General features: G+C 43.2%; 49 protein-coding genes and 1 CRISPR repeat array. Of the genes, 20 read left to right on the top strand and 29 right to left on the bottom strand.

All coding sequences use genetic code 11. From position 1 onward, the window contains the following. The first annotated feature begins 18 nt into the window (after positions 1–18). A complete protein-coding gene (locus H6G32_RS14075) occupies positions 19–1,647 on the top strand; it encodes a serine/threonine-protein kinase (protein ID WP_190459237.1) in 1,629 nt (542 codons plus the stop codon). A 239-nt stretch (positions 1,648–1,886) separates the two neighbouring features. Further along, complete coding sequence (locus tag H6G32_RS14070) at positions 1,887–3,305, top strand: ATP-binding protein (RefSeq protein WP_309232600.1); 1,419 nt, start codon at positions 1,887–1,889, stop codon at positions 3,303–3,305. A gap of 74 nt (positions 3,306–3,379) precedes the next feature. Here H6G32_RS14070 and H6G32_RS14065 read toward each other — a convergent pair whose 3' ends face one another. Together H6G32_RS14065 and leuS are read right to left on the bottom strand one after the other, a co-directional pair. Further along, positions 3,380–4,666, bottom strand: coding sequence for a glycosyl hydrolase family 18 protein (locus H6G32_RS14065; protein WP_190459232.1), 1,287 nt, complete (start codon positions 4,664–4,666; stop codon positions 3,380–3,382). 785 nt (positions 4,667–5,451) lie between these two features. Further along, on the bottom strand, positions 5,452–8,058 hold the full coding sequence (gene leuS / locus H6G32_RS14060) for a leucine--tRNA ligase (protein ID WP_190459298.1): 2,607 nt from the start codon (positions 8,056–8,058) through the stop codon (positions 5,452–5,454). Between the two features lie 85 nt (positions 8,059–8,143). Between leuS and H6G32_RS14055 the strand changes: the two genes are divergently transcribed. Continuing rightward, complete coding sequence (locus tag H6G32_RS14055; protein WP_190459230.1) at positions 8,144–8,599, top strand: gamma-glutamylcyclotransferase family protein; 456 nt, start codon at positions 8,144–8,146, stop codon at positions 8,597–8,599. A gap of 1 nt (position 8,600) precedes the next feature. Here H6G32_RS14055 and H6G32_RS14050 read toward each other — a convergent pair whose 3' ends face one another. From H6G32_RS14050 to H6G32_RS14040, 3 genes are all read right to left on the bottom strand, one after another. Then, positions 8,601–9,218, bottom strand: a complete 618-nt coding sequence (locus H6G32_RS14050) for an anti-sigma factor family protein (protein WP_190459228.1) — start codon at positions 9,216–9,218, stop codon at positions 8,601–8,603. A gap of 274 nt (positions 9,219–9,492) precedes the next feature. Continuing rightward, positions 9,493–10,149 carry a sigma-70 family RNA polymerase sigma factor gene (locus H6G32_RS14045; protein ID WP_190459226.1) on the bottom strand — a complete coding sequence of 219 codons (657 nt, stop codon included), beginning with the start codon at positions 10,147–10,149 and terminating at the stop codon, positions 9,493–9,495. Positions 10,150–10,590: 441 nt separating this feature from the next. Next, complete coding sequence (locus tag H6G32_RS14040) at positions 10,591–10,929, bottom strand: hypothetical protein (protein ID WP_190459306.1); 339 nt, start codon at positions 10,927–10,929, stop codon at positions 10,591–10,593. A 99-nt stretch (positions 10,930–11,028) separates the two neighbouring features. Here H6G32_RS14040 and H6G32_RS14035 point away from each other — a divergent pair, with 99 nt between their 5' ends. Further along, a complete protein-coding gene (locus H6G32_RS14035) occupies positions 11,029–11,802 on the top strand; it encodes a L,D-transpeptidase (protein WP_190459224.1) in 774 nt (257 codons plus the stop codon). A gap of 52 nt (positions 11,803–11,854) precedes the next feature. Here the strand turns inward: H6G32_RS14035 and H6G32_RS14030 are convergent, their stop codons facing one another. The 8 genes from H6G32_RS14030 to H6G32_RS13995 form a co-directional block, all read right to left on the bottom strand. Then, a complete protein-coding gene (locus H6G32_RS14030; RefSeq protein ID WP_190459222.1) occupies positions 11,855–12,394 on the bottom strand; it encodes a late competence development ComFB family protein in 540 nt (179 codons plus the stop codon). Between the two features lie 118 nt (positions 12,395–12,512). After that, a complete protein-coding gene (locus H6G32_RS14025) occupies positions 12,513–13,448 on the bottom strand; it encodes a M23 family metallopeptidase (protein WP_190459219.1) in 936 nt (311 codons plus the stop codon). An 86-nt stretch (positions 13,449–13,534) separates the two neighbouring features. After that, on the bottom strand, positions 13,535–14,500 hold the full coding sequence (locus tag H6G32_RS14020; RefSeq protein ID WP_190459218.1) for an AEC family transporter: 966 nt from the start codon (positions 14,498–14,500) through the stop codon (positions 13,535–13,537). 144 nt (positions 14,501–14,644) lie between these two features. Continuing rightward, positions 14,645–15,343, bottom strand: coding sequence for a DevA family ABC transporter ATP-binding protein (locus H6G32_RS14015; RefSeq protein WP_190459216.1), 699 nt, complete (start codon positions 15,341–15,343; stop codon positions 14,645–14,647). A 110-nt stretch (positions 15,344–15,453) separates the two neighbouring features. Then, positions 15,454–16,626 carry an ABC transporter permease DevC gene (gene devC / locus H6G32_RS14010; protein ID WP_190459296.1) on the bottom strand — a complete coding sequence of 391 codons (1,173 nt, stop codon included), beginning with the start codon at positions 16,624–16,626 and terminating at the stop codon, positions 15,454–15,456. Positions 16,627–16,749: 123 nt separating this feature from the next. Continuing rightward, complete coding sequence (locus H6G32_RS14005) at positions 16,750–17,946, bottom strand: ABC exporter membrane fusion protein (protein WP_190459214.1); 1,197 nt, start codon at positions 17,944–17,946, stop codon at positions 16,750–16,752. 597 nt (positions 17,947–18,543) lie between these two features. Beyond that, entirely contained in the window at positions 18,544–19,263 is a 720-nt protein-coding gene (locus H6G32_RS14000; protein ID WP_190459213.1) for a response regulator transcription factor, read from the bottom strand. A gap of 488 nt (positions 19,264–19,751) precedes the next feature. Next, the gene (locus H6G32_RS13995) at positions 19,752–19,979 is read right to left on the bottom strand and encodes a hypothetical protein (protein ID WP_190459211.1); all 228 of its coding nucleotides are present in this window, start codon (positions 19,977–19,979) and stop codon (positions 19,752–19,754) included. A gap of 509 nt (positions 19,980–20,488) precedes the next feature. Between H6G32_RS13995 and H6G32_RS13990 the strand changes: the two genes are divergently transcribed. After that, positions 20,489–21,112 (top strand): CPP1-like family protein, encoded by a 624-nt coding sequence (locus tag H6G32_RS13990; protein WP_190459209.1) that lies wholly within the window; start codon positions 20,489–20,491, stop codon positions 21,110–21,112. A 97-nt stretch (positions 21,113–21,209) separates the two neighbouring features. Here the strand turns inward: H6G32_RS13990 and H6G32_RS13985 are convergent, their stop codons facing one another. The 4 genes from H6G32_RS13985 to H6G32_RS13970 all read right to left on the bottom strand — a co-directional run bounded on the left by H6G32_RS13985 (position 21,210) and on the right by H6G32_RS13970 (position 25,582). After that, the gene (locus H6G32_RS13985) at positions 21,210–21,890 is read right to left on the bottom strand and encodes an HAD family hydrolase (protein ID WP_190459207.1); all 681 of its coding nucleotides are present in this window, start codon (positions 21,888–21,890) and stop codon (positions 21,210–21,212) included. Between the two features lie 164 nt (positions 21,891–22,054). Continuing rightward, positions 22,055–23,167 carry a 4-hydroxyphenylpyruvate dioxygenase gene (gene hppD / locus H6G32_RS13980; RefSeq protein ID WP_242046595.1) on the bottom strand — a complete coding sequence of 371 codons (1,113 nt, stop codon included), beginning with the start codon at positions 23,165–23,167 and terminating at the stop codon, positions 22,055–22,057. A gap of 229 nt (positions 23,168–23,396) precedes the next feature. Beyond that, positions 23,397–24,101 carry an SDR family oxidoreductase gene (locus H6G32_RS13975; RefSeq protein WP_190459205.1) on the bottom strand — a complete coding sequence of 235 codons (705 nt, stop codon included), beginning with the start codon at positions 24,099–24,101 and terminating at the stop codon, positions 23,397–23,399. 80 nt (positions 24,102–24,181) lie between these two features. Then, positions 24,182–25,582, bottom strand: a complete 1,401-nt coding sequence (locus tag H6G32_RS13970) for an NYN domain-containing protein (RefSeq protein WP_190459203.1) — start codon at positions 25,580–25,582, stop codon at positions 24,182–24,184. 511 nt (positions 25,583–26,093) lie between these two features. Between H6G32_RS13970 and H6G32_RS13965 the strand changes: the two genes are divergently transcribed. Next, positions 26,094–27,125, top strand: coding sequence for a VOC family protein (locus H6G32_RS13965; RefSeq protein WP_190459201.1), 1,032 nt, complete (start codon positions 26,094–26,096; stop codon positions 27,123–27,125). Between the two features lie 188 nt (positions 27,126–27,313). On the opposite strand, the gene H6G32_RS13960 is transcribed toward H6G32_RS13965, so the two are convergent. Continuing rightward, a complete protein-coding gene (locus tag H6G32_RS13960; protein WP_190459199.1) occupies positions 27,314–28,039 on the bottom strand; it encodes a Ycf66 family protein in 726 nt (241 codons plus the stop codon). Positions 28,040–28,354: 315 nt separating this feature from the next. On the opposite strand from H6G32_RS13960, the gene gndA reads away from it, so the two are divergent. Further along, on the top strand, positions 28,355–29,785 hold the full coding sequence (gene gndA, locus H6G32_RS13955; protein WP_190459198.1) for an NADP-dependent phosphogluconate dehydrogenase: 1,431 nt from the start codon (positions 28,355–28,357) through the stop codon (positions 29,783–29,785). Between the two features lie 156 nt (positions 29,786–29,941). Here gndA and H6G32_RS13950 read toward each other — a convergent pair whose 3' ends face one another. Together H6G32_RS13950 and H6G32_RS13945 are read right to left on the bottom strand one after the other, a co-directional pair. Continuing rightward, positions 29,942–31,087, bottom strand: a complete 1,146-nt coding sequence (locus H6G32_RS13950) for a serine/threonine-protein kinase (protein ID WP_190459292.1) — start codon at positions 31,085–31,087, stop codon at positions 29,942–29,944. Between the two features lie 200 nt (positions 31,088–31,287). After that, positions 31,288–31,611, bottom strand: a complete 324-nt coding sequence (locus H6G32_RS13945; protein WP_242046594.1) for a PIN domain-containing protein — start codon at positions 31,609–31,611, stop codon at positions 31,288–31,290. Between the two features lie 335 nt (positions 31,612–31,946). Here H6G32_RS13945 and H6G32_RS13940 point away from each other — a divergent pair, with 335 nt between their 5' ends. After that, positions 31,947–32,426: a YbjN domain-containing protein gene (locus tag H6G32_RS13940; RefSeq protein ID WP_190459195.1), complete on the top strand. Its 480-nt coding sequence runs from the start codon at positions 31,947–31,949 to the stop codon at positions 32,424–32,426. A 36-nt stretch (positions 32,427–32,462) separates the two neighbouring features. Further along, positions 32,463–33,179: a lipoate--protein ligase family protein gene (locus H6G32_RS13935; protein WP_190459193.1), complete on the top strand. Its 717-nt coding sequence runs from the start codon at positions 32,463–32,465 to the stop codon at positions 33,177–33,179. Between the two features lie 34 nt (positions 33,180–33,213). Here H6G32_RS13935 and H6G32_RS13930 read toward each other — a convergent pair whose 3' ends face one another. The 3 genes from H6G32_RS13930 to H6G32_RS13920 form a co-directional block, all read right to left on the bottom strand. Beyond that, positions 33,214–33,822 carry an HD domain-containing protein gene (locus H6G32_RS13930; RefSeq protein WP_190459192.1) on the bottom strand — a complete coding sequence of 203 codons (609 nt, stop codon included), beginning with the start codon at positions 33,820–33,822 and terminating at the stop codon, positions 33,214–33,216. 346 nt (positions 33,823–34,168) lie between these two features. Then, positions 34,169–35,710, bottom strand: a complete 1,542-nt coding sequence (purH, locus tag H6G32_RS13925; protein WP_190459189.1) for a bifunctional phosphoribosylaminoimidazolecarboxamide formyltransferase/IMP cyclohydrolase — start codon at positions 35,708–35,710, stop codon at positions 34,169–34,171. A 67-nt stretch (positions 35,711–35,777) separates the two neighbouring features. After that, positions 35,778–36,365: a Uma2 family endonuclease gene (locus H6G32_RS13920; RefSeq protein WP_190459187.1), complete on the bottom strand. Its 588-nt coding sequence runs from the start codon at positions 36,363–36,365 to the stop codon at positions 35,778–35,780. Between the two features lie 385 nt (positions 36,366–36,750). Then, positions 36,751–38,557: a CRISPR direct-repeat array (repeat unit 37 nt; unit sequence GTTTCAATCCCTAATAGGGATTTGGGCGAATTGTAAC). A 380-nt stretch (positions 38,558–38,937) separates the two neighbouring features. Here H6G32_RS13920 and H6G32_RS13915 point away from each other — a divergent pair. From H6G32_RS13915 to glgA, 9 genes are all read left to right on the top strand, one after another. Beyond that, positions 38,938–39,564, top strand: a complete 627-nt coding sequence (locus H6G32_RS13915) for an alpha/beta hydrolase (protein WP_190459185.1) — start codon at positions 38,938–38,940, stop codon at positions 39,562–39,564. Between the two features lie 155 nt (positions 39,565–39,719). After that, complete coding sequence (gene isiD / locus H6G32_RS13910) at positions 39,720–39,932, top strand: protein IsiD (RefSeq protein WP_190459183.1); 213 nt, start codon at positions 39,720–39,722, stop codon at positions 39,930–39,932. 64 nt (positions 39,933–39,996) lie between these two features. Continuing rightward, on the top strand, positions 39,997–41,241 hold the full coding sequence (gene coaBC / locus H6G32_RS13905) for a bifunctional phosphopantothenoylcysteine decarboxylase/phosphopantothenate--cysteine ligase CoaBC (protein ID WP_190459181.1): 1,245 nt from the start codon (positions 39,997–39,999) through the stop codon (positions 41,239–41,241). A gap of 558 nt (positions 41,242–41,799) precedes the next feature. Then, on the top strand, positions 41,800–42,402 hold the full coding sequence (locus tag H6G32_RS13900) for an IS607 family transposase (RefSeq protein ID WP_190459179.1): 603 nt from the start codon (positions 41,800–41,802) through the stop codon (positions 42,400–42,402). Next, positions 42,386–42,523, top strand: coding sequence for a zinc ribbon domain-containing protein (locus H6G32_RS27415; protein WP_190459177.1), 138 nt, complete (start codon positions 42,386–42,388; stop codon positions 42,521–42,523). The genes H6G32_RS13900 and H6G32_RS27415 overlap by 17 nt, the downstream gene beginning before the upstream one ends. Positions 42,524–42,761: 238 nt before the next feature. Further along, a complete protein-coding gene (locus tag H6G32_RS13890; protein ID WP_190459175.1) occupies positions 42,762–44,243 on the top strand; it encodes a site-2 protease family protein in 1,482 nt (493 codons plus the stop codon). A 587-nt stretch (positions 44,244–44,830) separates the two neighbouring features. Continuing rightward, positions 44,831–45,256, top strand: coding sequence for a lysozyme inhibitor LprI family protein (locus H6G32_RS13885; RefSeq protein WP_190459173.1), 426 nt, complete (start codon positions 44,831–44,833; stop codon positions 45,254–45,256). 135 nt (positions 45,257–45,391) lie between these two features. After that, on the top strand, positions 45,392–46,360 hold the full coding sequence (hemC, locus tag H6G32_RS13880; RefSeq protein WP_190459171.1) for a hydroxymethylbilane synthase: 969 nt from the start codon (positions 45,392–45,394) through the stop codon (positions 46,358–46,360). Between the two features lie 139 nt (positions 46,361–46,499). Then, entirely contained in the window at positions 46,500–47,918 is a 1,419-nt protein-coding gene (gene glgA, locus H6G32_RS13875; protein ID WP_190459168.1) for a glycogen synthase GlgA, read from the top strand. Between the two features lie 68 nt (positions 47,919–47,986). Here the strand turns inward: glgA and H6G32_RS13870 are convergent, their stop codons facing one another. The 3 genes from H6G32_RS13870 to H6G32_RS13860 all read right to left on the bottom strand — a co-directional run bounded on the left by H6G32_RS13870 (position 47,987) and on the right by H6G32_RS13860 (position 51,096). Then, positions 47,987–48,727, bottom strand: a complete 741-nt coding sequence (locus H6G32_RS13870; RefSeq protein WP_190459166.1) for a hypothetical protein — start codon at positions 48,725–48,727, stop codon at positions 47,987–47,989. 686 nt (positions 48,728–49,413) lie between these two features. Next, on the bottom strand, positions 49,414–50,529 hold the full coding sequence (wecB, locus tag H6G32_RS13865; RefSeq protein ID WP_190459164.1) for a non-hydrolyzing UDP-N-acetylglucosamine 2-epimerase: 1,116 nt from the start codon (positions 50,527–50,529) through the stop codon (positions 49,414–49,416). Between the two features lie 192 nt (positions 50,530–50,721). Further along, a complete protein-coding gene (locus tag H6G32_RS13860; RefSeq protein WP_190459162.1) occupies positions 50,722–51,096 on the bottom strand; it encodes a hypothetical protein in 375 nt (124 codons plus the stop codon). Between the two features lie 941 nt (positions 51,097–52,037). Between H6G32_RS13860 and H6G32_RS13855 the strand changes: the two genes are divergently transcribed. Both H6G32_RS13855 and H6G32_RS13850 read left to right on the top strand, forming a co-directional pair. Continuing rightward, entirely contained in the window at positions 52,038–53,303 is a 1,266-nt protein-coding gene (locus tag H6G32_RS13855) for a type IV pilus twitching motility protein PilT (RefSeq protein WP_190459160.1), read from the top strand. Positions 53,304–53,384: 81 nt separating this feature from the next. Beyond that, complete coding sequence (locus H6G32_RS13850) at positions 53,385–54,149, top strand: circadian clock KaiB family protein (protein ID WP_190459157.1); 765 nt, start codon at positions 53,385–53,387, stop codon at positions 54,147–54,149. A 14-nt stretch (positions 54,150–54,163) separates the two neighbouring features. Here H6G32_RS13850 and H6G32_RS13845 read toward each other — a convergent pair whose 3' ends face one another. From H6G32_RS13845 to H6G32_RS13835, 3 genes are all read right to left on the bottom strand, one after another. Continuing rightward, positions 54,164–55,522, bottom strand: a complete 1,359-nt coding sequence (locus tag H6G32_RS13845; protein ID WP_190459155.1) for a cytochrome P450 — start codon at positions 55,520–55,522, stop codon at positions 54,164–54,166. Between the two features lie 112 nt (positions 55,523–55,634). Further along, positions 55,635–56,558: a 1-aminocyclopropane-1-carboxylate deaminase/D-cysteine desulfhydrase gene (locus H6G32_RS13840; RefSeq protein ID WP_190459152.1), complete on the bottom strand. Its 924-nt coding sequence runs from the start codon at positions 56,556–56,558 to the stop codon at positions 55,635–55,637. A 45-nt stretch (positions 56,559–56,603) separates the two neighbouring features. After that, a partial coding sequence (locus tag H6G32_RS13835) for a tyrosine-type recombinase/integrase (protein WP_190459151.1) occupies positions 56,604–57,671 on the bottom strand: 1,068 nt, incomplete at its 5' end.

Here is a 57,671-nt window from a genome sequence, read left to right as displayed (position 1 = left end):
GCAGCGAGTTGACAGTGCATGAGCTACTGCTTAAATCCTACCTGTCCTAACCCAGAAAATTTGGCACATAGCCAAAAGTGTCAGTCTTGTGGCTCGCAATTACTATTGCGCGATCGCTATCGGGTAATCAAAGAATTAGGTCAGGGTGGCTTTGGAGCAACTTTCTTAGCCAATGATCAAGTTTTACCAGGAGAACCGAGTTGTGTAATCAAGCAACTACGTCCATCAGGAACTACCCCCCACATTTTGCAGATGGCGCGGGAACTGTTTGAGCGAGAAGCCAAGACCCTAGGTAAGATTGGCAATCATCCCCAAATACCACGGTTACTAGATTATTTTGAGGAACAGGAGCAATTCTACTTAGTTCAGGAATATATCAGCGGTGCTACCCTCCAGCAAGAGGTGAAACAAAACGGCATCTATAGCGAAGCGGGAGTTAAGCAATTCTTAAGCGAGCTGATGCCATTGCTGCAATACATCCATGAGCTAAAGGTGATTCATCGTGATATCAAACCAGCTAACTTGATTCGCCGCGATCAAGACGCCAGAATGGTGCTCATCGACTTTGGCGCCGTTAAAAACCAAGTTAGCCAAGGTGCAAACCAATCAGGACAGACAGCATTAACTGCATATGCCATCGGCACTCCTGGTTTTGCGCCTCCAGAGCAAATGGCTATGCGTCCAGTCTATGCTAGCGATATCTACGCGGCGGGGGTAACATGCATTTACCTCCTGACTGGCAAAACACCCAAAGATTTGGAATACAACCCGACAACGGGTGAGATGATGTGGGAACAGATGGTGCAGGTGAGTGACCACCTGAGCAATGTGTTGCGAAAAATGTTGGAGGTGTCAGTACGCAATCGCTACCACTCAGCCGAAGAAGTACTCAGAGCATTAGAAATAGAACCATACCTTGAAAGTTTGGCCAAGGGTTTGCTAGTTAAATCCGACGCTCCTGTTAAAGAACAAATAAACAACCGCCCAGAAAATTCTGGCATTCTGTGGAATCACCCTAGACCTACTTCTAGTCCTAATAATACTAGTGCCAGCCTGGCACAGGTAGCGGCAGCAATTCGAGCCAGACGAGCCAAAGCAGCAGAAGCCGCAGGATTACAAGCAACGGGAACACACCAGAAATCTGCGATCGCCAAATCAACAACTTTGCCTAACAGCAACAGCAATGGTTCACAACCTCAACATTCTAAAGTTGAGCGCAAATTAGATACCCAAGGTCTACTCACAGCCTACCTCAAGGGCAGACGAGATTTTTCTCTCCACAATTTAAATCTGCTAAACCTTTCAGGTGCTGACTTATCGGAAACTAATTTCCATTCCGCTCAATTGCAGAAAACCAATCTCCAAGGAGCGGATCTTCATAATAGCGACTTTGGCAGAGCTAGTCTGGCTAAAGCCAATCTCAAGGATGCTAATTTGACCAAAGCCTACTTCAACCATTCTGATTTAGAAGGAGTAGACCTGCGAGGTGCAGACCTCAGCTACGCTTATCTCAGCAATGCCAATCTCCGGGGAGCTAATCTGTGTGGCGCAAATCTGACTGGTGCCAAGGTTTCTGATGAGCAGCTGGCACTAGCCAAAACCAACTGGATGACAGTACGCCCCAATGGAAAACGAGGTTTATTATAAATAATTTGCTCTTTTAAAATTGAGGACTTTAGTAGATCAATTCAAAACTCTAAAATGAACTGCCCAGACCTTAACTATAGGTAAAAAAATCAGATCAAGTTGCTTTTAACAATGAGCAAATATGCTGGAAATGCCCGGATAAATTAGGTTTGGGGTAAATAGTAAAAAAGCTATCTAGTGTAACTGTTGGTTGTTTACTTGTGTGATTAAGCGTAATAAAGGTGCTAAAAGTGGCAAAGATACCAAAGAAATTCAAAAAATCCAAAAAATCCAAAAAATCTAAAAAATTATTAATCTCTGAACTTAACTTAGAATTAGAGTCAACTTTACAAGAATTACCTCTTTGGGAGGTGCAAATTGAGCTAGATTGTCCAGGGAATGAATTAACTATACTGTTTGAGCAAGACCCTTTACTACCAGGAATTATCTTGACCAAGAATCAAGATTTTGTGGGGATGATTTCGCGGCAGAAATTTTTTGAGCACATGATTAGCCCCTATAGCTTGGCGCTATATTCTATGCGGCCGATTGAAACTCTCTATAAAAATCTCCAGTCAGAAATATGTGTACTGGCTGAGGATATGCTCATTGTAGAAGCAACTCAGTTGGCATTGCAGCGATCGCCCCAACTGTTCTATGAGCCAATTCTAGTAGAATGTAAAACTAAGCCTCGACGGTATAGACTAGTAGATTTCCATGAGTTACTTCTAGCCTACTCCCAAATTTATGTCTTAACACTTACTCAACTACAGAACGTACAAGAACAATCTAGAATAGCCAGCGCAGGCTTTCGGGATCTTCAACACAACTATGCCCGACTAGTACAGAATGAAAAAATGGCTGCTTTAGGTCAGCTAGTTGCGGGCATTGCTCATGAAATCAACAACCCTGTCAATTTTATTGCGGGTAACATTGTTCATGCTATCAACTATAGTCAGAACCTCATCGACCTCAATGGGATGTACAAAAAGCATTATCCCCATCCAGTCACAGAAATTCAAAAATTTACAGATCAAATTGAACTAGAATTTTTAATTGGTGACTTTGCCAATCTCCTAAGTTCTATGAAAATGGGATGCGATCGCATCCAGCAAATCATACTCTCTTTACGCAATTTCTCCCGCCTTGATGAAGCTGAAAAAAAAGCAGTTGACATCCATGAAGGTATTGATAGTACCCTGCTAATTTTACAAAGCCGCCTTAAAACCCACCAAAAAGGTAAAAAAAGCATCACTATTCTTAAGCAATATCAACCCCTCCCCCTAGTAGAATGCTACGCTGGCCTACTAAATCAGGTGTTTATGAATATAATGGCAAATGCTATTGATGCTCTCTCTGAGTGTTCTGAGTTCTCAGTTTTGAATTGTGAATCAGCCTCTTTAACTCCAAACTCTCCCGCCATTTGCATTCATACTCAACTCAGTGATGACAACCAGGTAATTATCCGTATTGTGGATAATGGTCCCGGAATTCCAGAGAGTGTACAAAAGAATTTGTTTGACCCCTTCTTCACCACCAAACCCGTCGGTAAAGGAACTGGATTGGGATTATCCATCAGTCATCAAATAGTTGTTGAAAAACACGGTGGAGACCTTCACTGCATATCTGCTCCCGGACAAGGGACTGAGTTTATCATTAAAATTCCCCAGACAGCTTAAAACCCTGTGAACGAGAGTTTTGCGTTTACAGGGTTCCAACCTTTAGGCAAACAATAGCTTTTATTGAGTTAGATTTACCTGTTTCTTTGGGATGTGCCTGCTGGTTCTAGTATACGATCTGTCCCCGATGTAATAGTAAAGGCTTTTGAGTTACCCAAAATTTCTTTGCATTTTCTAATTAGAGGATACTCACGATTTCTAAAATCGTCTAGACCGATTGCCCAAATCATTGCGCCTGCCAAATCTTTCTCAATTAAGTAATTAGTTTTATGCTCAATTGATTCTTCATCGTCGTAAGAAACCCAGTCACCTGTACTACTGTTGTAGGCATAGGGAGTCAGGGTTGGTTCATGCCACTCTCTGATCAAACTACCACTTGAAATATTATCCTTAATTTCAAAATAGGCAAGAAATCCTGATTCTTGTGTTTTCGGGCCTGCAGTACCCCCTCCATTAAAAGGCTTTCCTGGGCCATTATCACTCTCAGTAAGTGGAACGGTAACATGAAAAGTCCGACCGTAAGTTGGCAGACCCAGCACAATTTTGTCAGATGGAACTCCACCGTTTAGGTAATTTTCAACAGTGTTTTTGACAGAAAAATTAGTATCGGGATTAGAATCTTGTCGTAGCGGCGCTTGAACTGCAGTAATGGCGGGAACATCGAATGCACCATGATAATCATACGCCATTATGTTTACCCAGTCTAAGTGATTTGTACACTCAGCAAGCCATTCAAAGTAACTTTGAGGATTACTATGCCATTGAGCTGATACTCCTGATGGAACAATAGCGGCTGCTGCTATTGTTAAAAGAAGTTTTGGTTGCCTCGAATCACTATTAATTGCTTGACGGAATTCTTGAAGAAGGGTGACAAAATTAGCGAAATCTTCCTCCGTTCCTCCTCTGGTAAGGTCTCCAGGATATTCCCAGTCAAGGTCAATTCCATCAAACCCGTATTGGTGGGCGTAGTCGATAGCAGAGGAGATAAATTCTTGCCTTTTATCGCTAGAACTTACCATTTCGCTAAAAAGATGAAGTGAAATAGCACCTATATCCGCATTTGCAGGATCGTTAAAGCTCCATCCGCCAATTGACAATAATGTCTTGAGTTCAGGGTTACTTTGTTTCAATGCTTGGAGTTCTGGATACAATACTGTTTGATCGTTCCACTCAACTGGTTCGATTTTATAGTTACCAGTCAAGTATGGTGGTTGTGGGTTAGTAAGACTGCGACTACGAAAGCCAAAAAACCCAAAGGCAAAGTTGATATGGGTAAATAATGAGGGATCAATGTCTCTAGGGAAAAACCCTCTTGAATATTGTGCCCAATTTTCATAATAACCAACAATTTTGTATGCCATCTTTACTTACTCTCTTTTGTATTTTGATAGACATCAAAAAACCTCTTGCAAAACTCAAAAAATCAGAAATGTCATGTTGAGCGGAACGCAGTGGAGAGAAGAATTTGACTAGATGTTTTACTCCGCTCAACATGAAAAGTTAAGCATTTATGCAAGAAGTCTAAAATGGATATTACTTATATTTAAACCCAATAGCAATCAATAATTTATTGGGATTTATTATTTCTCTGATTAAAGAAAATTGATATATTTATTAGTTCGGTTTTGGTGAAGCTGCACTCAATTATATACCTCTTCGGTTAGATGACAGCATTGAGAATGCTACACACAGACAAATTTTTCTTATTTTGGCATAAAATACTAAGTAGTGCTGTTCCAGACGCACTAGCCAACAGTACAATCACAGCAGACCTGTTAGCAGAAATTAAAAACGGAGGTTCTATCACCTCTTTTATGGTAAGGAATAAGATTAATTAAATTCTCAGAACTAAATTAACTAGATATTGAAGCCTGAAAGCTAGATGGTGTAAAGATTTATGCTTCTTAAAATATAGTTAAATCCCCAAAAGCCATAATAAATTAAAATACCCTAAAAATTTAGATTTAGGCTCTCGTTATAAAATTTCCTATATAGGAAATTATCAATCTTCCAAAAAAGAAAGCATTAGAGCGTATTTACTTATTAATTAATTCAACTTAAAGCTGTAAATAGTAGCAAAAATTACCTTTGAAACCAGGAAGACACGGCAACATCAAATCTTTAATTATCACCGTGTCACCAACCCTTACCCGACTACAAAATTCACCAATTTTCCAGGCACCACAATCACCTTTTTAATTTCCTTACCCTCAATGTAACGTTGGGCAACTTCCGACTCACGGGCATATTTCTCTAATGCCGCTTTATCTGCTTGTGACGGTACTTGAATCGAACCGCGAGTTTTACCCATAATTTGAATCACCAAAGTGATTTCATCAGCTATCAAAGCAGCAGGATCAAAACCAGGCCAAGTTTGCTGATGCACTGAACCTTGATTACCAAATAACTGCCACAATTCATCAGCAATGTGTGGCGCAAAGGGTGCTAGCAAAACCACCAAACTCTGAATACCTTCTGCATAAATTGGCGAGTTTTTGCAACTAGCATCAGTTAGGGCATTACTTAATTTCATCAATTCTGAAATAGCTGTGTTGAATTGATAGTCATCCTCTACATCTTCCGTAACTGCTTGGATAGCAGAGTGAATTGCCCGCCGCAAGTCTTTTTCCGGTTTAGTTAAATTGTCGAGTTGGGCTGGCTTACGAGATACACCAGCAGGGACAAAATCAGTCACCAAGCGCCATACCCGATTTAAAAAACGGAATTGCCCTTCCACATCCGCTTCATCCCATTCCAAATCTTTTTCTGGTGGTGCTTTGAATAAGATGAACATCCGCGCTGTGTCTATACCATATTTGCTAATTACATCTTCTGGTGCGACACCGTTACCCTTAGACTTGGACATGGTAGCGTACAAGCGTTGCAGTGGTTCACCTGTTTGGGGATCACGGGGATCAGCAGCATTAACAAGATGAGAAGGAATCCATTTATCCTTACCGCCCTTGTTGGGGTTCAGGTAAGTTAAACCCTGCACCATGCCTTGAGTCAACAGGCGTTGGAAGGGTTCATCAAAATTCAACAAGCCGCGATCGCGCAGTACCTTAGTAAAGAATCGCGAATACAACAAATGCAAAATCGCGTGTTCAATTCCACCCACGTACTGATCTACAGGCATCCAGTCATTAGTTTTACTGGCATCAAAAATCTGCTGTTCATTCTTAGCGTCAGGATAGCGCAAGAAATACCACGAGGAATCAATAAAGGTATCCATCGTGTCGGTTTCCCGCTTGGCAGCTGTGCCACAAGTTGGACAAGGAACATTTACCCAGTTTTCTAGCTGCGTCAACGGTGAACCGCCGCGTCCGGTAAATTCCACATCTTCTGGCAACTCTACTGGCAAATCTTTGTCAGGAACAGGCACTATGCCGCAGTTGGGGCAGTGAATCACTGGTATCGGTGCGCCCCAGTAGCGTTGCCGGGAAATCAACCAATCCCGGAGGCGATATTGTACCCGCAGTTTGCCAAAATCTTGTTGTTCGGCATATTTAACTATCGCTTGCTTGGCATCTGTGGAATTCATCCCACTGAAGGAACCAGAATTAATCAAAATTCCCGGTTCTGTGTAGGCATTGTCATAATCAATCATGATCAGCGGTGGATTAGGTTGTTGGAAATCCACATCCGCCACCGCCTCTGGTGGGACAATAACAAACTCAATCGGCAGATTATAGTTATTGGCAAACTTGAAATCTCGGACATCATGGGCAGGCACACCCATCACCGCTCCAGTACCATATTCATACAGCACGTAATCAGCAATCCAGATGGGCACTTCTTCCCCTGTAAAGGGGTTAATTGCCACCCCACCAGTGGGGATACCCCGCTTGGGTTTATCTTCAGCGGTACGTTCCAATTCGCTTTGATTGGCAACTTCCTGAATAAAGGCTTCTACCGCTGCAAGCTGTTCTTTGGTGGTGACGCCCTTGGTTAAGGGATGTTCTGGCGCTAATACCAGGTAGCTGACACCAAAAACTGTATCTGGGCGTGTGGTGTAAACACCGATTTTTTCATCCAAGCCAATGATGGGAAATTCTAGGTATGCGCCCGTGGATTTACCTATCCAGTTCGCCTGCATCAGTTTTACCCGTTCGGGCCAACCTGTCAATTTATCCAGGTCATTCAGCAATTCTTCGGCGTAATCGGTAATCTTTAAAAACCACTGCCGTAAGAGTTTGCGCTCAACTTTGGCCCCACTGCGCCAAGAACGTCCTTCGTTATCAACTTGCTCGTTTGCTAGTACAGTTTGGTCAATGGGATCCCAGTTAACTGCTGCTTCTTTTTGATAAGCTAACCCCGCTTGCAAAAATTGCAAGAAAATCCATTGTGTCCATTTGTAATAGTCTGGTGAACAGGTGGCAATTTCGCTTTCCCAGTCAATTGACAAGCCGAGACGCTGCAATTGCTGCCGCATTTGGGCAATATTTTGATAAGTCCACTTTGCTGGAGGAACTCCTCGATCAATTGCGGCGTTTTCTGCTGGTAGTCCAAAGGCATCCCAACCCATGGGGTGCAGTACCCGATACCCTTGCATACGCTTGAGGCGGGCAATCACATCGGTAATTGTATAGTTACGGACGTGCCCCATGTGGAGGCTGCCGGATGGGTAGGGGAACATGGATAAAGCGTAGAATTTTGGCTTGTTACTATCTGTAGGTGTCTGATCTAAGCCAAGTGAGACCCATGTTTTTTGCCATTTTTCCTCAATCGCTGCTGGGTTATATCGGGAATCCACAGAAAATTCTCCTACTGGATCTGTACTCGTGTCTGCCTCAATATTGTAGGTGCTAGGCAAAGGAATCAGATAGTTAAAACAAGTTATGGCTGAATCAAAAATAAAATTTCCTGGAGAAGTGCGGGTTTTTGTTTACGGTACGCTCAAACCAGGTGAAGCTAATTATCAAAAATACTGTGAGGGTAAGGCGAAAGCTGCTCAAAGAGCTTTTGCATTAGGCAAATTGTTTGCTTTACCCATGGGCTACCCAGCGATGATGTTAGGGGAGGGACAGGTTCAGGGATATTTACTTTTCTTTACAAACTCTGGAGTTTTAAAAGAGTTGGATGATTTGGAAGGCTATCACCCCCATGGACAAATATCAGAAAATCTCTATAATCGGCAATATATAAAGGTTTTTGAGATCCAAAGTCTATCCCTAGGTTATGCTTGGGCCTACTTGATGACCCCTGACCGAGTTTTTCAATTGGGAGGCATCCCCCAATTTGATGGCTGGTGGAGTGGCTGCGGCTTAACGGCAAATCGCTGTTATCAGGTGTGAACTAGTTGATGTCTTTTTGGGTACTCTGTTGTTGGGGCTGTACCTGATTTACTGGTTTTTGTGGCGAGGCTACTGCTGTTTTCGGAATTTCAATTACGGGGTTATTTAAAGCCACCATCAGGGGTGAAACAGGGACTACAGGTTTGGTGGTCGCTGTTTTTGGTTCTATGTGTGGTTGTTGTGCCAATTGCAGCGTTCTAGATTCGGTACTTGGTAGCAAGCCAGTGACTGCGCCGATCGCACAAGCTGCAATGGCCGCACCGCCAAACATCCAAGCTAACTGGGAACGACGGCGCAAACGTACCCATACTTGCTGGAATATTGTTTCTGGTGACTGTTGGGGGGGTGGGACAGGCATTGTCCGCAAACTTTGCCGTAGCTTTAACAGTCGCGCATATAAACATTGAACTGAGGCATCTTTTGCCAGCCATTCTTCAACTTGCCTGCGTTCGGCAGATGTCACCTCGCCATCGAGGTAAGCACTTAATAACTCAAAGCGATCGCGCTTCACCATATCTATAGTACCCGTTGATTCATTGGTATACTTAGCCATCCCATCCGGGAAATCCCTAGGAAGTTGCAAGTGGGAACGGTCGTGAAACTGAGAATCAGTGGTCATTTTAACATTATTACCAATTCAAGCACGGGTAAACACAGTCGGGAAGCCTGAGAAGTTTATCAATTTTTCTCCTCAGAGTATTTCAACTTAAAAAGTATCCCAACTATCTTGTAGAACAGGCCAGAAGCCTGTTTGGTGGCTCTCGTCTTGTTGTCCGCCCTAGGGGATAATTTATTTTTTCTAGTACTCTAACAGCAAAAATCATCTACGGTTTTGCTCACAATTCTTAATATTTCTTAAGTTTTGCTCATGAGTAGAGGACAAATACTGTAGATTAGGTATCTAGATAATTTTGCAAATGGGCTTGCAATCTGGATCTAGCTCTAGCTATTCTCGACTTTACAGTTCCCAAAGAAACACCAGTGATTTCGGCAATTTCTTCATATGCCATACCTTCTATTTCTCTGAGGACAATAGTAGTACGGAACACTTCTGGCAAATCCGCGATCGCTTCCCGCAGTTGCTCATAAAATTCTCTAGTTGTCAGTTCTTCCTCAGGCCCGGGGGTATCCCCAGCAATTTCCCAATCCATCTCGCCGTCGTCTACCGAGCGGGGAGCATCAAGGGACAAGGGACTGACAACCCGCTTGCGTTTCCGCAACTCATCGTAAAACAAGTTGGTGGCAATACGGCTTAACCAGCCCCGAAATTTAGCAGGCTCTTGTAATCGGTTAATATTCCGATACACGCGAATCCAAACTTCTTGAGCTAAATCAGCTCTGTCAGCCCAATCTGGAGCCAGGTGGTATAAAACCCTATCAACTTGAGTCTGATAGCGGCGCAACAGTTCTGCAAACGCGGCACGATCTGGGCGCAGTCCTGCTTGACAGCGCCAAATTAAATCATGATTAGACAGTTTGTCAACTTGCACCGATGCTTCTGGGTAGTTTGCATCAACCGTTGACCAGGATACAGTAATCGATTGACTCATAGATCGTACTGGCTTTAAATGATCCCTTTCTATTAGACCTGGTAATTGCCAGAAAGTTCCTGAGTCAAGTGACGGATTTATGATTGGAACACCGAGGTATCTAAATAGGGGTACATTCTTAGAAACCAGCAGCGCTTTTTTCTGGTTATATCACGGGCATAATAGCCGTTGATTAGCCCTTTGAGCCATCAACGAACAGTGAAATCAGAAATCGCAATATTACTTACAATTGTACTACTCCTGTCAACTGACCATATACCCTTGACCAGAGGTAATAAGTGTGTAAATAAAAAATAGGCATTTGTGAGGGAGATGAGGAATTAGAGATTAGGGAGCAATTAAATATGTTCCAGTCCCCAATCCCCAGAGAATCTCTGAGTTCCCTAACCCCTAATTGGGTCTGCTGTAGCTAATAAGACTGTAATTTTTGTGGTTTTGTTACTAGAATAGTTGCTGATTTTTATCTGTTTTGTTGGTAACTATAACCAGAGATTCATTGGGTATGGGAACTTGAAAAAATAAATTGAGGGAAAATGTAATTGTGGCTGCTAGCAATAATTTTTCCAACATGGTCTTTGTCTCACCCACATCATTAATGATTAATTGCTGCTTTTTGAGAGTACCAGACAGAAATCCGCTCATCTGCTTCCGACCTAGTCGCGGCCAAGCTTGTGGGATGATTTCAAAATTTCGGAGGATGACTGAGTTTTCTTGTGGCGAACTTTTTAACTGGGAAATTCCTGAGGTCATTAGTTTGCCCAGAGTTATCAGCAGATTCATGAAGAAACTGATAAGTATTTATAAATTTTTGATAATTGAATGTTAAATTCATCCAATTAGTTAGGCGGATATGTCAGGGATAATCAATAGGCGATAACAATGGCAAGAAATGAATCTGTAGCGCGTATGGTGATGTTGCTCTGTTTTGGCACGGCAATTTTATCTCTGGCTGTCCATTGGCAGATTAAGGCAACCCAAGGGCGGTTAGAGCAAGCTACATCAAGTGTGTTGAGGCAAAATTCTACTCGAACCTACTCTAAAGGAAGCTCAACGGTCGGTCTAGGGGAAACTGCCCTGGGTGCCTCTGTACCTTCCTCTCGACTAAAGCCTGCTGCTGTCAAGCCTGATCCTAAGTTGGAGACGGTGAGTAAATACGTAGCTAGTGCAACCGACGCACCAAAAAAGATGCGGCTAGTCACCCCAGGACAAAGACAGAATCAGGAGGCTGAGGATCAACTGAAATTGTCTACTGGAATGGCATCTGATCAGACTCAAGTGGTGGTTGTTTTAAGCGATCGCCGTGTCTATGTTTACCGCCATAATGAGGTGATAGCCAGCTATCCAATTGCTGTTGGCAAAAAGGGTTGGGAAACGCCTACAGGTACTTTTGAAGTGATGCATATGCAACATCATCCTATTTGGCGTCACCCGATTACTGGCAAAGTATTTGAGGCCGGTACGGATAGTCCTTTGGGAGATCGGTGGGTTGGCTTTTGGTCAGACGGCCGGAATGAAATTGGCTTTCACGGCACCCCTGATATTGACCTAATAGGGGCGGCTGTGTCTCATGGTTGCTTAAGAATGCGTAATGCTGATGTCCGCTCGTTGTACGACCAAGTGAGTTTAGGGACACCAGTTTTGGTACGTGATTGATTGTGTCAGTTGTCAGTTGTTTATTTTTTCCACTGACCACTGACTATTAAAATTATGATTTTTGCTCAAAATTAGGCGCGTAGACTTGGAGTAAGGTACTTACCTGACGCAAAACTTCATTGCCTGTGCTTTTACCCAAGGCTTGCCGTTCTGGGAAGAAATTGGGTCGATCTAAGTAACGGTCAATTGCCTCACCTACTTGCTGGGAAATCAATTCCTGAAGTTCTGTTTTAGCCCGTTGTCGCTGGTAGTTGGCACCTTCTTCTGTAGTAGCATACAGGGGTAGGAGACGGTTGAGGGCGTAAGCAGCTATATCCCCCACATCTAGAGAGCTTTCACTGGTGGCTTCAATTTCTGCTATTCGGGCGATCACCTCAGTTAGTACCAATTCTTCCATGACGTTAATAAATTGTTTGCGAGGTACCGCCACTACCTCACCTGTCAACAGCGCCCCCATCAGCCGATCTAGCGCCATGTACTCTTCAATTGAGAGATCCGAAGCGTTATCACAGATGCGCCCTACTTCTGCTTCCATTGCTGGTGTTAGATAACCATCCTGGAGAGCTTGTTCTACAATTTTTTCAATACTCATAACGCTCATTATCTTTAAGCCACCCAAGCAAGGTAGGGACGGTACCAACCAATTTATTTTGCCTAATTATGGGCAAAATATACAACCTAATTGACAGACGTGATCAATCTGGTCTCTACTAATCAACAATTTTATTTTGCCAAGGTATTGGGTCAACAGATAGGCCGTTGACATATAAACCCCAGTGCAAGTGAGGGCCAGTAGAAGCGCCTGTTGAACCAACTGCGCCAATTACTTGACCCGCTTTGACTAAGTCGCCTTCTTTGACATTAATGCGACTTAGGTGCATGAAAATGCTAGTTACCCCTTGACCGTGATCAATGCCAACTACGTTACCATGAACTCGGAACCCTTGGGAGACTCTGCCAACCATTGCAACTCGCCCAGCGGCTGGGGCAACTACGGCTGAACCTGCTGCACCAGCATAATCAACGCCACGATGGTAGTAGTCATTGGCAAATTTACCATTATAGTAGCGACGCACACCATAGTTTGTACTCATCCGCGCTGCATTTGGTTTGAGGAAGAGACCTTTCCAATATTTTTGTGGGGTTTGTAAGGCTTTGAAGGCTGCTACTCGTTTAAGTTCAAGCTCTGTAGCTTCTAATCCGGCTTTCCCTGGTGGTAGATTAATACGTTGTATGGGGAATTTGCGATCGCGCACTTGCACAGACAAGTTTTGCTCTTGACCATCCCCAAAAACTTTAATTTTTCTAGTTCCCGCTTTTTCTAATGGAGTTGTCGGCACTAAGGCCCGGTACTGATTGGGCGAAACTTCAAATGCTGGGTATGTTTTTTCACCAATACTCACTGCGGGAGGGCGATCATTTCCTGGAGTATCTAGATTAATCTCCACCGATAACGTATCCCCCAACCGAGGAGTAGTTGGAGTTACCTGAACTTGTAAAGCGTCTACAGGTAAGGCGAAGCTAAGGGGGAGGGCAGCAAATATTCCCATCAATATATTTGTTGCTCTGTGATTTACTGTCAAATATTTAACAGCGAAACCCTGCAATTTATTTTTTGGCTCAATAACTTGAGTTTCGTTAGTCATAGACCTACAAAAAAATCTCTTACTTCTTTTGAACAACAGACTAGCTTATGATCTCTAGTGTTTCCAACCCGAAAAAGTAGATTCACTTAGCTAAACCAAGCAAGCCAAAGGGGAAGTGCCAAAAATAACCCTATAAAAGTTAAGGCAATACTGCTAGCTAACAAGTTCCGATCCAGGTCGTAAACTTCCGCTAAAATCAGCACAGAAAGCCCTGTGGGTGTTCCAGACATTAGCACCAGTACTAAACGCTGTTCGCCAGTTACACCTAAATAAGTTGCACCTAATCCTACCAGCATCGGCACAATAAAGACTTTGACGGCGCTGGCAATTGAGGCGAGTTCCAGACTGGGCCATCCTTTCATTTTCCCTAGTCGCAAACCAACCAGCAATAAAGCAAAGGCAATTACCACCCAAACGGCTTGTTCTAGTCCTGACTCAACTACCGCTGGTAATTCCACAAATTGGGTATTTAAGCCAATGAAAAATGTCCACAGGCTGGGAACTGTTACTAGATCCCACAACTGTGTCCACCAATGGTTTTTGGTTTCTCTCTGTCCAAAATAACTAGCGATTAAAACAGCAATTCCATAAGTGCCGACAACGTTGTTGGTGACGCTAAATAATACTGCCCAGTCACTATTCTCTGGACTAGTTAGGACTTGGGTAAGTGTCAATCCCACGAAGCCTGTGTTACCTAAAATGGTGGCTAGAATAAAACTGCCCAAACTTGTCCGCATCGAAGAGTTTGGCAAATTTAAACTTGCCTTTTCTGGCTGGATTTTGCGATTTATTAACCATTGCCACCCCCACCAAGTTAACAGTGCCAGAACAAGACTCAGCAGTAATACTCCCACTGCTATCCCTGGTATTATTCTGCCGTTAGATGAGTGAGTATGACGTGCCAGTACTAAAAGTTGCAGTGGCACTCCAACCCAGTAAAGGGATTGCCCCAGCAGCTTGAGCAAGCTATCTGGGGCGAACCTAGATAATAAAAGTCCTAAGCCTATCCAAGTAAACAGAGGGGTGTAGGCATGGAATAGGGTTTCAATCATGGTGAGGTGGTACCTGCACTCAGGTGTCATACGTATTGCTGTTGCCAACGGATCAGCATAACTCCTTTGCGTATACACTCGCTGATTGCGTAGATACCCTCAAGCTATGTCAATGGGATGAGGAGTGTTAATCGGATTTTGAGATTACCTCAGATTTGCGACTTTAGCAGCACTGGCTAGTCTGCCATCTTCCATCTGAACAATGCGATCGGCAATGTCTAGGATGCGGTTATCATGGGTCACCATCAAGATGGTACAACCTTGTTCTTTAGCAAGTTTTTGCATGAGGTTGACGACATCTCGACCGGATTGACTGTCTAGGGCGGCGGTGGGTTCATCTGCGAGGACAATTTGCGGATGACTGACTAAAGCGCGGGCGATCGCCACTCGTTGTTTTTGTCCTCCGGATAGTTTATCAGGATAGTAATGGAGATGATTTTCTAATCCTACTTGTTCTAGCATCTGGGCTGACCGAGTTTGCATTTCCTGCAACCCAATATGCTGATGCAGTTCCAAACTCATTCTGACGTTCTGGAGTGCTGTCAAACTACCATGCAAATTGTTTGCTTGGAAAATATAACCGTTGTGGCATCGCGCCTGCACTAGTTGTTTGGCACTAGCACCACACAATTCTTTTCCCAACACCCGCAGGCTACCAAACTGAGCAGAACGCAACCCGCCTACCAAGGTTAGCAGTGTTGTTTTACCAGAACCAGAGGGCCCTGTCATGATAATAATTTCACCAGCATTAATTTGCAGATTGGTTTTAAATAAAACTTGCTTGCGGAGTTGGCCGGAACCAAAGTAATGGTCAAGATTCTGGATGGAGATGACTGGAACCATACTTGGGGAAGAGGTAATTGGTAATTGGTAATTGGTAATTGGGGAAAAAGGGAAAAAGGGAAAAAGGTAATTGATTTCTATTACCCATTACCCATTACCTATTTTCCCGTTTAGAACATATCAGCAGGGTCGGTAGCTTGGAGTTTACGAGTAGCGATCGCCCCTGAAACAGTACACATGATGATGGTGAGCACTAGCACCTGGAAGGCGCGGATTGCCGTCATGTACATAGGTAAATTTGTGGCTTTTCGAGTTACTTGGTAAAGTGCCAAGGAGACTGCCATTCCTGGCATAAAGCCCAGCACTGCCAAAATCAAAGCTTCTTCAAACACCACACTTAGCAGGTAGTAATTGCGATATCCCATGGCTTTGAAGGTGGCGTATTCCTTTACGTGGGCATTGACATCGGCGGAGAGGATTTGATAGACGATAATCACCCCCACTACAAACCCCATTGAGACACCAAAGCTGAAAATAAAACCGATGGGGGAGTTGGTTCTCCAGAATTTGTTCTCAAATTCAATAAATTCTGCGTGAGTCAGTACTCGGACATCATCTCTCAGGTAGGCTTTAAAAACTGCGGCCACCTTTTGCGGGTTATATCCTGGTTTTACCTGAATCAAACCCAGACTGATATTGCTTGATGGGCGTCTGGAGAATAGCCGCAAAAAGTTTTGATCGCTGGTGATTAGGCTACCATCAGACCCAAAGGAAGCCCCGAGTTTAAATAAACCACTAATGGTAATTGTGCGTCCTTCAATTTCGGTGGTAACTATTTTTCCCTGGTCAATTTGGGCGATCGCCTCTTGGTAGATTCCTCTGGCATCACGGTCAAATAGAACGGTATCTGGCAGCTTAATGGACTGCAATTGTTGGTTAACTTCCGGTAAGTCAAAGGCTGGCTTGTCTGGATTGAAGCCGATAACTTGAACCGATGTCTGGCGGCGTGTTTGGGGATTCTTCCAGATGATGTTGTTAACATACATTGCTTCTGCCGACTTCACTCCTGGTATATCCATTGCCTGGTAAAGTCGCCGTCGAGAGAATGTCGGCATATTTTGCAGGCTACGGGCTTGAGGACTGATTAAAACAATGTCTGCGCGTAAACTGTGATGCAGTTTGGTGTTACTGTCATACAGTGCCGTCTGAAAGCCTAGCTGCACGAACATGAGCACATCGGCAAAGGCAATGCCTGACAATGCTACCAGCAGACGACTTTTTTCATGACTCAGTTGCAACCATCCCAGAGGTGTTCGCCGTCGCAGTTGTTGGAGTAGTCCCATCATAGTTTTGAGTGCTGTAGTGAGTGCGGGGCGTAGCTCGTCCTAAGTTATGAGTGCTGAGTCCTGAGAAGGAGGTAGGGTTTCATTAAAGTTATCCAAAATTGAATGAAACCTCACCTCTGTTCAAAGTTCGATTACCACCTTGACTTGCATATTAGTTAAGTTGGCGGCTTTCTGGCTGGAGGGGTTATCTAGTTGTATATGGACTTTCACTACTCTGTTGTCAATGTTGCTAGATGGGTCAGTATTGATCACACTCTGGCGTCGTACTTGCAAGCCTATGCGATCTACTGTTCCTGTCAATTCTCCAGGAAGAACATCAGTGACTACTCGCACCCGTTGCTTTAGGCGTACTTTGCTGATGTCGCTTTCGTAAACTTCGGCTACTGCATACATCTGACTGGTTTGTCCAATATCGGCAATGCCATCATTTGAGATCAATTCCCCTGGACGGGTGTGAATCTCAAATATCTGTCCATTTTGGGGCGATCGCACGTAAGCTTGTTTGAGATTAGCTTTTGCCTGGTTCATGGCTGCTGTAGCACGGCTAACTTCGGCAATCAAGGCTTCTACATCAACTTCTCGCACTTCAGATATTTGATCCAGTTTTGCTCTGGCTTCTTTAACTTGTTGCTCGCTAGTTAATTGGGTGCGATTTAACTGCACCTGTGCCTCTTGCAGACTTTTTTGGGCTGTTTCCAGGGTTAAGTGTTTGCTGTCCCGTTGTTCATCAGAAATTGCACCTTCTGCATACAGTGCCTGGTAGCGTTGATCTTCAGCTTGGGCATTTAGCACTTGGGCTAGTAAGCGGGCCACTGTGGCAGATTGGGTGTCTATATCGCCTTGGCGTTCTGCTGCTAGGCGGGCGATTGTGGCTTTTTGGGCGGCAATTTCCCCACGTTTAGCACCTGCTTGGATTCGGGCTAGGTTTGCCTGTGCTACTTTTACTTCTTGGTGCGCCTCTGTTAATGCTGCTTGTAGGCGATCGCGATCGTCCAAAATGGCAATCACCTGCCCTGCCTTTACCCTATCCCCCTCTCTCACTAGTAACTCTTTTACTCGGCTCCCTGACCCAGATACCGCAGCAGAGAGTTTAATTACCCCTCCCTGTGGCTCAATCTTTCCCAAGGATGTGACCGTTTTTAATTCTGGTACGTTCGCCCCTAGAGATTGTGCCTTCTGATTAGCTGCATTTCGAAATCGCATCTCCGTAAAAGCGCTGCTTAGTATTACTGTTACGGTTGCAATTATCACTATAATAATCGGTGGACGTAAAATAGACTGAAGGGATAATGAACCTTGTACCTTGGGGTTTTGCACAATAGCATACCTTTTCAGCGATTAAAAATTAGCTCATTCAAAGTGCAACTCTCGATAAAATCCAATTTTCCTCAAGGTTATGAACAATTTTGGATATAGATTCCTCGTGGAAACTGATAAGAGCAAAAAATACTCTCGCAGCTTTCTATTTATCGTGCTGTAACGTAGGTTTCAATCTTGTTTAAAGTACTGATTGTTGAGTACTGTGTTATCAGTTCTCAGTGTAAGCAAAGAGACTTTGCAGAAACCAGAAAAATTTTTATTTATAAATAATTGAAAATTGCTATATCTAAAATAAGTACAACAGAGAACTAAAAGCCTTTATAAGATAGCTTTTGAGCATTAAACATCAATACTTGTAAGCATATATGGTATAACCCCAATATGATTCTTCCGGGGTAGGAGGGACAGCCCAGAATAAAATAAAGCTACATCAGCGTTACACCCACAAATATGATTAAAATATCAGCCAAATCATTAAACAATTTAAAATTTAAAATTTAACAAAACCAGAAAATTCAAACTATTCCAGAATATAAAAAACAGAATTTAATGATGAGTCAAGAGTTAAAAAACTCTTGACTTAGGACTTAGGACTTAGGACTTGACCTCTAACTGTTGGGGGTGAACAGGACATTCAAACTTATACCCTACACCACGTACAGTCTGAATTAATGCTGGCTGACTAGCATCAATTTCAATCTTCTTGCGAATTTGACCAATATGTACATCTACAACCCGTTGGTCGCCTACATATTCGTAGTCCCAAACCTCTTGAATGAGTTCTGCTCGCCGCCAAACTCGACCTGGATGACTGGCTAAAAAATGCAACAAATCAAATTCTAGAGCCGTTAAGGGAACTGCTTGGTTGCTAAGAGTTACTTCCCGTCGCACCGGGTCGATCATCAGTTTTTCAAAAATCAGACGTTTCTGTTCTGCGGTAGTTACAACCCGCTGACGCCTCAAAATCGCTGCTACTCTGACTTCTAACTCTCCGAGACCAAATGGCTTGGTCAGATAGTCATCAGCACCTTTAGAAAAACCGCGAATTTTGTCAGCTTCGTCTGCACGGCTAGTCAGCATGAGCACAAAAACACCATTACGACTTTGCATCTCTTGACAGAGGTTAAAGCCGATCACATCTGGTAAATTCACATCTAGAATCACCAAATCTGGGTTAAATTGCTCAAACTGAGCTAGGGCTGTCTTACCATCTTCGGCAGCCTCTACTTGATAGTTCTGTTTAATCAAAAAGCGTTGGATTAAATTCCGAACCGCAGGGTCGTCATCAACAACAAGAATCTTGGCGGGAGCCATGACCATCACTTTACACAAAAATTCATAGGATTAACAGGAGGATTCCGTAAAAACGCAGTTTCCACTTTGGCAGTAATTAAGACTCTACAAGGGCCGGGCATGATGATCCTGATCATTCAAATAAACTGTAATCAAGATGCTGGACAATCAAAGGGAGAATGTTCTGGCAAGCAGATCTGCAATTCAGTATATCCATTGACACTCCCATCTCTAAAGAGACGGGGATTCTTGCTTCCCAGGTGACTGGAGTTTTACAACTTCCGGGTTGTAGTCTAACCCTCCACAAGCATTCACGGACTGCCCGACCGCGATGTAGATTTTTCTACAACCGAAAAGCCTGCTTTTTTCTTACTTGATTGGGTAGCGGTTCTGTCCTGTCGGTACAGACGAGCGAGGGAATTAACTAGCCATACTGAGTCAAGAAATCCAGATTTTACCCTGGTAAACAAACACTTTGTTTTTTGTTACGCGCTTTACCGCTAAAGGCATTATATCACTGCGGATAAATGAGTCACTGGGTTGCTGGAGTAACGTCGGTGGTCAGGGTTGTTCCTCTGTTGGCCCAGCAGCGACCCAGGAGACAGGAGGTAGCAAGTGGCGTTGGCTCTGCCGACTTGTATAGTGTAGCTCCTGGCGCCAGAGGCAGAAGCTGGTGTCCCCACGACGTGTCGGTTTTCATCCACCGTCTGAAGTAGGTATGTGGGTTTCTCAGCCATCCACATACTCAGTGCCTTTCAACCTCCAGTATTTTTTTGTAAAGAAATATTCTGAACTTAGCCTCAGCAATTAGGTAAACTTTATCGCCTTTTGATATCAGTAAGCTAGTGATTTAAAATGTTTGAATCTTAAATCGATATGTAGATTTATACCATAAGCGATTGTCAGCCTAAATTAAAGAAAACTCCCTCAACACAAGGTAAGGTAGCAAATCTGAGCCAAAAAAATTTATTTTTCTTTTTCCTAAAAAGTCTTTTTTAGGTCTTCCCAGTTCAGATATGAGAGTAAAACTAGAAATAATCAACGACATTAAGGGATACACGGACTTCTGGCAATATGTTAAAGTGACTATAGTTGAAATTCCCCAGTCAATCAAACTAACCCGTGCTACTATCCTGGTAGAGCATGAAAGTTGGTTGAGACGCTGGTTTCGATCAACATCAAACCTAAGGTTGTTTTGTCTTCAACAAAAGACTGCCGCTGACTGAGGCTGAAGTAATAAACTCCCATGAGCGATCAAAATCCCTACGAAAAACTTGGGGTATCAGAAAATGCTAGCTTCGATGAAATTCAGGATGCTCGCAATCGTCTGTTGGAGCAACATGGTGGTGATGCCAAGAGTCTAGAAATCATCGAAGCTGCTTACGATGCGATTTTAATGGAGCGTTTACGAATGCGCCAAGAAGGTAAAATCAAAGTGCCTGAACGCATCCGCTTTCCAGATTTGCGAGTGCAATCTTCTCCTAAAGAAAGTCCCACCCCTCGCGAGCATTCGCCTGCTTGGCTGCAACGAATGCTAGATCAGCCAACATCGGTAGATGTGCTGTTACCAGGTGCTTGGTATCTTGGTTTGAGTGCCATCAGTGTGTTTTACACAGCTGCGGGCGATCAGGTTTTGCAGTTGGCGTTGGTGGTTGGGGTGGGAATCGGTATTTACTTTCTCAATCGCAAAGAAGGCAAATTTGGTCGAGCCGTTTTATTTACGCTGGTAAGTTTAATCGCTGGCTTAATTGCTGGGGGGCTAATTGCGAGCTGGCTATTGCCAACGCCTTTCATCCATTTGACGCCGAATCAAGTTTCTACGGTGTTGACATTTATATTGTTGTGGTTGGTTAGCAGCTTTCTCCGCTAAAGCGGAATTCAAAATTCAAAATTTAAAATAGACGGAAGGCTTATAAATTAAGCTTTCCGTCTATTTTTCAAGAGAGCTTTTTTTCTGCCGCGATGTACTAGTTTCTGAGGATTAAATCTACAGCCGAACTCAAATCATGAATAATTACGTCGGGGTGGTAAATTTCTAATTGGGTGCGATCGCGAATCCCACTTTCTACAGCCATGACCTTAATGCCATATTTTTGAGCGGCGGTGATATCTGCTTCCGTATCCCCCACCATCCAGGTATCAGTAGCTGGGGGCAGTTCAGCTAATGCTCTTGCCATCAATAAGGGTTTATCTTCAATATCGCGGGTTTTCACATAGTCGTTACTCAGACAATAGCGACGATTTTCCGGGAAAAATCCCTCTAAATCATATTTTTTGAAGGCATAGTCTAGTTCCCGAACCCGGCGCATGGTCATTACTGCCAAGTCGATGCCAGCTTGTTGAATTTTTAGCAGTGCCTCCAATGCACCAGGTATGAGGTTGTCATACTGGAAATAAGGTTCTGTATGCACTATTTGCCGCCGCAACTGGGAAAACGCTTGAGACTGTGCTTCGTCTAGACCAGAATTCAAGGCAATTTGTGTTTCGGGTATGCGCTTTCGCTTCTTCTGCCAAAATTCCGCTTTTGAAAGTTGTTGCACTGGTTGGTCTGGATATCGAGTTTTTTCTAGGCAGAATTGATAAACACTATAGTACCGTTGGGAAACATCCATAATTGGGCCGTCGAAGTCAGTAATCAGTCGTAGCATCGGCGGAAAATGTTAATTTTTATGGAAATTATCTCAGATGTGTGGCTATTTTTCGAGACTAGTTATGTGGTTGGCATATTTCTTGAGCTTTGTCACATTTTTCCCCACATCTGTTGACATCGGGGTAGTTTGCTCAACCTGTCACTAATGCCCAGAGGGATATTTTAATTTTGAATTGTTGAGCCGAGGGTACCGCGTTTGATTTGTTCGCTTTCAATAGCTGCAAATAAGGCACGAAAGTTACCTTCTCCAAAACCAGAAGCTTTGCAACGGCGCTCAATAAACTCAAAGAAAAAGGTGGGCTGTCCAAAAATGGGCTTGGTGAAAATTTGCAGTAGTAGGGCCCCTAGGGGAGAATCTTTTTGCCAATCAACCAAAATTTCCTGTTGAGCGATCGCCTCCATTTCTCCTGGAGATAGGGCGAGTTTTAGCCGCTCTTCTAGCTGTGAGTAGTAGCTTTTGGGGACTGAAAGTAAAGATAGACCACGGTGGCGAAATTGGGCGATCGCACTCACCAGATTAGGCGATCGCAAAGCGATGTGTTGAATTCCCGGTCCCCGATTCACTTCCAGAAACTCCTGAATTTGGGAATTTTGTGAAGCTGGCTCATTAATCGGTAATTGTACGCAGCCGTTGGGGGAAACCATCACCTGACTGTATAAAGCAGAGTGAGCGGTTTTAATTTGAAACGCCTGTTGGGGTTGAAAATTGAGAACGTTTTTGTACCAAGCCGCGGCACGCGCTAAATCACCTACTGCCACATTTAACACTACATGATCTATGCAAGTAAAAGCACTGTCATCAGTAGTTAATGGCAATTGACTACTGACCACTGGTCTTTCGATCAATGTATGAGTCAGCCCACCCCAAGCAGCAATTTGACCGTACTTGAGGGATACAGCACCCATCTGGTACTCCTGGACGGGTTGGAGGATGGTGGCGCCCTGTGCTTGAGCAAAGGCGATCGCTGCTGTCACATCTGCAACAGCAAAAGCCACATCCACCACACCAGGGGGGTGCTGACGCAGAAATTCAGCTACTGGGCTTGTGGGCAGTAGAGGTGAAGACAGCAAAAAGCAGACAACACCACTTTTCACCACTTCTGTGCAAGTGTGAAACGATTCCCCTTGATGACTTGCGGTTGGCAAGATGGAATCGGCTACTACTTGAAAACCGAGATGATATACAAACCAATCCCGCCACACCTTGGCATCTTGTACATAGAAGTGAACGTGATCAATTTTTAACATATAGCCTAAATTAGGAAAATCCAGCATAGTAGCTTATATAATTGTAAATTATGCCTTTTTTGCTAGATTTCCACTTCTTTCCTCAGCAAGAATTATGTAGGCATACTACAAATTTCCTAAACCTATAGGACTTACGCAACTGCCATGGCTTTGTAGGGTGCGTCAGATATCGAAAATCTGTTGATTGTTACCGAATTATCGAGTCTGACGCACCCTACAAGAGACATTAACTGTGACACGCAGCTTTAGTCCTAACCTAGAAAAACAGATGGCTATCAGGTTGAATGTTAATTTCCATTGGCACAGCCTGTGGTTCGGCAGTCAAGGCGTAGAAAATAGCATTAGCAGCAGTTTGGGGACTGAGCATTTTTTTTCTGTCTACCTTTAAGCTGACATTGTCCCAGAAAGGAGAATCTACCCCACCAAAGTAGAATAGAGTGAACTTAATACCAAAGCGTTTGAGTTCCTCCGCCATACACTTGCTAAAACCAACGACGCCAAACTTAGAAGCAGAATAAGCTGCTGCCATTGCCATCGAATGCTTACCCAAAATTCCCACCACATTACAAATATGGCCAGACTTGCGCTTTTGCATCTCTTCAGCAGCTGCCTGAGTAGTGTAAAAGCTACCTTTTAAGTTGACATCTAGCATCTTGTCTAAATCTGCCGGTTCCAGGCTGTTATAAGGTTTGAGGATACCAGCACCAGCTGCATTCACCAAGACATCAATTTGACCGAACTCGGCAACAGCCTTTTTGATCAATGCGTCTACCTGGTGGGGATCAGTAATATCTGTGGGCACAGTCAAAACTTCCCCCGGTAACTCATCTGCCAATGCAGCTAAACCCACCGCATCCCTGGCACTCAGTACCAACCGAGCACCTGTAGGGGCAAGTTGGCGAGTTAAAACTGAACCAATGCCGCCAGTAGCACCGACAATGACAACGACTTTATCCTGCATCGTATCCTTTACATTTCTTTACAGCCTTTTACATGATACTGAATCCCAGGCTGAATCTGTGGGTAAAGACTGAAAGCATCTCATGGGTAAGACATGATCACTCTATAGGATTTCCCTTCCTTTTCCAGTGTGAAATAACTAGAAGACTGCAAAAATTTAATAAAAGTACTGCTTGTTTGCAAGCGTTTAAGGATTTTGGTAATTCCTTCACCGTATTGCTTATTAAATTCAGCCCCTAGAATTTCTAGGCGAATGTGACTTTCTTTTGACTTACTGGTTAAGGTGTTCATCATCTTTATCAGTGCCTCTTCCAAATCTTCTGGAGAGTTGATACTCGATAAAGACTGATTTTTAACAGCACTTTGCTTGACAAAATTACTACTATTGGATTTACTTACCTGGGGCAATTCAAACAGAGTTACATATAGTTCAGATTTATCGGGAGCTTGGTGAACTACAAACTCAGCAGGATAATCAATAAAAATATCCCTAGCTTTTTTACCAGGAAGATGAATAGACATAACTTGAGTAATAGTTATTTTATATTTTTTTTGCAGCAGTTGTGATACTTTTGAAACCTGTACCCACTGATTACCTGTAGATTGTTGCTCGGCTTTAATTAATGTTTTGAGTTGCTGAATCAACTGCTCAATTGAGGGGATTTCTGATAAAGCTTTCAGGCTATGGGTAGTGATTTTACCAGTAGAGCTATTAAATAACCGGAGATTTTCTCCCTGCTGACTAACCTGATATACTGTTAATCCATTTTGCTGCAAATGATTACACAGATTAGTCATCACCTTATCTGAAGAGCAAACTAAAACTTCCTGAGCATTTGGATAACGCTCATGAATTGAAGAACCAAAGGCGATCATTTTTCCATCTGCATTATCCCTACCAATAGGCACATGAATCAAATCATAGCCGCGCTCGTGTAATTCCACATCTAGCTTACCCCGATTAGACCAATTAGCAAAAGCTACTTTAACTTGGATAGGGCAAGTACAAACCGTTGTTAAAAATTTTTCTGTGTCAGCGTTAATTTGTAAATTTTCTGCATCTAAAAGTAAAACTGTTATTCCAATTTTCTGCAAAAATCTAGTACTTGTAGACGGATGAATAGTTATATTCTTTGTTGAGCTATTTAATTCAGATATTCCAGGATTTAATTGCTGAACTTTTGCTATTAGCTCACCGATAGTAGAGGAACTAAAAGATTCGGGAATTAGTAGAGCTTTTAGGTATACTTGAAATTTCTGTACCAGTGCATCCCAGTCTTGAGTTTGGCTGAGTGCTTCTGTAAATTTTGCGGTTAAAGCAGATTGATTAGAAGAACTTTGCCACTGAATATTCCTGTACTTTTCGTGCAATAATTCTGGCTGCTGTTGTTGAATGGCAATAATTGCTTGGCAAACATAGGAGCCGATTTGGTTTAACAGGACAGAATCATGAGTAGTCAGCAAACGCTCGTACTTTGGCATAGCTCACACACTACAGTAGGGCATCCTGGCTCAGTCCATCATCAAAGACAGTAATTATCCCATGTTATACCTGGGGAAGAAACTATCTGAGAACCGTAAAATTGCCTAAGGAATGCTTAGTAGTGCGTTTTCAGCCGTGGTGGGTACTGTAAAACCTACACATCATCCCTTGAGTCTGCAACCCTAACTTACCAAGAAACCTGAGTATTTTGGCGACAGCTTTATTCTTCTTGACAGTTCCCAGTCTTCAGTCTCTAGGAGTGCGCTTTGGCCAATCTGATCTGGTTATACTAGGTGGCAAAACATACTAAATTATAAGTTCACCTCAACCCCTCTTCATATTTGCCAGAGGGCTGTTTGAGTACATCTGTGTACAAAATCAAAATTGTCGTAGATCCACTTAAATCCATGCCAATCAGCGGACTGGTGCACACGGGCGCTATTTGCCAGAGGGCTATGGTAGGCGTGTATTAATTCCCAATCCAAACAAAATCGTTAATCTAAAATTAGCATGACTCAAAATCGACAAACTGCAATTGAAGGGATCTATGAGGTATGTATTGGACTCCCAGAGCCAATTTCTGCAATTCAATATTGGGAGCAATTTGGCTATCGCATTGGCCAAGTGGGTGAATTAACCGCAGCCGCAGCCTACCAATTGTATGGGGTGAATTCACCTTTACACGCAATTCGCCTTTATCACCAAGGTGCAGATCATGGTTTAATTCGGCTGATGATTTGGCAAAACGCCACAAATTCAGGGTTGGGAATGGATTCGATGAAAGTTTTGGGCAATCGCTGGGCAACTACCTTAACGGCTGATCTCTTGGGTATTTCAAATCATGTGGAGGAGGCAAAAGCCGCAGGTTGGGCTATTAGATACACTAATTCTTATTGGGAAGTTATTTATGACAAAGAAAAGAAAAGCCGTCCTTTTATTGATCCTGCGGTTGGGGTGCGAGAAATGATGTTACTGCAACCTTTAACTCGACAGGTGCTTTTTCAACGCTTTGGCTATGTGGTGCCGAAGTATGGACAAATCAATTACAATTCGGCTTTTAAAACTAGCCAATTTACCCACATGGGGATAATTGTTCAGGATGACAGCAAGGAAAGTCTCAAGTTTTATGAAGAAGTTTTGGGTTTGCTGCGGGTGCGTGATGAGGTGGAGACTACTTACGAATCTTCGGCGGCGGGTAGAGATATTTTTGACCTCAACCCTGGGGAGAAGTATATTGTGACTGCCTTTGATGATCCTCGTTCTTCTAAGTCAGACTTTATGGAGGCACGCAGTGGCAGACTGTACATTATTCGCTTTCCAGAAGATATCAATTTAGAGTCGCGCTTTGAAGCTACCCAACCAGGCAGCTTGGGAATGTGCCTTTATACTTACCGTGTGCGGGGAATACATAGCTATTTTGAGCGTGTCCAGGGGAGTAATGCCCAAAAAATTACGAATATTGTCAGTAATGAATTTGGGGAGATGAGTTTTTCCTTTGTTGCACCGGATGGCTATTTCTGGAATTTGGTAGAAAGTAATTAACTGAGTAGGGGCTAGGGTTAATATTAGCGATCGCTTAATTGAAAAAGCATAGTTAAACTAATTAAAAAGCGCATATCAGTGAATCAAAGCATCATAGCTGCTCCCACCCTAGAAAAAGCAATTACGGAAAACCTGGCTGTTGCTAAAGGACAGCTACATTATTTACCTCAATCCCCAGTAAAGAGTCTCTAATCCCCAGTCCCCTGATTTGGGGGCATTTGTGCCGAAGGTGCTTCTGCTGGGGGAGCGAGTACAGCATCCGGGGCAATTTCCTCGACGGGAATCGGTTGTTTTTCCTCAGTCTCTGGTTGGGCCGCTGCTACCAATTCGGGAGATGGGGGATTTGGGGCGATCGCATCCGGCACATCTGGTACAATCTCGGTTTCAGCTGCTGTAACTGCTTCTGTAGGTGGTTCAGGGCTGGCTGTAGTTTTGTCGATAATCTCCACAGCAGGTGGCACTGTTGGTGTTGGTGTTGGTGTTGGGGGTACAGGGGGCTTTTTACTTACAGTCTGCTGTACCCGGTCTTTTACGCCACTGAAGATCCTACCAAGACCATTTTGCAATTGGCCCAGCTTTTCCTGAAGAGAAAACTTACTCACCTGTTGCTGAACGCTAGCTTTCACCGCCTCAGGACTGGGTATCTGAGTTTGTTCTATCTGCGGTGTCAGTTGCCGACGTAATGACAGAGTTTGCCAGCCAAACCAAACCAAAAGAGCGACACTAGCCACATGACCCAGCAAAAGACCTCCAGTAATACGTGGCGCAAATACCCATAATACCAAGGCGTAGAACAACCCGACACCACTCCAGATAAAGTCATTCTTCCGGTGAATCTCCGGGAAAAAGAAAGCTGCTGTGTAAATGGCTAAACTACCAAGTCCGACCACTAGCGCTAGGACATATGCCAGCATTTTTGGATACTCCTTACCGTAACATTTGACTAGGAATTAGAGATTAGGGAATATGGATTAGGAATTAGGATATTAGGATTAGTATTACATTTCCTCCTTCCCAGCATCCAGCACCCAGTTTCTTAACTAGATATTTCAATTTTGCAAAATTTGCAAGACAATTGTTGATTTAGATACAAATTAAAACTAAATAGCCATGTTAGTTGTGAATTTTTGCCCTCTATCTCAACTCTTAATATCTTCTTTAGGAGATCAGTGAAAATCTCGGTCTACCCTAAAGATGAAAGGATCTGCAAGAGTTAGCCAAACAAATTTATGACACTACAAACCTTTGGTGTGATTGGTTTAGCCGTTATGGGCGAGAACATCGCTTTAAACGTCGAGCGCAATGGCTTTCCAATTGCAGTTTACAACCGCTCCCGCGAAAAAACCGATGCCTTCATGGCACAGCGTGCCGGAGGACGGAATGTCGTAGCGGCCTTTACCCTAGAAGAATTTGTCGCTGCACTGGAACGTCCCCGCAAAATCTTAGTGATGGTGCAAGCTGGTAAGCCAGTGGATGCGGTAATTGCCCAACTAAAACCTTTGCTGCAAGAAGGCGATATCATTATCGACGGTGGCAACTCTTGGTTTGAAGATACAGAGCGACGCACTCAGGAATTAGAACCCGCAGGACTACGCTATATCGGTATGGGCGTCAGCGGTGGTGAAGAAGGCGCTTTGAATGGCCCTTCACTCATGCCCGGTGGTACAAAAAGTTCCTACGAGTATCTATCCCCAATTTTCAACAAAATTGCGGCTCAAGTCGATGACGGCGCGTGCGTTACCTATATTGGACCTGGTGGTTCTGGTCACTACGTCAAAATGGTACACAACGGCATCGAGTACGGCGATATGCAGCTAATTGCTGAAGCCTACGACTTGCTGAGAAATGTTGCTGGACTTAACGCTCAACAGCTACATGAAGTGTTCACAGAATGGAACACCACCGACGAACTCAATTCATTTTTGATTGAGATTACATCCAACATTTTCCCCTACATCGACCCTGATACCAAGAAGCCCTTAGTTGACTTGATTGTTGACGCAGCCGGTCAAAAGGGAACTGGTCGTTGGACTGTACAAACTGCTTTGGAATTGGGGGTTGCTATTCCCACAATTACAGCAGCTGTCAATGCCCGGATCATGTCTTCTATTAAGGATGAGCGGGTAGCAGCATCTAAAATCCTGACTGGCCCTAACGCTAAATATGATGGGCAAATCAAGGATTTTGTCAACAAGGTGCGCGATGCTCTCTATTGCTCCAAAATCTGTTCTTACGCTCAAGGTATGGCGCTGTTATCTACAGCTTCTAATACCTATAAGTGGAATTTGGATCTGAGCGAAATGGCTCGGATTTGGAAGGGTGGCTGTATTATTCGTGCTGGCTTCTTGAATAAGATTAAGAAGGCTTTTAACGAAAATCCAGCCTTGCCTAACCTGCTATTAGCTCCCGAATTTAAGCAAACAATTCTCGACAGACAAACAGCTTGGCGGGAAGTAATCATGACAGCAGCTAAACTGGGAATTCCAGTACCAGCATTTAGTGCTTCTTTGGATTATTTCGATAGCTATCGCACTGCTAACTTACCTCAAAATCTAACTCAAGCACAACGCGATTATTTTGGCGCACACACCTACAAGCGCACAGATAAAGAAGGTAGTTTCCATACAGAATGGGTACCCATTGCTGAGTCTAAGAAGTAAATTTTCCCGCTATTCAATATTTTGAACTTATATAAAGGTTCAGAATAAAGATTAACAAGTGGCTCTGATTGTCAGAGTCACTTTTTTTAGAAGTAATATCAAGTGTGGTTTAGGATCTGGCAAGAAGCCCGCTCTACATTATTGAAATTAGAGATTTTAGGTGTTATTGTTTCCCAGATATTTAGCTTTTAATTCTTCTAATTCATTATCTATTTCGCTGGTGCTAGTAGGTTGATTTTTGGTAGGCGGTGGTGGTATGGGAACGTTTTTGTTTTGAGGTTTACCAATACCAGTAAATTGAGTTTTTATTTCTTCTAATTCTATGTCAAGTTGACTTGGGGATTTGGTGACAAAGGCAGGTGGAGTAGTTGGTGCTGATGAGGGTGTGGGAGGAGTGGATATTGCTGGTGTGGGGGTTACTGGTAATTGGGGATTTAAGTCTTTGAGTACTTCGTCTACTGTTTGGTAACGCCGAACGGGGATGTTTTCTAGCATTTTGTCGAGAATGGCACTCAACTGATGACTCACAGGAGTTTTCAAGTATTGCTGCCAAATCCAAGTGGCGTTGTGGGTATCATAGGAGTCGAAAGGCGATCGCATCGTTAAGAGATTAATACAAGTCGCCCCCAAGCTGTAGATATCGCTGGCAAATACCGCCCTCCCTCTCATTTGTTCCGGGGCAACGTATTCAGGGCTACCAATACTCGTACCTGTGCGATTGAGGGCGGTGCTGGTGGCAGATTTTGCCGCCCCAAAGTCTACTATGACTAATTTGCCGTCACTACTCCGTAAAATAATATTTTCTGGCTTAATATCCCGGTGAATCACCTCTCTAGCATGGCAAAATTGCAGTACAGGCAATAAATCATGCAGTAATCGCCGAATTTGCGTTTCACCAAAAGCCCCCTTGTGTGCCAATTCCTGAGCTAAATTTGGCCCATCGATAAATTCTTGCACTAGATATTGGCGATCTTCTTGGGTAAAATATGCCATTAATTCGGGAATCTGGGGATGTTTGCCCAATTCATCCAACTGCACCGCTTCTTGGATGAATAACTCCACAGCTTTTTGCACCGTGTTAGTGCCTTGTGCTTGGGGGTAAAATTGCTTAATTACACAGCGTGGCTTGGAGGGTTTATCCTCATCTACAGCCAAGAATGTTCTGCCAAAACCACCTTGTCCTATCGGTTTAATAGCGCGGTAGCGTTCTTTGAGGAGTAACTTGGCACCACAAGTCAGGCAAAACTTAACATCATCAGGGTTTTCCGGTTTTGGGCAATGGGGATTAAGGCAGTAGCTCATAAAGGCGTAGACACGAAGTGGCTTTTCGTAAGACATCGCTCTCACTTGTCTTTATTGTGCCTTGTCCTCAGCAAAAGGGTATTTAGATTCGCCAATTATCCAGTTTCAAGTTATAACCTAGGGCTTGAATCCGCTGATAGTGCGATAAATTACCACTTACTAAGGTAAAGTTTTGTTGAATAGCGATTACCTACGGTAGGCTACGCCAACGCAGCAATCATGGCATCAGCAAGCCCTATCGGTTGCCCTGTTCGTTCTAAATCTGCATAAATACGTCCCGCTAACTCAGCATCACTGAGTTGCAGCATTAACACTTCTGCAACAGCAACTTGGGCAAAAAACTCCTGAATCTTATCTTCCCGTTGCAGTTTATGCCAGCCTTTGACAATCTCCAATACGGTGATAGTGCAGATAGTGTAGTAACCAAAAACTGCTAGATAAGCTATGGCCTTAGCTACAACACGCTGGTCTTTACGCTTCAAGCTTTCAGAAAGAATATCTGTGTCAAGTAAGTAGGTTGGCATAAATAATTCAAGGTTGGTAGTGAGGGCTGAAGCCCTCACTACGAGCAAATTTCAATAGTTTTTACTTTGCTTAACATAGTTGCTGTTCTTCCTCAATCATCTGCATATCTTGATAAACCAGTCTTGTTCGTTTACTGGATAATGGTGTATTCAAAGATATATTACAAAAAATTCTTTCCTTGATTTATTGTAATATATGTTACTTTTATTTAACCTCAAATTAACCTGGTACGACCGATGATCAGACTATGACCTAAAGAGCCATAACTAACTTTGCCCAGAAGTTATAGAGTATTTGTAGATAAAGCAATAACTATATTCAGGCAAAAATCCCTATGACAAACTACCAAGAAACCTCAATTACCGATGATTTCATCAATGAACTCATCGCCGAAACGACAACCATCAAGCACGTAGAAGTGATTGAAAATGTCATCGACTCTCTAGAACAAGATGACAGTGCGATGGTTAGCCACAACCCAGAGGGTGCTTATCTCTGGAAGTTTAAGTATGGCAGTGTGGAAGTTTTTGTTCAACTCACCGGCACTAGCGATGAGGACACTATCACGGTTTGGTCTGAAGTACTTAAGTTACCTGCTAAAGATGAACATCGGTTGCTGCGATATCTGTTGGAGTTAAATTGCTCTAGCACCTTGGAAGCGCGGTTCGGGATTATTGAAAATCAGGTGGTTGTGATATCGACGCGTACCTTAGCGGAGTTGTCTCCTGGTGAAGTCTCTCGGCTGATTACAATTGTGGCAACGATCGCAGATGATCATGACGAGGCGTTACAATCTGAGTTTGGTGCAGCTTAAGGTAGTTTGGATTTTAGATTTTAGATTGGGGAACAGATGCATAGTCAGCAGGTTTGGCGATTAATTCCTTTGTTAGACGCTGCTGGTAACGTCCAGATGGCGATTGACCGTTGGTTACTATCCCAGCACCAATTGGGAATCCATCCCCCAACTCTGCGGTTTTATACTTGGTCGCCACCTGCAATTTCCCTCGGCTATCATCAACGCCAATATTCTGAATCTTGGCAAAACTTAACTTGGCAAGGTCAAAAATTGGATTTAGTGCAGCGTCCTACCGGTGGACGGGCAGTTTTACACCAAGGTGATTTAACTTACGCTGTGGTTACATCTGGCATCACGGGCAGTCGTCTCCAGATATACCAAAAAATTTGTGAGTTTTTAATTCAAGGGTGGCGATCGCTTGGTGTAGAGTTGCATTATGGAATAGCTGGCCGGGGTTACATCCACAACCCTAACTGTTTTGGCACTGCCACAGGTGCAGATTTGGTTTTGGCAAATAATACCAAACTCATTGGTAGCGCTCAATTACTCCGGGGTGGGGCAATTTTACAACATGGTTCCATCCAGTTAAACCCAGATGCAGATTTATTTAGGCAAGTATTTGGTACAGAATCTTTTACCACCGCACAATTACCCCCAAACCTAGATAGAGACACGGCGATGAACGCTTTAATTGCCGCAGCCTGCGATCGCTTTACAATGCAGATAGAAGTGCAACCCCTCTCACCTTCAGAGTGGGAAGCGATTATCTAGCTCGTAGTAAGGACTTTAGTCCTTTTATTGACTTTTAATCCAAAAATGCTGTAGAATCTTTCAAATACCCCGCCGCCACAGAATCCTCAATCAATTGCAAAACAAACGGCCAAAGTTCTGGCGCACCTGTTTCAACTGGCGCCATTCTTTTCATTACCTGATCCCGCGTAATTTCATAAATCAGCCAAGTCCCACCATTATTTTGCTGATTGTGCAGCAACGGCTGGATTCTATCTAGGGCGGCGGCAAATTTAGCTGCGGGTGTTTCTCCAGCTTCAAACTCTTCCCAGAGTAAGCGTAATTCTTCTCCTTGATTTTCTGGCAGAAGTCCAAATAAACGGATTGCGGCTTGTGCCTCTAACTCTGCTTTGTTTTGATTACCTTGGACATCGTAGCAGAAGATATCGCCCACATCAATTTCTACCAAATCATGAATTAGCAGCATTTTGATGGCATGGGATATATCCACCCCCACGGGAGCATATTCTGATAATGCGATCGCCATCACTGCCAAATGCCAAGAATGTTCTGCACTGTTTTCTCGCCGTGAACCACCAACAAGAGAGGTTTGGCGTAGCACCTGTTTCAGGCGGTCTATTTCGATGATGAATTGAATTTGTTGAGTCAGTTTGTTGATTGTCACCGTTGAAACTCTCCAATTAAAAAGCGCCTGGGAGTGTTGCCGTGTTTCCACCCCAAGCGCTTCTTAAATTCAACATTGCTCCTCACACACGACTATACGATATCACTGGTTCCATTGAATGGCAAGTATATTGTGTGACACTTTCATAACTGGACAAAATCAGGCATTTTTTGTAGCAAAAATAAAAAGCGCCTGGGAGTGTTGCCGTGTTTCCACCCCAAGCGCTTTTTATATTTAACATTGCTCCTCACACACGACTATACGATATCACTGGTTTCATTAAACGGCAAGTATAGTGTGTGACAGTTTGTTAACTGCGCTAGATTACGCACAATAATTACCCAAATTAGTGGAGAAAGTGACGCACACCTGTAAACACCATCACTAAACCCAGTTCGTTAGCGGCTTTGATCACAACTTGATCGCGCAAACTTCCCCCTGGTTGGACAATGGCAGTAATTCCCGCTGCTGCTGCGGTTTTGACTGAATCATCAAAGGGGAAAAATCCATCGCTGGCCAGGATTGCACCTTTGGCTTTTTCTCCAGCTTGTTCTAGGGCAATTTTGACTGAGCCAACGCGGTTCATTTGACCAGCACCTACTCCTAGGGTAGCGCGATCGCCACTAACGACAATGGCATTTGATTTAACGTGCTTGCAAACTTTCCAGGCAAACAGCAATTCTGTTAACTCGCTTTGGGTGGGTTGGCGTTCGGTGACAACTTGCCATTTACTCACATCGGCAATGATGTCATCGGCAGCTTGGATGAGGAAACCACCTGCGATCGCTTTGATAGTTTCTTTGGGGCCACTATGCAAATCTGGTATAATTAAAAGGCGAACATTCGCTTTAGCTGCCAGAATTTCTTGAGCATCTGGTTCACAACTTGGTGCAACGACGCATTCTAAAAATGTTTTGGTTAACTCCCTGGCGGTGTCAGCATCAATGGGACGGTTGAGGGCGACAATACCACCAAAGGCAGAAGTCGAGTCAGCGTTAAAAGCCTTTTGGTAAGCATCATAAATTGTGCTGCCTTCAGCAGTGCCACAGGGATTAGTATGTTTGATAATTGTGGCTGCGGGGCTATCGGTGAATTCAGAAATTATCCGCCGTGCTGCTTCTAAATCGACTAAGTTGTTGTAGCTGAGTTCTTTGCCTTGCAGCTTTGTAGCAGCAGCCCATCCTGTTGGGGTAGTTCCAGTTTGATACCATCCAGCGCTTTGGTGGGGGTTTTCGCCGTAGCGTAGGGATTGGAGTTGTTTTCCAGAGAGGTTGTATTCTTGGGCTAGGGGCTGTGCTCCTACAGTCTCTGCCAGGTAAGATGCGATCGCTTGATCATAGGTTCCCGTGTGCAAAAATCCTTTTAAAGCGCACTTTTGGCGAAACTCTAAACTTGGTTCCCCAGCGTTATCGCGCAATTCTTGCAAATATTCTGCATATTGAGATGGTTCACACAAGACAGTGAGATGAGCAAAGTTTTTTGATGATGCCCTCAACATTGCCGGGCCACCGATATCAATTTGTTCTATCGCCTCAGATAATGTTACACCTGGTTTAGCGATCGCTTCCACAAAGGGATAAAGATTCACCACCACCAAATCAATGGGACGAATTTGGTTATTTGCCAAATCTGTCAAATCTTGCTCTACATCCCGCTGTGCTAAAATACCCCCATGAATGCGAGGATGGAGTGTTTTGACTCGACCGCCTAAAATTTCCGGTGAACCTGTGTAATCAGAAACCTTAGTAACGGCTATTCCGGCATCTTTCAGAGCTTTTGCTGTTCCCCCACTGCTGATGATATCAAAGCCAAATTCTTCAACCAAGCTACGGGCTAAGTCAATTACACCAGTTTTGTTAGATACACTCAGCAGGGCTAGACGCGCCATAATTCCCCAGATTCCTTAAAAATTGAGAGCAGAAGATCATTTTACCGAAAGGGAGGGGAGTTGTAGATCAATTCTGGGGTTGAGGTTGCAAATCAAAATTTACATCTTCATACAGTTGCGTCATCGTTCCCTCAAAGTTAATGCTGTGCAGTTGAAAAGATGTTTGTTCTCCTGCATAAGACTGTAAAACCCACAGCCCTTCTTGATTACGACGGAAGCATTCAACTCTAGTTTTTTTAGTGTTAATTAACACATACTCTTGTAAACTCTCTAGGGTTTGATAATCAGCGAATTTGTCTCCTCTATCAAAACTTTCGGTAGAGTTAGATAACACTTCTATTATTAAAGAAGGAAAATTTTTATACCCAGCCGTCTCTTGGTCGCGTTGGTCGCAAGTCACCATCACGTCAGGATAGTAGAATCGATTTAGAGATTCTACTCTTGCTTTCATGTCAGAAATATATACCCGACAGCCAGAACCACGTACATGATTACGCAGCAAGGCGAATAGGTTTCCAGCGATGGTAACATGAGCTTCAAGTGCCCCAGCCATTGCGTAGATATACCCGTCAATATATTCATGTTTGATGGGGCTGTTTTCTTCCAATTCTAAGTATTCTTCTGGGGTGATGTAAATTTGCGGGGAAGCAACCATATTCAAAACCTCATTTTCATTTTTCCTAGGGTTTTGGTTAATTTTAACCAACAACCGCGTTTCAATCCCTAATAACGTAAGTTGCTATAGGACTCATATTTGATTTTTGAAAAAAACTCGGTACACCTTAATCGTCTAGAATCCCTTTGCCTCTTGCATGAGTGCCTCTTGCCTGCCTACGCAAATAATTTCAGGAATCAAATATTATTCCTATAGTTAGGAAAACTGTCAGAATCAGGATGTCCAGGATTAAAGGATGAACAGGATGAAAACTGGGATTTAATCACCCATTACCTATTACCCATTATCTATTACCCGCAACTTGGGTTAATAGCGATTTGGGCGAATTGTAACCCTTTGGATTTGCCATAAGTTTTACCAAGTAGTTTCAATCCCTAATAGGGATTTGGGCGAATTGTAACTTGAATCAAGAAGTGCTTTAAAGCAAACCCGTTTTGCTGTTTCAATCCCTAATAGGGATTTGGGCGAATTGTAACCTAATTCTGGTTTTGTACCTAGAGGTAGTTTATCAGTTTCAATCCCTAATAGGGATTTGGGCGAATTGTAACTTGAAGCAAATCCGGCACTTGCCTTTTTGGCTTTACCGTTTCAATCCCTAATAGGGATTTGGGCGAATTGTAACTTGGGGTTGGAAGAGCCTACATTCGCTTTTAATGCGTTTCAATCCCTAATAGGGATTTGGGCGAATTGTAACTGAGTTTTGGGGGCACGGTGCAAAGGTGCAGCTAGAGTTTCAATCCCTAATAGGGATTTGGGCGAATTGTAACTATCCTACCTTCCCATTGGAAATATCGGATAGTGAACGAGTTTCAATCCCTAATAGGGATTTGGGCGAATTGTAACATAAGCAACAAATTCGGGTGCTAATAGATGCAATTCCAGTTTCAATCCCTAATAGGGATTTGGGCGAATTGTAACATCCCTGTGCCTTTTCGATTGCCGAAGTTTCCGGCTAACGTTTCAATCCCTAATAGGGATTTGGGCGAATTGTAACGCGGACAGAGGCAACCACCGATTTAATCCTGCTGCGACGTTTCAATCCCTAATAGGGATTTGGGCGAATTGTAACAATTTTATATACACGCTTTGATAATTTTGAGGTTTCAATCCCTAATAGGGATTTGGGCGAATTGTAACGATGCCGCTGTCCGTCGTTATTGTCGAGTGAAGGGGTTCGTTTCAATCCCTAATAGGGATTTGGGCGAATTGTAACCTGTGATCCCTTACATCGGTAATAGTTGCACGATGTTTCAATCCCTAATAGGGATTTGGGCGAATTGTAACCATTACATACTTTAGCTGTCTGTACAGAATTACTATCATTAGTTTCAATCCCTAATAGGGATTTGGGCGAATTGTAACATTTAAGCGCAAACATAGAAGCGCTTAAAAAAGTTCGTTTCAATCCCTAATAGGGATTTGGGCGAATTGTAACGATAAAGTTAACGCCGGTGAAGTTCGCGTGCTTTTAGGATCGTTTCAATCCCTAATAGGGATTTGGGCGAATTGTAACCAGTATATATACGCTTTGCCAACAAAAAGGAAAGCGTTTCAATCCCTAATAGGGATTTGGGCGAATTGTAACAAAAGCGCAATCTTTTCTTTACCTGGCTTTTCTGTTTCAATCCCTAATAGGGATTTGGGCGAATTGTAACTCTCTGAATACAGTAACATAGCTTTGGGGTAATGTGTTTCAATCCCTAATAGGGATTTGGGCGAATTGTAACTATTATATTTTATAAATTTCGCATTCGATAGTATTAAGTAGTTTCAATCCCTAATAGGGATTTGGGCGAATTGTAACACAGTATCCAGATGGGATCAGGACGTGGCAGTAAGTTTCAATCCCTAATAGGGATTTGGGCGAATTGTAACTGAATCCTCCGAAGGAAGCGATAGAGAGCAATGGTTTCAATCCCTAATAGGGATTTGGGCGAATTGTAACAATTTAAAGCCCGCGATTATATCCGTAAGCTTAGGTGTTTCAATCCCTAATAGGGATTTGGGCGAATTGTAACAACCCCATAAATATTGGCAGCGTTGGGATTGTACGGGTTTCAATCCCTAATAGGGATTTGGGCGAATTGTAACGTGGAATGAGATTGAGAAGGCATTTCTGCTTTATTGCAATCCTGTTTCAATCCCTAATAGGGATTTGGGCGAATTGTAACCCCTGGCATCTGGAACCTTTACCATATTTAGTTTTCAAGGTGCGGTTGCGCGGATCGATCATCAATATACCATTACAGCCGTTGGTTTGAAAATAGGGGGCTGAAAAAAAAGGCTGAAACCCTTTTATGCTAAGGCTTTCAGAGATCGCGCGGATCGAAATTGAGCAATTAGAGGCTGAAACCCTTACAGTGATTGAGATACAAGCATTTTTTTTTGCCATCGAATTTCTACACCTACCCATCCGCGCATTTATCGCCCAGAAACCTTGCTAGAAGCGGCTTTTAAATAAGCAGTTAAGAAAAGTGAAATTTATGCTCACGTCCTTGGATAATTTGCATTAAGGTTATATTTCTCAACCTTGATTTTCACGTAATGACTCATGACTAAAACTTTAGATTTTATTAAGGTTTCGCCACCAAAAGGACAAGAACCTGAAGGCTTAATCGTCGCTTTACACGGTTGGGGCGCAAATGCCCAAGATGTGGCATCTTTATTGCCGTTTTTTAACCTGCCCAACTATCAGTTCCTGTTTCCCAATGCGCCTTTTGTCTATCCTTATTCTCCTACAGGAAAAGCATGGTATGACCTGCGGGCAGAAAATATGTATGAGGGGTTAACAGAAAGTCGGCAGATGGTAACAGATTGGTTGATATCGATAGAGAGTAACACGGGGATACCTTTATCGCGCACTATTTTGAGTGGATTTTCTCAAGGCGGCGCTATGACTTTGGATGTAGGATTAAGTTTGCCTCTAGCAGGCTTAGTTGTCATGAGTGGATATTTACATCCTGGTGTAGGAGCGACAACTAACAGTAATTTTCCCCCGACTTTAATTATGCATGGTAGACAAGATGAAGTTGTGCCAGTGCAAGCTGCATGGAAGACACGGGAAACTGTAGAGTCTTTAGGGGTGGCGTTAGAGTACCACGAATTTGACATGGGACATGAAATTAGTCCCCAAATGTTAGGAGTGCTACGAAATTTCGTTGTGAATGCAATTGCTTAGTCTTCATTACATATTTTTTACAAATTCTGCAACAAATCAGTACAATTTTTACGAAATTAATGCTCTCTAATGAGTAAGATATATTGGGTGGTTGCGTAAAAGCGCAATTTAACCGAAGCTGAAAGCGAACGCTGCAAAAGGGAGGGGCAAGCATTATGAAAACTCTAAGCATTTCCAGGAAAGAAATTGCTGCCATGACTGCGGCAGAGGTGGAAGAGTTGGCTACACGTCTGGAGATGGATAATTATAGTAATGCTTTTGAGGGTTTGAATGATTGGCATCTACTGCGAGCGATCGCATTTCAGCGTCCGGAGTTAGTTGAATCTTATATCCATCTCTTGGATTTGGAACCCTACGATGAAGCCTAGGGATTTTAGATTTTCGATGGGGTTGACTGGCTAAAATTAGAAATTATCGGAACCTCAGCCGAAGATGCCCATGCCATCATCCTTAAGTCCAACATCCCAAATCCCAAACCCCCAATCGTCAAAACGGGTTTTAATTGCTGTAGGTGGCGGTATCGCTGCCTACAAAATTTGTGAATTGGTTTCAACTCTGTTTAAAACTGGGGTAGAAGTGCGTGTCATTCTCAGCAATTCTGCCCAAAAATTTATCACCCCTCTAACTTTAGCCACCCTATCCCGTCATTCCGCTTACACAGATGATGATTTCTGGCAACCAATTCACTCACGTCCGTTGCATATTGAGTTAGGTGAATGGGCTGATTTGTTGGTAATTGCCCCTTTAACTGCAAATACTTTGGCCAAGTTAGCTTGGGGGATGGCTGATAATTTGCTGACAAATACTGTCCTCGCTTCCACTTGTCCTGTGTTGTTGGCACCAGCTATGAATACAGATATGTGGGAACAGTTGGCAGTGCAGCGAAATTGGCACCAATTGTTGACAGATGCACGATATCATGGTATGGATACGGCATCGGGTTTATTGGCTTGCGATCGCATTGGTGCTGGCAGGATGGCAGAACCCCCAGAAATTTTAGCTTATATCCAATCGCTGTTGTACACCCTTGGTAAGCGAGATTTAACCGGCAAACGGGTGTTGATTAGTGCTGGGGGAACGCGAGAGTATCTCGATCCCGTGAGGTTTATTGGCAATCCCTCCACAGGTAAAATGGGATTAGCCTTAGCCCAAGCGGCATTGCACCGAGGAGCAAGTGTGACTCTGGTGCATGGAAAAGCGAGTTGGGATGTACCATTGGGAGTGGAAGCAATTTCGGTGACGACTGCCGCAGAAATGCACCAGGCAATGTTGGCACATTTCCCCAAGGCTGATGTAATTGTGATGTCGGCAGCGGTGGCAGATGTAAAGCCTAGAGATTATAGTACAGAAAAATTGCCCAAGCGATCGCTACCCCACTCCTTACCCCTAGAACCAGTACCAGATATTGTGGCAGAATTGGCCAAACTCAAACAACCCCATCAGCGGTTAATTGGGTTTGCGGCCCAGACAGGGGATATTGTCACCCCAGCGCGGGAAAAGTTGCAGAAAAAGAAACTAGATGCGATCGTTGCCAATCCCATAGATCAAGCTGATAGTGGTTTTGGCAGTGATAATAATCAAGCGATATTTTTAGATCAGCAAGGACGTCAATTAGCGATCGCACCTTGTACAAAATTAGAAATGTCCCATCAGTTATTTAATTTTCTCCTATCTTGACAGAAAAGGGATTAGCTCACATCTTACACCTAGCCCTGGCGGTGATAAATCGCGGCTATACAAACCTTCCCGTAGCGTCCCCTAGGGATATTCCACCTACGCGGACTGATAGAAAAGCAAGGGTTTCAAACCCGCGCAGGCGGGTTTTGCCTGTGTAGCCGTGACTTCAAGTCCCCTTCTCTCTTTGCTGCTAACGCCAAAACGCAAGAACGTTTAGAAAAACCTTGCGTTTTTGCGCCTTGGCGTTGGGTGATTATCACTCCGTTGTGCAAGGAGGATATTTGTAATTAATTTCTTATAGTATGAATGCAAATATTTTCATAATAACTAGAGCATAGCTATAAAACAGCGCCTTTGTCAAGCTTTTGCACCTAAACTGCGGTAAATGGTTTTAAGTGGCAGATTTTCCCTGAAAAACTAGAATAAGAGATAAATTCCCCTGACAGCTTTCATACCTGGTCTAACGACACACAGCTTGCTCTCTGGAGTCTAGTGCTGAATTAAAATAATTACCTAATATTTCTCATACTTACTCAAATTATAAGTTATAATAGGTGTATGAGTAAGTTATCTATATCAGAAGCGGCAAAAATAAAAGGTGTAAGTGCCTCAACACTCAGAAGGTGGGAGTCTGAAGGTAAGTTAATTCCTGAGCGTACTGCTAGCGGGCATAGGCGTTATGATTTATCACAACTCCTAGGTGTTAAATCTGAACTTTCTTATACAGTTGGATACTGTAGAGTATCTAGCCATGACCAAAAGCAAGATTTAGAAAGACAAAAAGAAGTAGTAGAACTATTTTGCTCTCAGAATGGTTGGCAATTTGAGATTATAGAAGACTTAGGTTCTGGTCTTAACTATAGTAAAAAAGGTTTGAAGCGATTAATTCGTTTAATTGTGGATAACAAAATAGAAAGATTAGTTATAACTCATAAAGACAGATTACTCAGATTTGGGAGTGAACTAATTTTTAGTTTGTGCGAACATTTTGGTACCGAAGTAGTAATTATTAATAGAACCGAAGATAGTAGTTTGGAAGAAGATTTAGCTCAAGATGTCTTAGAAATAATAACAATATTTTCAGCCAGGCTTTACGGTTCGAGAAGTCATAAGAATAAAAAGATTGTAGAGGAGCTTAGAGCAGTTGCTACTAGGATTTAAAACCGAAATCAAGCTGAACAACAAACAGCGAAGTGAAAGAGAGTTTAAGTGTGACTCTTGTGGATTCACAATTGAGTGCGATTTAAACGCGGCTATCAATTTGTCCAAAGTCGTCAGTTAGACGATGTTAGCCTGTCGACTGGTGAGTGCCGACACTACCAGAGTGAAGCAGGAAGTAAACACCAAAAACCTTAAGAGACAAGTTATCTGAGCTAATTAGTCTAGATGGTTAGATTTGGATAAGTTTTACATAACGGATTCTTATAAGTTGGGCAGACGACAGGCAACGTTATACATTAATTAATGTAGCGGCAAAACCGAACTCTTACTAGCTCGGTGTCAATAGCAAAGGTTTGGAGATGTTTACTTTATCAGAAACTACTATCATTGCAACAATCTTGCTGGTAGCTTTGGGCATTTTGGGTTGGGGCTTTTATCGCGCCAGACCTTTTGGTAAACTGGGAATATTAGCCTGGTTACAGTCGGTAGTATTGATGGCTCCCTGGCTGCTGTTTTTTGGATTGTTTGCCGCCGGAATCTATATCAGTATCGTGGGTATATTGTTCTTGGTGGTGGTTTCAGCGGGACTGTACATCTTCTTGGGCAGAAAATTACGTTCAGAGGGGCAAGACGCCATACTCAGACAACGGGCTACAGACAGGCTTACCGCTGATGCCACACAAAAGTCCCAAGCTTCACCAGTAATCGCCGAACTAAAACTCGATGTACTGGCAATACCAGAAGAGGACTTGAGTGCAATTAGAGGTATTTTCGGTATTGATACGTTTTTTGCCACAGAAACGATCGCCTACCAAGAAGGAGTGGTTTTCAAAGGCAATCTGCGGGGAGAATCAGAAGCAGTTCACAACCGACTGACTAAGTCTTTACAGGAACGGCTAGGTAATAAATATCGCCTGTTTTTAGTGGAAAATACAGATGCTAAACCTGTGGTGATTATCCTCCCCAGTCGCACTGACCCCCGGCCAATGCAGTTACCGCAAAAAGTTTTTGCGGTACTCCTATTGGTAGCAACCATCGCCACTAGTCTAGAAGCTGCCGGGTTACTGCAAAATTTTGATTTATTTGCCACCCCCCAGCGGTTTCAAGAAGCTTTGCCCCTAGGTAGTGGAATATTTGCGATTTTAGTTGCACACGAAATCGGTCATTGGTTACTGGCACGGAGTCACCAAGTCCGCCTCAGTTGGCCTTTCTTTCTACCAGCTGTGCAAATTGGCTCCTTTGGTGCAATTACCCGGTTTGAGTCTTTATTGCCCAACCGCAAGGCACTATTTGATATTGCCTTAGCAGGCCCAGCTGCTGGTGGGATTGTTTCTTTGTTAATGCTGATCACTGGCTTGCTACTTTCCCATCCTGGCAGTTTATTTCAATTGCCAAATCAGTTTTTCCAAGGCTCAATTTTGGTAGGTAGCTTGGCGCGGGTGGTCTTAGGTTCTGCTTTGCAATCTTCTGTGGTGAGTATCCATCCCTTGGTGGTGCTTGGTTGGCTAGGATTGATCATCACAGCTTTAAATTTAATGCCCGCAGGACAACTAGATGGTGGGCGCATTGTGCAAGCAATTTATGGACGCCAAACCGCAAGAAGGGCGACCATTGCCACTTTAGTTTTGCTGGGGATTGTCTCTCTAGCTAATCCCCTAGCTATGTACTGGCTGATCGTCATTCTGTTATTACAACGGGATCAAGAACGCCCTAGCTTGAATGAAATCACTGAACCAGATGATGCCAGAGCTGCTTTGGGTCTTTTGGCGCTATTCTTAATGATTACCACCCTGTTACCTTTGACACCGGCTTTAGCAGGGCGTTTAGGAATCGGGAGTTAGTCACTGCGCTTTAGTTAAAATAGGACTTACGCAACTGACATGGCTTTGTAGGGTGCGTCAGACTCGATAATTTGGTAACAATCAACAGATTTTCGATATCTGACGCACCCTACTGACATGGCTTTATAGGGTGCGTCAGACTCGATAATTTGGTAACAATCAACAGATTTTCGATATCTGACGCACCCTACAACCTTACATTGAGTGTGACACGCAGCTTTAGTCCTATGAAAATTCAAAGTGCAAAAATTTGATTCCTGACATCTGGCACAGGAAGATGAGCATCTCGTTTTCACAGAATTAGGACTTAACGGACAGAAAATAGCAAATATGGGGTATGGTTTGTGTCGTTAAAAATCATGATTCGTGCTGGGCAGCACCCTACAGGATGGGTAAAGAGACGCATCAAAAAAACCTGAAAAGACGGTAAATTTGTAAAAGAAAGTAAGTCCTAAGAATATATTGGGTGATGCCGCGAAAAAGCACCGAATTTACCCATCTAATGAATAGATTTTGGATAACTTTAATGAAACCCCAGGCTAGGCCTATGCTTACTTTTTGCCTATACATATTATGAGAAAACCCCCATGCGTCAGTTAGTACCCGCCTTAATCACCATTCTCACCCTCAGTAGCTTGAGTATGCCTGCTGTGACAATGGCAAATACAACGCCCAAACAGGCAGAAACACGCCTAGCTCAACGGCTAAATTGTAACAATGCTCAAACTCAAAGAGAAATCACTCAATGTGCTGACTTGTCCTATAAGAATGCTGATAAAAAATTGAATCAGGTTTACAAACAACTCCTACCAAAGTTGTCAGGTTCTAGAAGACAAAAATTAATTACTGCACAGCAACTATGGCTGAAATTTCGGGATGCCAATTGCGAGTTTGTCGGCAGCCAATATGAAGGGGGAACCCTGGCTCCTGCCGTTTACGCTGGTTGCCTAGAACAGGTTACAAAACAGCGTACCCAACAATTACAGGAATATCTTCAAGAAACACTAAAGTAATTTGAAAATATGTAAAGAAATGTAACTGAAGTCAGAATAAACTTAATGTCAATTACTTGCATACAATCCGGTAAGTCACCCACTGCGGTAGTCTAGATCAGAGTGAATTTATCGCCTGGTTTGACATATTGTTTTATGACTTCAGTTTCCAGCCCTCCTCGCACTATTCGTATTGGTTCACGTAAAAGCCAACTAGCTCTAGTTCAGACATACTGGGTGCAAGCGCAACTCCAGAAAAGCTTTCCTGATATTACTTTTGAAGTCCACACCATGTCTACTCAAGGCGACAAAATCCTGGATGTAGCATTAGCCAAAATTGGTGATAAAGGACTATTTACCAAAGAACTCGAAGTGGGAATGCTCAATCAGGAGATTGATTTTGCGGTTCATTCCCTGAAGGATCTGCCGACTAACTTACCTGTTGGGTTAACATTGGCAGCAATTACCGAACGGGAAAACCCAGCGGATGCCTTGGTGCTGCACGTAAAACACAAAGGTCAGCAAATCGATACTCTACCAGCCGGCGTGGTGATTGGCACATCTTCTCTGCGACGACTAGCGCAGTTACGCCACCACTTCCCTCACTTTAATTTTAAAGATGTGCGGGGAAACTTGATTACACGCATGGCTAAACTGGATGCGGGTGAGTATGATGCTTTAATTCTGGCGGTAGCTGGTTTAGAAAGATTGGAAATGAGCGATCGCATCCATCAAGTTATTCCCAAAGAAATTTCTCTCCACGCCGTCGGCCAAGGTGCGCTGGGGATAGAATGCCGTGCTGATGACACGGAACTGATCACCCTCTTGAAAGCAATAGAACATCCCGAAACACGCGATCGCTGTCTGGCTGAAAGGTCTTTTCTACGCATACTAGAAGGCGGTTGTCAAGTACCCATTGGTGTTAATACAGAAATTGTTGAGAACAAATTAACACTAACGGGGCTAGTCGCCAGTGTAGATGGTCAAAAGCTGGTCAAAGATACCATCACTGGTGCTGCCAAGGATGCTGAAGCCATAGGGGCAGAACTAGCAAATATCTTGCGCCAACAGGGAGCAACGGAAATTTTAGAGCAAATATTTACTGAGGTTCAGCGTGGTTCCTAACCTATTGGGCAACGAGATGTGATTAGATCATAAATGATTACCGTTGCCCAAAAGGCTTGCCAGACGCGACTAATTGCGTTTACCGGCATCCAGAGGTGACATTAACAATATCGGCAGAACTGGGGAAACAGAAACTACCATGCGGATTCTATTTGTTGCAGCAGAGGCAGCTCCGGTTGCGAAAGTTGGGGGAATGGGTGATGTTGTCGGAGCATTGCCCAAATTCCTGAGAGCAATGGGGCATGATGTCCGAATATTCCTGCCTTATTACGGCTTCCTGCCCGACAAAATGGAGATTCCCAAAGAGCCTATTTGGCGGGGATATGCCATGTTCCAAGACTTTGCAGTTTACGAAAGCGTTCTGCCTGGTACAGATGTTCCCTTGTACTTGTTTGGACATCCCGCCTTTCTGCCCCGTCGCATTTATTCTGGAGAAGATGAAGATTGGCGGTTCACCTTGTTTTCTAATGGTGCAGCTGAGTTTTGCTGGAATTACTGGAAGCCGGAAATTGTCCACTGTCACGATTGGCATACAGGGATGATTCCGGTGTGGATGCATCAAGATCCAGATATCACCAGCGTGTTTACCATTCATAACTTGGCTTATCAAGGTCCGTGGCGTTGGTATTTGGAGAAAATTACTTGGTGCCCTTGGTATATGCAAGGACACAACACCATGGCCGCAGCGGTGCAATTTGCCGACAGGGTGAATACAGTTTCCCCGACTTATGCCGAGCAAATCAAGACACCTACTTATGGTGAAACCCTAGAAGGTTTGCTGTCTTTCATTAGTGGTAAGTTATCTGGGATTATCAACGGGATAGATACTGAGGTTTATAACCCTGAAAAGGATAAATACATCACCCAAACCTTCACAGCGGATACCTTAGATCAACGGAAAGCTAACAAGATTGCTCTGCAAGAAGAAGTGGGGTTAGAGGTGAACCGCAATGCCTTTTTAATTGGGATTGTCACCCGGTTAGTAGAACAAAAGGGTATTGATTTGATCTTACAAATCCTGGATCGCTTCTTAGCTTATACAGATGCACAGATTGTACTGCTAGGAACAGGCGATCGCTACTATGAAAGCCAAATGTGGCAGATGGCATCCCGCTATCCTGGACGCATGGCCACTTATCTACTGTATAACGATGCCCTTTCTCGTCGCATCTATGCTGGTACTGACGCCTTCTTGATGCCTAGCCGGTTTGAACCCTGCGGGATCAGCCAAATGATGGCTTTGCGTTACGGTTCTGTACCCATTGTGCGGCGTACAGGCGGATTAGTGGATACTGTAACCCACTACGACCCGGTTAACGAATTCGGTACTGGTTATTGCTTTGACCGCTATGAACCCCTAGACTTGTTCACCAGTATGATTCGGGCTTGGGAAGGCTTCCGTTTCAAACCCCAATGGCAAGAGTTACAAAAACGTGGTATGAACCAGGATTTCAGTTGGTATCAATCTGCTAAACAGTATGTGAAGCTGTACAGGTCACTTTTGGGACTACCAGAAGAAGAGGAATCTGTGGAACAGCCGGAGTTGGTCTTGAAATAGTAATCGGCTAAGAAAATAGCTAATGGCTTAGATACATTAGCCATTAGCTATGAGCAATATGTTAAAAATTATTTCAATAGCATCAGTTCACCTTCAGCCTCTTGGTTGACTGCTGCTTCTAAAGGGTGTTTCTGTGCATAGTCTAAAAGCTCATTCGTCCACTCTGAGAAAATTTTAAAGATTTTAGTCACTACATCCAAAGCTTGTTGACGCTGTGATGCTGTCAGTGATATCTCTGTGAGGAATGTTTCTTCCTCCTGTGAAGTTATAGTATGTCCAGTTTCAACTTTTAAATGTGTGTCACCAAAATATATGTATTGTTTTTTAGTTATTGCTTGTAGTTCGCAAACTATCGATGCTGTTTCCAGCAAGAAAACGTGCCCCATTGCTTCTAATGCCTCGATTGCTGCTAGTTTAATTACCGGATCTGCTTGTAAAGTATATGCAGCAACTTGATAAGCTATCTGACGGGTAATTTTGGTTTCTTCACTCCAAATAAACCTCAACGACTGAGTGAAATTCCAGTTTGGGTTAAATCCCAGTTGTTCTAGGTCTATTAGAAACCATGGCCAATGCTTACTATCTTCAATGGTGTGCTTATTGATAATCATCTGAAGTACATCAGTTGATTCATTTGCTCGAAAAACATATTTATTCAAGTCGCCAAAACTCATTATATAATGAGCCATACAAGGAGCAAAAGACAACCTTTGCCTTGGGTTTATGGTTTGGTCTTGCATGAAATCAAATAAAGGTAATTGAGCAAATTCTTGCTTTTTATTCTCAATGTACACCAGTACTTCTTGCATGGTATAATCTACCTCTGTTAATGGTTTTTAGCAAGCAAAGCTACAGAAATTGAAAGATTGATAACACACTTTTCACGGCACATCAGATTTGATTTATCTATACTTGCATGAAAAATGCAACCTGATAATCAAGCAGCACTTTGGTTTCTCAGATGTAAAACAATCTAAAATCACCACCATCAGATTTATTGATTATTGACAAATAAATGTGTGGGTGTGGTGAATTATGCGATTAACTATGTAAACATAATTTGAATTTAGTATAAATATTTAGTTGAAACAGCCGAGAAAACCCTATTTCTTGTATTTATTTTTGGCTGAAGCTAAATAAATATACTTAACTAAGATTATTAAGTAATATTACCGTAGATATGTAAATTTACGGTTCATTGATAGGAGATAGGAGAAGCTTCTCGCAATGCCTGCACCTTTAAAGCGTTAATGGCATTAGCAAGCAAACTCAAGAACACTAGACCTTCGAGGCAATTTAAAAAAATAGTGTACTTTAATACAGCAAAACAAGAATATCTTTGATCTCAACCTCATCAAGACAGGAGAAGATTAAATTGATTTTTGTTCGTTTTTATTTAAGTCGCTAGATATTTTAAGTATCTATAGAATAAAAAACCGGATTTACTTCCGGTTTTAATTGCATATTTTTGGAAATCACACCACGATGATTTTCCTTAGTTTAGCCGTAAGTAATTATGCACAATTTGCAATATGCGTTCTGCTGCATGACCATCACCAAAGGGATTAATGGCGTTTGCCATTGCTATGTATGCATTTTGGTCACTGAGTAATTCACTAGCGGCTGCAAAAATTTTCTCACTCGTAGTTCCCACAAGTTTAGCGGTACCTGCGGTAACTGCTTCTGGCCTTTCGGTGGTGTCTCTGAGAACTAATACGGGTTTACCGAGACTGGGTGCTTCTTCTTGCAAGCCCCCGGAGTCAGTTAACAAAAGATGCGATCGCGCGATCGCCCCGACTAATTCACCATAATCTAATGGTTCTGTCAAAAAGATGCGGGGATGATTGCCCAAAAGCTGCTGTAATGGTTCTCTCACCGTCGGATTGCGGTGTAATGGCAATAACAAAGCAGTATCAGGAAACTTGTCTAAAATCTGCAAAAACCCTTGGGCGATCGCTTGCAGCGGTTCTCCCCAATTCTCCCGTCGATGAACTGTGGCTAAAAGAACACGATATTTATCCCAGTTTAAGCCTGGTATATCACAGGCTGGCTGAGTTGCAGCCACATTCAACAGCGCATCAATCACCGTATTACCCGTTAAGTGAATTTCCCCCAAAACCCCACAACGGTGCAAATTTTCCGCCGCCCACGGAGTTGGGGCAAAATGTAACTGGGTGATTTGAGAAATTAACCGCCGATTAGCCTCTTCTGGGTAAGGATTAAATAAATCATCAGTTCTTAAGCCAGCTTCTACATGACCCACAGGGATTTTTTGGTAAAATGCTGCCAAAGCTGCGGCAAAAGCGGTGGTAGTATCTCCCTGTACTAGAACTAAATCTGGCTTGTTCTCCTGGAATAATGCTTCCAACCCTCTTAAGCTGCGGCAGGTAATATCATTAAGAGACTGCTGAGGCTGCATAATCTCCAGGTTCCGATCTGCTTTAAGATGAAATAGTTGCATTACTTGCTCAACCATCTCGCGATGCTGTCCTGTCAATATTACTTGCAACTCCAAGTCCGGGGAACCTTGAAAGACTTGAATCACCGGCGCTAGTTTAATTGCTTCCGGACGAGTACCCAAGATAATGCAAACTCGCTGTTGATGAGTCATTAGTCAATAGTCATTAGTCATTGGTCATTAGTCAATAGTCATTAGACTGAGACGCAATGAATTATAGTTCACAATGCAAGATAAATAATTTTCCTTCTTTAAACCCTTATTGCTTTAACAAAATAAAAATCGACATTAAAAAACCCGGCTGAACCGGGCAGATGCACTGTTTGTCGAATTCCGTAACGATAACTAAAATTTTGTCTCACAAGTTAAAGGACAAGCAGCATAAACAGTAGTCTGCATTTGCTCTGTTTCTCCATGTAGCCAGCTTAACCATCTGACTTCTTTAGGATGAATACCTTTAAGAGTTAGCACACCAGCAGCAATCAACACGGCCATAACATTAAACATGATTAGACCGCCGGCTACAAGCAAAACTGCACTAACAGGCATTACAGATTGCAGCACTATCGACAACAAACATCCGACCGTCGCCATCAATACAACTAACGGGAATCCAACAACCAACAAGCACACTGCCAATGTGAAAGTCCAGATCAAAAAGCTTTTAATCAACAACAAGGAGTAGGTCTTTCCTAGATTAGAGCTTTGAGCAGAAACCATGACTTTTCCTCCCAATACACAGCAAGGTTTATTTATTTTCAGTTATTTCTCGCTTGTGGCGAGCAAACTGAATTGATTCAATGAAACTTCAGTATATAGAAACCCATTGATAAAATGAGCATTTTTTTACTAAACTTTACAGTTAATATTTCGCAATTATGGATTTAAAGTCAAGTTCACGTTCAAGTATCAAGGCTCTTCCTGGCATCTGTCTTCAGGCATAGAACCTTTATGTCATTAGTTCCATAGTTGATCCCTGGAGCTTTGTCAGCAGATTGCTTAACATTTCTTATATAAATTGGTAATGTTTCTCATAATTCTCCGATCAGGCTGAAAAAATTATCTGCTGCTAATTGTGCTGTTAATAGCCAGCAAATTGGATTTGTCCTGAAGAAAAATTTCTCATTTAACATTTAAAGATATTCAACATTTAAATATACTGTTTTGATAAATACTGGCATTTATACGTATTTTTACAGAAGACTATTTAGGGATTGACTGTGTTAAACAAGTTTATATCTGTGAAATAATTTCTATAGAACTGATAGATAGTGGAATAAAAAAAAACAAAAGATACAAGTGGAGGTGGATGAACCGAAATTAAGCGAATTTTAGATTTTAGATTTGAGATTGAAAGGAAATCTAAAATCAACAATCCAAAATTCTGGCATTAAATCCCTTTGTTCCCCTTGGGAAAAACCTGGACAAAATTGGCGGTTCCAACGCACCGAAGGCGGCTTATATAATCTTGTTTTCACACAAAATGTTGGGTGATGCCGCGCTACGCACCGAGTCTACCCATCTAACGAATAGATTTTCGCTCAGGAACCGCCACTGAAAGGATAACTTTAATGAAACCCAGATGCCTAGTCCAGTATTGGCCTCAAGCCACCAATAATTTTTTGTTGATTCAACTTTCTGCCTGCTAAAGGTAAAGATATATGACAGAATCGCAGTCTCGTAATCTACCACCCATACCGCCACCACCGCCAGCCTTCACTACCCAGCGCCAAGCTACGCAAACATTGGATATGTCGATTGATCGGAGTAGCCATTCCCCTGGTGTTGCTGCAGCTACTGCGACACATCGTCCGGGGACTCCACCGCCGATGATTTCTAGTCCAGCTAGTGTCAAAAATAAAGATTCAGGACTAAGTTTAGCCCAGCTGATCAAAGAAGCTTTTGATCATGGGTTTTCTGATCTTCACTTGGGTGTTGGTGAGGTTCCCCGCTTCCGCAACCGAGGAGAAATCGAAATCACAGATTATCCCGAAACCGATAAAGAATCTTTTATCAATTGGTTGCGGGAGGTAATGAGCGAGGGGGAAATTCAGCGGTTTGAAGAAACCCTAGAATTTGATGGTGCAACTCAGTACGAATTTGCCCGTGTGCGGATTAATGTTTTTGACTCCCTCAAAGGCTATTCAATGGTGTTGCGGTTGATTCCGCTGAAAATATTGTCTATGGAGCAGTTGAGATTACCGCCAATTTTGCGGGATATTTGCCATTACCACAAAGGATTTATTTTAGTGACTGGGCCAACTGGTTCTGGTAAATCTACGACAATGGCGGCGATGGTTGACTATATTAACAGAGAGATGGCCAAGCACATCATCACCATTGAAGATCCAATTGAATTTGTCCACCAAAGCCGCAAGTCTTTAGTTAAGCAGCGGGAAGTGGGAATGCACACCCGGAAGTTTGACAACGCCTTAAAAGCAGCTTTACGGGAAGATCCAGATTTGATTCTGGTGGGGGAAATGCGGGATAAAGAAACGGTGAATACGGCTCTGAAAGCGGCTCAGACTGGTCACTTGGTGATGGGAACCCTGCACACCAATAGCGCTGTGAAAACTATTGAGCGGATTCTCAATCTGTATGCAGGTGAAGAACAGGATGCAATGAGGGTAGCAATTTCTGAATCTTTAGTAGCCATAGTTGCTCAAGGTTTGTGCCGCACAACGGATGGCAAGCGGGCAGCTTTTCACGATATCTTGATTAATACAGAGGCGATCAAAGAATGGATCAAAGACGGTAAGTATGATGAAATTAGCGAGTTAATGAAGCAAGCCGGCTTTGACGGTATGATTACGATGAATCAGTCGCTGCTTAATCTTTACCAAGAAGGTCGTATTACTGAAGAAACTGCCTTGGAAATGTCACCAACTCCTAATGAAATGGCGCAATTTCTCCGAGGTCGAGTTTAGTAGCAGACGACAAGCTCATTGGACTCTTTATGATGAAAGAATCCCACGGCTTCTAGCCGTGGGGGTAGATGCAGTTATCAAATGACTAAGTTAACCACAGACAAACTATCTAGACCCCAGTTGTTTAAAGGTATTGCCCTGTTTACACCTGGTGGGGATTTAATTTACTGCATTGACTCTAGTAAGCAAGGCCGGTGGCATTCACATTTGTGTAGTGCTTTGCAGGAAATCCTTGATTTATCGGAGCCGCCGCATTTTTTAGTGCCTTGCTATACGGCAACTATTGACCACTGGTTAGATCCGCGGACTGAACAAGTGCGAACCTTTGCGGAAGCTTATCCGGCAGTTATCCGCCATCAGGCTGTGCTGAATGCGATTTTTGGTACGGGGGAGCTAGTATGGCAAGCAGCCCCTTGGCAAGAGGGATTGTGCGATCGCATGGTGTTGGCAACTTATCGTTCTTCATTCCCGCAACTTTGGGAAGACCACGACTTAATTGTCTGCTTAGACCTTTCTGAACCAGTATCGCAATACCACCAACCAGTGATCACCGCCCAAAAACCGCCAATCACAACTCAAGGCTATGTTCTCCGCTTGTTTGTTGCTGGCCATAGTGGGACTAATGAACGCATCCTCCAGAATTTGCATGAACTTCTAGAGCGATCGCTTGGTTACCCTTACACGTTAAAGGTTATTGATGTTTTAACACATCCAGAACAAGCAGAAATCGATCAGGTTTCAGCAACTCCCACCCTGGTTAAGGTTTGGCCTCACCCGATTAGGCGCATTGTTGGCAATTTAGATAATGTAGACAAACTCTTACAGGTTATTAGAGAAATTATTTGAGCGGATATTAGCAACTACAGCTTGTTGAGTAACATCTTCACCCCATATTTAGGACGTAGGGTAAAACCAGGCCAGGGTATTATTTCCTGATCTGGTACTAGAGTTAAGCGAAACTTCTGGACAATAGTCGCCAATAGCAGCACCGCTTCCATTTTCGTAAAGGATTGACCAATGCAAATTCTTGACCCACCACCAAAGGGAAAATAGGCAAAATGTGGTATCCGTTTTGCCAAATCTCCTTCCCAGCGGTCGGGGTTGAAAACTTCCGGCTGCTCAAAATAGCGGGGGTCGCGGTGCATTACCCACTGACTGATCATAATACTCTGGCCAGCACCTACGGTATAACCAGAAATTTCACAGTCCTGCAAAGCTGTGCGAACCATGGCCCAAACAGGAGGATATAACCGCATTACTTCCATTATCACCCTGTCGGTATAAGGTAACTGGGGTAAATCAGCAAAAGTTGGAGTTCTACCACCCAACACTGTTTGTAGTTCTGCGTGCAATTTCTGCTCAATTTCTGGATGCTGGGATAATAAGTACAAACCCCAAGACATTGTCAAAGCAGTGGTTTCATGACCTGCAATAAATAGCGTTACTGCTTCATCCCGCAGTTGTTTGTCACTTATGCCATTGCCTTCTTCATCTTGTATTTGCAACAGCATCGACAGCAAATCACCTTGATCTTCACCACTTTCTCGTCGTTGCTGGATAATGGGATAGATAATTTCATCAAACTGCTGTGCTGCCTTTTGAAACCGCAGGTTGTGAGGTAGTGGCACCCAATCAGGAATCAGCAACAATAACAGGTTATTATTGCGGGCATCAAAATACTCCATGCTTACCTGCATGATGCTTTCTACCTTGTCTACGTCTGTCACTTCAGCCCCAAATAAGGTTTTGGCAACAATTTCTAAGGTGAGGTGCATCATCTCTTCGTGAATATCGAGAATTTGTCCATCACTCCAATTAGTTAGCAGACGATTGGTGTAGTCAACCATCACCTCCCCATAAGAGAAAATGCGATCGCGATGAAAGGCAGGTTGCATCAGTCGCCGTTGACGCTGCCAAAATTCCCCCTCACTGGTCAGCAATCCCTTACCAAACATCCGCCGCAATATGTCTAAACTCGGATGTTTGCCAAAGAGATTGCTCTTTTTAACTAGCACTTCTTCAATATTGTCGGGGTGATTAAGCTGATAAAATGACAAAAATGGCCCTTTCCAGTAAATAACATCACCGTATTCTTTGGCGCACCTACTCATAAAGTCTATGGGATCGCGGGCGTAGTCAGGTAGTGTACCCAATAACCAGTGAGCTTTTGGCCCTGGAGGATAATTTGGGGCAATCTTCCCATTAGATACTGTAGCCATATAAATTCACCATTTTTAAGCAAAACTTGTGTAAATTGGTGCAGATATCTTTTAACTATAGTTATCAATTAAACTCAGCTAGATTACGTAAGCATAGCTTCACCTCAAAGGGTTATTTTCGTCGCTGCTCTATGCCAACATTGCCCTGTAAGCCGCCGGTGTGGATTAATAGGATGCGATCGCCTTTGTGAAAAAATCCTTGCTGTAACAAATCCATTATTCCATAAAACATCTTTGCGGTATATACATAATCTAGGGGTATAGCGTAATCTTTTGTGAACTGCTGTGCAAACTGCCATAACTGATCATTCACCTTGGCATAACCGCCGAAGTGATAATCACACACCAGTTGCCAAGATCCTGGAGAATCAAAGGGTGTAGGTAGACCAGAAGCCAGATAATTTGTCAGCAGACTATCAACTTCTGCCGCGAGAAACTGCCCATTTTTCAGCACAGGAAAGGCGATCGCACGTTGCCCTTTGTGAAGTGAAAGTGCAATCCCCGCGAGAGTTGTACCTGTACCACAGGCAACACATATAGTATCAAACACCCCCACTTGGCTAATTATTTCCATGGAGCCGCGCACACCGTTCAGATTGCTGCCACCTTCGGGAATAATAAACACCTCACCAAAACGCTGACGTAGTTCTGCTTCTAGCGCCATTGTCTGCCGTTGGCGGTACATTTCTCGGTGGAGATACACCAGTTGCATCCCCTGCTGTAGAGCGAAACTCAACGTCGGATTTAGCGGTAGTCTCTCCTCCCCACGAATCACCCCAATGGTACGGAATCCAAAAAGATTACCAGCCGCCGCAGTAGCAAAGATATGATTAGAATAAGCACCCCCGAAGGTAAGCAGCGTCCTGAAATTTTTCTGCTTTGCCTCCAGCAAGTTATACTTCAGCTTAAACCACTTATTGCCATTAACCCACGGGTGCATACAATCAAGGCGTAGTACTTGCAAATCAACACCAGCACGTTGAGCAATTTCGCTGTTGATTTGCTGTATCGGAGGTGGAACAAAGATTGACGACATTTGAATCCCTAATTACAGCTATTTTTTGAGCAGCAGATGAGTAGTTTAGAAATCGGGGCAATCAGCTGCTACCACTTCCGGGTGGCAGTAGAACTTTAAAACTGTGGCGACGTCATCGCCCAGCCAATAAGCTACTTTATCAGGGCTAACACCGCTGGCGATCGCTAAAGTTGCAAAGGTGTGTCTTGTCCCGTAAGGTCGCAGATATGGTACTTGTCCTTCCTTCTCTAATCGCCTGACTACTCCATCTCTGCCCCATGAGGAAATTCGCCAACAGCCGCCTAAGATGATTGAATTCATCTTTTCTCCAGTCTTGGATCTGAAAATTAAATCATCGTCACTGGAGTTTTGCCTCAGATCCAAAAGCAGTAAATTCAATTTTGAGCCAGGCGAACAGGGGAATAATCTCTTCTTGCTATTCTTTGTACCCTTAAGAATTCCCTCACTGTTGCACGACTGATAAATTTTGATTTTGGTGCAATCCGCTGATATATCCTTCCACTGCAAAGCGAAAGCTTCGCCATGTCGACTCCCGCACCAAAATAGAAATTTGATCAAGGGTGTGTAGTAACCAAATAATGAATCAGTCTCAAAAGCACTGATAATCAAATCCCTTTGCTGTGCGTTATAAGCGCGGTAATCGCTATCAGTTGATTTCTTTTTAGGGCGGAGTATATTGAGATTTTTAAATGGATTGATGATAATTACCTTTGATTCTACCGCCCAATCGCAGCATCTAATTAAGTGTGAGATGGTATCCCACGCCGTAAATCTGGAGTAATTAGCTAAAATCCAATCTCTTATTATTGGGGCATCATTTAGGGAATTAGAAGGGAATTTGAGAATCCTTCTTTCCATGTCATGGTATTTCCCCAGTATCGTAGTTTTTTCAATTTGATGCTTCTGAAATTCACAAAATTTCTCCCATACTTCAGAAAGCGAGTATTCAATTTTGATTTCTAGAGGAATTGAATGTTTAACCCCGAATCTGTAGCGGTCGAGGGTGGGGTCAAATATACCTAAAGAAATTTCTCGCTGGATTTCCTCCCAGCGAGAATCTACAATTGCTCTATTCTTGGCTGAATCTTTTAGCCCAGAATTTAGGTAAAATTG

This window comes from Cylindrospermum sp. FACHB-282, from assembly GCF_014697195.1.
Taxonomy (GTDB): Bacteria; Cyanobacteriota; Cyanobacteriia; order Cyanobacteriales; family Nostocaceae; genus Cylindrospermum.
The sequence above is the reverse complement of the archived record's forward strand: the minus strand, read 5'-3'. Positions and strand labels throughout refer to the sequence as shown.

Coding starts and splice junctions, on each gene's coding strand:
- H6G32_RS14075 (WP_190459237.1), top strand. CDS start 19: ATGAGCTACTGCTTAAATCCTACCTGTCCTAACCCAGAAAATTTGGCA.
- H6G32_RS14065 (WP_190459232.1), bottom strand. CDS start 4,666: ATGGCATACAAAATTGTTGGTTATTATGAAAATTGGGCACAATATTCA.
- H6G32_RS14055 (WP_190459230.1), top strand. CDS start 8,144: ATGGCTGAATCAAAAATAAAATTTCCTGGAGAAGTGCGGGTTTTTGTT.
- H6G32_RS14050 (WP_190459228.1), bottom strand. CDS start 9,218: ATGACCACTGATTCTCAGTTTCACGACCGTTCCCACTTGCAACTTCCT.
- H6G32_RS14045 (WP_190459226.1), bottom strand. CDS start 10,149: ATGAGTCAATCGATTACTGTATCCTGGTCAACGGTTGATGCAAACTAC.
- H6G32_RS14040 (WP_190459306.1), bottom strand. CDS start 10,929: ATGAATCTGCTGATAACTCTGGGCAAACTAATGACCTCAGGAATTTCC.
- H6G32_RS14035 (WP_190459224.1), top strand. CDS start 11,029: ATGGCAAGAAATGAATCTGTAGCGCGTATGGTGATGTTGCTCTGTTTT.
- H6G32_RS14030 (WP_190459222.1), bottom strand. CDS start 12,394: ATGAGTATTGAAAAAATTGTAGAACAAGCTCTCCAGGATGGTTATCTA.
- H6G32_RS14025 (WP_190459219.1), bottom strand. CDS start 13,448: ATGACTAACGAAACTCAAGTTATTGAGCCAAAAAATAAATTGCAGGGT.
- H6G32_RS14020 (WP_190459218.1), bottom strand. CDS start 14,500: ATGATTGAAACCCTATTCCATGCCTACACCCCTCTGTTTACTTGGATA.
- H6G32_RS14015 (WP_190459216.1), bottom strand. CDS start 15,343: ATGGTTCCAGTCATCTCCATCCAGAATCTTGACCATTACTTTGGTTCC.
- devC (WP_190459296.1), bottom strand. CDS start 16,626: ATGGGACTACTCCAACAACTGCGACGGCGAACACCTCTGGGATGGTTG.
- H6G32_RS14000 (WP_190459213.1), bottom strand. CDS start 19,263: ATGGCTCCCGCCAAGATTCTTGTTGTTGATGACGACCCTGCGGTTCGG.
- H6G32_RS13995 (WP_190459211.1), bottom strand. CDS start 19,979: ATGGCTGAGAAACCCACATACCTACTTCAGACGGTGGATGAAAACCGA.
- H6G32_RS13990 (WP_190459209.1), top strand. CDS start 20,489: ATGAGCGATCAAAATCCCTACGAAAAACTTGGGGTATCAGAAAATGCT.
- H6G32_RS13985 (WP_190459207.1), bottom strand. CDS start 21,890: ATGCTACGACTGATTACTGACTTCGACGGCCCAATTATGGATGTTTCC.
- hppD (WP_242046595.1), bottom strand. CDS start 23,167: ATGCTGGATTTTCCTAATTTAGGCTATATGTTAAAAATTGATCACGTT.
- H6G32_RS13975 (WP_190459205.1), bottom strand. CDS start 24,101: ATGCAGGATAAAGTCGTTGTCATTGTCGGTGCTACTGGCGGCATTGGT.
- H6G32_RS13970 (WP_190459203.1), bottom strand. CDS start 25,582: ATGCCAAAGTACGAGCGTTTGCTGACTACTCATGATTCTGTCCTGTTA.
- H6G32_RS13965 (WP_190459201.1), top strand. CDS start 26,094: ATGACTCAAAATCGACAAACTGCAATTGAAGGGATCTATGAGGTATGT.
- H6G32_RS13960 (WP_190459199.1), bottom strand. CDS start 28,039: ATGCTGGCATATGTCCTAGCGCTAGTGGTCGGACTTGGTAGTTTAGCC.
- gndA (WP_190459198.1), top strand. CDS start 28,355: ATGACACTACAAACCTTTGGTGTGATTGGTTTAGCCGTTATGGGCGAG.
- H6G32_RS13950 (WP_190459292.1), bottom strand. CDS start 31,087: ATGAGCTACTGCCTTAATCCCCATTGCCCAAAACCGGAAAACCCTGAT.
- H6G32_RS13945 (WP_242046594.1), bottom strand. CDS start 31,611: ATGCCAACCTACTTACTTGACACAGATATTCTTTCTGAAAGCTTGAAG.
- H6G32_RS13940 (WP_190459195.1), top strand. CDS start 31,947: ATGACAAACTACCAAGAAACCTCAATTACCGATGATTTCATCAATGAA.
- H6G32_RS13935 (WP_190459193.1), top strand. CDS start 32,463: ATGCATAGTCAGCAGGTTTGGCGATTAATTCCTTTGTTAGACGCTGCT.
- purH (WP_190459189.1), bottom strand. CDS start 35,710: ATGGCGCGTCTAGCCCTGCTGAGTGTATCTAACAAAACTGGTGTAATT.
- H6G32_RS13920 (WP_190459187.1), bottom strand. CDS start 36,365: ATGGTTGCTTCCCCGCAAATTTACATCACCCCAGAAGAATACTTAGAA.
- H6G32_RS13915 (WP_190459185.1), top strand. CDS start 38,938: ATGACTAAAACTTTAGATTTTATTAAGGTTTCGCCACCAAAAGGACAA.
- isiD (WP_190459183.1), top strand. CDS start 39,720: ATGAAAACTCTAAGCATTTCCAGGAAAGAAATTGCTGCCATGACTGCG.
- coaBC (WP_190459181.1), top strand. CDS start 39,997: ATGCCCATGCCATCATCCTTAAGTCCAACATCCCAAATCCCAAACCCC.
- H6G32_RS13900 (WP_190459179.1), top strand. CDS start 41,800: ATGAGTAAGTTATCTATATCAGAAGCGGCAAAAATAAAAGGTGTAAGT.
- H6G32_RS13890 (WP_190459175.1), top strand. CDS start 42,762: ATGTTTACTTTATCAGAAACTACTATCATTGCAACAATCTTGCTGGTA.
- H6G32_RS13885 (WP_190459173.1), top strand. CDS start 44,831: ATGCGTCAGTTAGTACCCGCCTTAATCACCATTCTCACCCTCAGTAGC.
- hemC (WP_190459171.1), top strand. CDS start 45,392: ATGACTTCAGTTTCCAGCCCTCCTCGCACTATTCGTATTGGTTCACGT.
- glgA (WP_190459168.1), top strand. CDS start 46,500: ATGCGGATTCTATTTGTTGCAGCAGAGGCAGCTCCGGTTGCGAAAGTT.
- H6G32_RS13870 (WP_190459166.1), bottom strand. CDS start 48,727: ATGCAAGAAGTACTGGTGTACATTGAGAATAAAAAGCAAGAATTTGCT.
- wecB (WP_190459164.1), bottom strand. CDS start 50,529: ATGACTCATCAACAGCGAGTTTGCATTATCTTGGGTACTCGTCCGGAA.
- H6G32_RS13860 (WP_190459162.1), bottom strand. CDS start 51,096: ATGGTTTCTGCTCAAAGCTCTAATCTAGGAAAGACCTACTCCTTGTTG.
- H6G32_RS13855 (WP_190459160.1), top strand. CDS start 52,038: ATGACAGAATCGCAGTCTCGTAATCTACCACCCATACCGCCACCACCG.
- H6G32_RS13850 (WP_190459157.1), top strand. CDS start 53,385: ATGACTAAGTTAACCACAGACAAACTATCTAGACCCCAGTTGTTTAAA.
- H6G32_RS13845 (WP_190459155.1), bottom strand. CDS start 55,522: ATGGCTACAGTATCTAATGGGAAGATTGCCCCAAATTATCCTCCAGGG.
- H6G32_RS13840 (WP_190459152.1), bottom strand. CDS start 56,558: ATGTCGTCAATCTTTGTTCCACCTCCGATACAGCAAATCAACAGCGAA.